Raw genomic sequence first — 56,746 nt, 5'->3', positions numbered from 1 at the left:
TGCTGTGCAATGCGCTGGCACCAATCTTCTTCCATTTGATGCTGATAGACAAGCAAAACGGCGGGCTTGTTTTGCGTCAATGCGCTCAGCTCTTTTTCGGACATGCAGCCTGTATATTGAATAAACACCTTGTCGTATTCGCTTTCAGGCTCTTTTTCAATGATGCGGAAATGTTTGTTTCTCACAAGCCACATTAACCGCTCTTCCAGGTAAAGCCGTCTGATGTCATCGTCCGGCTGATTTAATTTGACACCGATGTCAACGCCTTCCTCAAGAAGACGTTCGCAAAATGAAAGGCCGAAGAATTCATCTGCTCCATACACCAGCGCGGATTTCATGTGCTTTGACCACCTTTCGATCCAGCTTTTTCTCCAAGTAAAAACAGCCCTGATCAAAAACGGGCTGCTACCATTCTATTCTCTATAATACTTTTTCATGCATTTTGAAAAATTGCGCGATCGCTGAGTGGAGGCGTTGCGGATGATCAAACAGATGCAGTGTCAGCCCCACCCGGTAATCGCCTTTTTGCTGCCGTTCCTCAAACGTTTTGGCATGGATCATATACGGGTATGGAGAACCGTTTAGCCTTTGCCAAATATGGACAGGGACGAGGTTGTGGTACGGGGAGATGCTTTTAAACGGGTAATCGGCCGCCTCACGTTCAGAGATGCGGTAGCTTTCTGCAATTTCTTTCATAAACTGCTTATAAAAAAATTTATTTTCTTTTTCCCTTTGATGATGAGCCTGAAGATCGAGGCAAGGATTGAGCAGCGCTGCAGAACGTATTTGATCCGGAATCGAGCGGAGGAGTTCATCGGTGATCAGCGCGCCTGTTCCTTCTGCCAGGAGATGAATTTTTCCATTTAAAATTTCCTGTTTGAACACATAGTGAATGAGCTGCTTCGCGTATGAAATCGCTTTTTCAGAGCCCCAGTGCCTGCCGAACAAATTGCTGTTGACAAGGGTGTAGCCTTTGTTTCGCAAACTTGTCAACAGCTCGTGTCTTCCGTGATGCTGCAGCCAAAAACTCGAATCTTCCCCGACGAAATGGTTCCGGTCGCCGAAAATAAACACCGCAAAACCGTTTGGTCTGTATGGAAGATGGATCACATTCCACTCTGAATCGACTTTAAAAAAACGTTCCGTTATTTTCATCACTTGCCTGCCTCCTTCCTGCCGTAATCTGCTCCAATATTTTATGTGGAGAGCGCATCAAACGAATAAGGAAAAGTCCCAGTCAGCATGATGAAAATAAACTTTTAGAAACCGCCGATCTGATTTTTCTGAATACGAAGCTCAAGGAGAGCTTGTTTGTTCATGAAAATGCCCTTTCTAGTTTACCTTATGTGTGGTATGATAAGCTTTAGAATTGAATGAGAAGGACGAGGTGTGGAGAACGTGCGATTTGTCGTGACTTTTATTTGGACATTTCTTTTGGCGCACATGGCCTGCTACATTGTCGGCGCCATGAACGGTGCTGCATACAACTTTCAGACCAGTTCCATTATGGGCTTCATCATTTTTGCAGCCGTAATTGTTCTTGGAGAAATTATGCCTGTTAAACAGGAAGCAAGTCAACAATAAAAACCCCTGCTTTAAATAGCGGGGTTTTTTTATTGCCGTCCATATCGGACGGCTGTTTTTTTACGGCTTTCTTTTATAGGTCCAAAGCCGGTTATGGTTGGATGTCTCAGGGAAATATTCACCTGCCGACAATTTAATTTGCTGCGGATTTTTCACCATGCTCCCAGTTTCGCCGATTTCAACATATACACCGTTGTTGGGCGCTTTTTGGCCCGGGCGGAATTGATGCTGCTGTCCCAATTTGTTTCACCCCTTTTTAGCCTTTAGATTTCCCTGTTCATGCACAAAACATGTTGATTTTATCTTTACAATCTTTTGCTTCTTTTAGTTTAATGAAAAAAGCGGTTGATTATTGAAACATAACATCTTTCCCTCCCGTCTGTTAGAAGGGCGGAAGAGAATACATGTGAAACGGAGGAAAACCATGGATTTTTTAATGTTGATTAAGTATGTCCTTTTAGGGCTCCTTCAGGGATTTACCGAACCGATCCCTGTCTCATCAAGCGGGCATTTGGTCCTTGCACAGCATTTTTTAGGCTTGAAAATTGAAGGGTTCAGCTTTGAGCTGTTGATGAATGCCGGCTCTTTGATCGCCGTATTGCTCGTGTATAAACGCGATATCATCCGGCTGGCGACGAACGGCTTGTCCTATGTAACAGCCGGAAACGAAAAAGGAAAGGCAGACTTCAGATTTATCGTCTATCTGATCATCGCCACAATCCCGGCTGGTGTTGTCGGCGTTTTATTCGATGATGAAATCTCGGCTTTCTTTAAAGACGGTGTGCACATTACCGCGATCACATTGCTCATTACAGGTTTGGCGTTGTTTTTGATCCGCAATCTTCGCGGCCGGAAAAACGACGGGGAAATGAGATTGAAAGACGCCGTCATTATCGGGCTTGCGCAAATGGTTGCCCTTGTACCCGGCATCAGCCGCTCGGGAGCGACGATCGTGCCGGCTATGGCGCTCGGCCTTAAGTCTGAAACCGCGCTGCGCTTTTCGTTTTTGCTATACATACCCGTCAGCCTCGGCGGAACGATTTTAAGCATCACCGATATTTTCAATGATCCGCGCCTGGGAGAGCTTTTCCTTCCTTATTTGTTTGCGTTCATCGTCTCCATCATTGCCACGTATTTTTCTTTGCGCTGGTTTATGAATATTATGGCGAAAGGAAACTTGATTTATTTCTCCATCTATTGCTTTATCATCGGAATCGCGGTATTGATATTTGCATAAAAAAACGGCTGATCTTCATTGATCAGCCGTTTTTTCGTTTTAAGCAAGCAGCGCCTTCAGCAAGGCTTTCTGCGCATGAAGACGGTTTTCCGCCTGCTGGAAGACGGCTGAGTTCGGTCCGTCGATGATCTCCGCTGTCACCTCTTCTTCCCTGTGGGCGGGAAGGCAGTGCAGGAAGATATAATCGGGTTTGGCGCCGGAGACAAGGGCGCCGTTCACTTGATACGGCTTAAACACATTGAGGCGCTCGTTTGTTTCCGCTTCCTGCCCCATGCTTGTGAAAACATCTGAATAAATGACATCCGCATTCTGTACGGCTGTTTTTGGCTCATTGGTGATCGTCACCTTCGCACCGGATTCAGATGCGAACACTTCGGCAAGCTTGACAATCTCCCCGTCCGGTTCATAGCCCTTAGGCGAGGCAACCGTAATGTCGCTGCCGACTTTGGCACAGGCGATTAAAAGCGAGTGGGCGACATTGTTGCCATCGCCGACATAAACGATTTTCAGCCCGCTTAACGTTCCTTTTGCTTCTTGAATGGTCAAAAGGTCTGCGAGCGCCTGGCACGGGTGAAAAAGGTCTGTCAAACCGTTGATAACGGGAATGTCCGCATGTTCGGCAAGCTCTTCAACTTTTTCGTGTTCAAATGTGCGGATCATGATGGCGTCAACATAGCCTGAGAGCACCTTTGCCGTATCGGCGATCGTTTCGCCTCTGCCGAGCTGCATATCCTTGCTGCTTAAAAACAAAGCGTTTCCGCCGAGCTGGGCCATGCCAGCTTCAAACGATACGCGCGTCCGCGTCGATGATTTTTCAAAAATCATCGCCAATGTTTTTCCGTTAAAGATGTTTTGTATTTTGTTTTTCTTCATGGCGGCTGCTTCTTCGAGCAAATAAAGGATTTCCTCTTTCGCAAAGTCTTTCAGGCTTAAAAAATCTTTGCCGGACAAATCAATTTTTGGGGAACTCCCGATGTTTACAGTAGACATATTTCCACTTCCTTTTTGTATAAATCCTTGAGGGAAACGGCCCGTGTCGTTCCGCTCCCGCTTTTTAAAAATGCCCGCACCGTGTCTTCTTCCGTCATCACGGCCACTCCATGGGTAATGGCGTCCATGCGCTGCCGTTTCGCCTCAGCGGAATTCGTCAAATTAATATGAAGCGCTTTGTCCGGCCGTTTGATCCAGCTTGCAAAATCGGCGGATTGAACGGTGAAGCCCGCCTGCTCTGCGACATGTTTCAGATCGCTGCCCGCTTCCATGTAGATGCAGCCTTTCGTCTTCCAGACGCCTGCAAAAATTTTCTTCATGGCGCTTTCCGGGCTGTATGCGACATACATTCCTTCCCCTGTCGATTTCATCTCAGGTCCGAGCTTCAAATCGACATCCTGGATCGCATGTGATGAAAAGACCGGAAATTTCACAGCCACACCGCGGCTGTTTTGTGACATGGGCTTCAGCTCTTTGAGCGTCAATCCGGTTAAGAGCTTTGCCGCAAGCGGAATCATTTGGACTCCCATCACTTTGCTGACGACGGGAACGGTCCGGCTTGCCCGCGGATTGACTTCAAGGATGAGCAGTTCGTCTCCGTTCGCGATGAATTGAATGTTCATCATCCCTTTAAATTCAAGCTTGCGGACGATTTTTCCGGCTGCTTCTGCAGCGGCACGCTTCATTTTGCCGGTCACAGAAGGCCCCGGGAGAATCGCATAGCTGTCGCCGGAATGGACCCCGGCTTTTTCGATATGTTCGATATAGGTTGGGATATAAATGTCCTCACCGTCGCTTACAAGGTCAATTTCAAATTCTTTTCCGGAAATGTATTGATCGATCAAAATCGGATACGGCATCGCTGCACCGTCTGCCAGCTCCAGAAGCTCTTCTTCCGACTGAACGATCATCATTCCCATCCCGCCGATGACATATGACGGTCTGATCAGCACCGGATAGCCGATATCATGTGCTTTTTGCACGGCTTCTGTTTTTGATGATGCCGTCTCCCCTTTGGCGTGGGCGATGTCCAGTTCATCAAGCAGCTGATAAAACTGGTCTCTGTCTTCAAGCAAATCAAGTGTTTCAGATGACGTACCCAAAAGGGGGACACCCGCTTTCTCGATCGCTTCAGCCACATTGATGGCCGATTGGCCGCCGAATTGAACAATGGCAAAATCGATATCCTCGGCTTCCGCGACATTTAAAATATGTTCGGGTGTGATCGGTTCAAAGTATAGCCGGTCTGCCATTTCATAGTCCGTGCTGACCGTTTCCGGGTTGTTGTTCAGCATGATCGTTTCGTATCCGAGGCTTTTCAGCGTCATGACGCTGTGAACGGCGCTGTAGTCAAATTCGACGCCCTGGCCGATCCGGATCGGTCCGGACCCGATGATAAGGGCCCGTTTTTTCGTTTTCCGTGAGAAATCTCCGTCGCTTTCTCCGAAATAAGTGGAGTAAAAATAGTTTGTTTTTGCGTCAAACTCTGCGGCGCAAGTATCGACGATTTTAAATGAGGCGGTAATGCCTTTTTGCTTGCGGAGCGCGCGTACGTCTTCCTCCGTTTTTCCCGTTAAAGAAGCGATCGTCAAATCGGTGAAGCCCTTTTCTTTGGCCTTTTTCAACAGGTCGCCGGAAAGGGCGTCCCCCTGTTCCATCAGCGTGTTTTCAAGCTGGATCATGTTGGCGAATACATGGAGGAAATAGTAATCGATCTTCGTTTTCACATGAATGTCTTCGATAGAAACGCCCCGGCCCAACAGTTCCATGACCGCGAAAAAGCGGCGGTCATCAGGGGTCTCAAGCAAAGTCCACAAAGCATCGGAAGACACGTCGCCAAGCTCTGGCAAATGGGTTCCGACCGTTTTCAGTTCAAGGGATGCGACCGCTTTTTGCAGCGCCGCTTCAAGGTTGCGGTCGATCGCCATGACCTCCCCTGTCGCTTTCATTTTTGTGCCGAGCTTCCGGTCGGCGTTTTTAAATTTGTCAAACGGCCAGCGCGGGAATTTGACGACGACGTAGTCAAGCGCCGGTTCAAAACTCGCATATGTCGAATCTGTCAGCGGATTTTTCAGTTCATCGAGCGTGTAGCCGACGGCCAGTTTGGCCGCCATTTTCGCGATCGGATAGCCGGTCGCTTTCGAAGCGAGGGCTGAAGACCGGCTGACCCTCGGATTGACTTCGATGACATAGTAGTTTTGACTCTCCGGATCAAGTGCAAATTGAATGTTGCAGCCTCCGACCACATCGAGCGCTGAAATGATTTTCAGGCTGGCCGAACGCAACCGTTGATAATCAGCATCGGTTAATGTCTGCGACGGGGCGACAACGATCGAGTCACCGGTGTGGATGCCGACCGGATCGATGTTTTCCATGTTGCAGACGGTGATGCATGTATTGTTCTTGTCGCGCATCACTTCGTATTCGATTTCTTTAAAACCGGCAATGCTTTTTTCAACAAGGCATTGATGGATCGGACTGGCGAGGAGCGCGCTTTCGATCAGGGGCATGAACTCCTCCTCCGTCTTCGCGATGCCCCCGCCTTTTCCGCCTAATGTATAAGCCGGGCGAACGATGATCGGAAAACCGATGGAGAGTGCAAAACGAAGCGCGTCCTCTTTGTTGTCGACGATTTCCGAATCGGGAACCGGCTCATTCAGCTCCTTCATCAGGGCACGGAATTTTTCCCTGTCCTCGCCTTTTTCAATCGTATCCACCGATGTTCCGAGCAGCTTCACCCCGTATTTATTGAGAATCCCGGCTTTTTCAAGCTCGACCGCTAAATTGAGCGCCGTTTGCCCGCCTAAATTGGCAAGCAGTCCGTCCGGCTTTTCGCGCTTGATAATTTGCGTGAGGCTTTCTGTCGTCAAAGGTTCAAAGTAAATCTCATCGGCAAAAGACTCATCGGTCATGATCGTCGCCGGATTGTTGTTGACGAGAATTACCCGAAAGCCTTCATTTTTCAGCGCCATGCATCCTTGTGTTCCGGAATAGTCAAATTCTGCAGCCTGCCCGATGATAATCGGGCCTGATCCGATAACGAGTATGCTTTTAATGGTGTGATCTTTAGGCATGGGCGATTTCTCTCCTTGCTTCGTTCAATTTCTGTAAATATTCGCTGAATATCCACTCGCTTTCAGCCGGTCCCGGATGGGCTTCCGGATGAAACTGAACGGATATGACAGGCCGTGTTTTATGCATCAGTCCTTCGACAGAACCGTCATTGACATGCTGAAACCTGACCGAAAATTCCTTTGTGCTGATCGCAGCCTCATCTACCACATAGCTGTGGTTTTGGCTCGTCATAAAAACGCGGCCGGTTTCTCTGTCTACGACAGGATGATTGGCTCCCCTGTGGCCGAATGGCAGCTTATACGTGTCACCGCCAAAGGCGAGGGCGATCAGCTGATGCCCGAGACAAATGCCGAGCGTCGGGTAGGCTTTGATTAACCCCCGAAGCGTTTCCATATACGGGAGGATGGCTTTCGGATCCCCCGGGCCGTTCGAAAGGACGATCCCGTCCGGATTCAGCTTTGAGACGTTTTCCATCTCTTGATATGGAACGATCGTCACTTTGCAGCCTTGTTTGACAAGGGATGAAGCGATCGATTTTTTATAGCCGAAATCGATCAGCACAACATGTGTCGAGCCTTCTCCAAAAGTGCCGTTTTCATTCTGTCCGGCGACCTGTGCTGCGACATTTTCCATTAGACGCGGACCCGGCTTGCTGTCCTTTTGCAAGGTCAGCTTGGCATTGAGCGTTCCTTTGGCTCTGATATGCTGGACGACCGATCTCGTATCAACGTGTGACAAAAGCGGAACATCCCATTTCCCCAAGTACTCGCGCAGGCTTTTTTTCGCCTGATAATGGGAAAACTTGTCGCACGCTTCATAGACGACAACGCCCTTTACCTGCGGGCGCTTGCTTTCATAATCGCTGTCATTAATGCCGTAGTTGCCGATCAGCGGATATGTGAACACAATAATCTGTCCTTTATATGAAGGATCTGTCAAAACCTCCTGATAACCGGTCATTCCCGTGTAAAAGACGACTTCACCGGTACAGCCATCAAGGCCTTCCAATTCACCGCTGAAGGCAGTTCCATCTTCAAGAACCAAATATCCTTCCATCTTATGCCCACCTCTGATGAATAAATAATAATATTTATGAATTTTTATACCGTTCGTGCGAAAAAAAATTACTGTTTGACAGCCATATGATCTGTAAACACGCGGTTCAGCTTCTCCACCGCTTGACTGATTTCGTTTTTTTCGACCGTGAGCGGCGGCAGGAGCCTGATCACATTTTCACCTGCCGGAAGTACAAGCAGGCCTTCTTTTTGAAGCGCTTCGATCAGCGGCTGAACGGGTTCTTCACATTCAATGCCGGCGATCAGCCCTTTCCCTCTGATGTCTTTAACAAATGGAAACTGAAGTTTTTCTTGCAGTTCCTTCTGCAAATACGCTCCTTTTTCCGCGACTTCTTCGAGAAAGCTTTTTTCAAAGATCGTTTCCAATGTGGCGTTTGCCGCTGCCATGGCCAGCATATTTCCGCCAAAAGTCGTCCCGTGTGAACCTGGGGAAAACACTTCTGAAAGCTCTTTTTTACCGATCACCGCTCCGACCGGAAAGCCGCTTCCCAGCCCTTTGGCGACGGTGATGATATCAGGCGTCAGCCCTTCGTGTTCGTATCCGAAAGCTTTTCCTGTCCTGCCGATACCCGTCTGCACTTCGTCCACGATGAGAAGGGCTTCATTTTTTCGGCAGAAAGCTTGAACTTCCTGCAAAAAAGCTTTGTTCGCCGGAATAACTCCGCCCTCGCCTTGAATCGTTTCCAGCATCACCGCTGCGACATCCTCTTGATTGCTTAATGTTTGAAAAGCCTCCGGCTCATTGTACGGGAGATAGTGAAACCCGGTCAGCATCGGTCCGAACCCGTGTTTAATCTTTTCCTGTCCGGTCGCGGCCATCCCTGCATACGTGCGGCCGTGAAAGGATTGCTTGAACGTGATGATCTTCGTCTTCTGCGTATATTTCCGCGCCAGTTTAATCGCCGCTTCATTGGCTTCGGCCCCGCTGTTGCAGAAAAAAACGAGATCGCCTGCACTGTGGTTGGCCAGATGTTCTGCTACTTTTTCTTGAAGGTTATTTTCGAATAAATTTGAAACATGCCAGACCTGATCGAGCTGTTTCTTGATCGCAGCTGTCACAGCATCAGGACAATGCCCAAGATTGCAGACCGCGATTCCCTGCACAAAGTCCAGGTATTGTTTTCCGTTTTCGTCTTCGGCGATCGTGCCTTTTGCTTTTGTAATGTTGATATTCCAGCGGCTGTACGTCTGAAATAAATGGCTCACGATACCGCCTCCTTTTGCTTGATGATTTTTGTGCCGATAAATGCATCCTCTTTCAGGAAAGAACCTTTTCCGCTGACGATCATGACCTCCTCCATTTGTTCGCTGAGAGCCGCGACCGCGGAATTCACCTTCGGTATCATCCCGCCGGAAATCACGCCAGCTGCAATCAGCTTTTCGATCTCTTCTGGTGTCAGTGCTGACAGCATGTTCTCGTTTTTCATGATGCCTTTTACATCTGTCACAAACATCAATTTGTCAGCGCGCAGAGCTCCGGCTATGGCTGATGCCGCCAAATCGGCGTTTACATTCAGCGTCTCGCAAGCCGCAGTCATTGACAGCGGGGCAATGACCGGGATGAAGCCTTTTTCCATGAGCGCTTCCGCCATCTGTCCGTTTACCTTTGTAATACGTCCGACCTTGCCGTATTCTTTTTCGTTTAAATATTCGGCCACGAGGAGGCCTCCGTCTTTTCCTGAAACCCCGACCGCAGGGAGCCCGTGTTTTGCAAGCTCAGAAACGAAATACTTGTTGATGGAACCGGAAAGCACCATCTCGGCGACATCCAGAACCTTTTTGCTCGTTTTCCGCTGTCCGTTGACAAACTCTGTATCGATGTTCAGTTTATCCAGCATTCTTGTAATGTCAGGGCCGCCGCCATGGACGACCGCGATATGCCAGCCTTCTTCAGCCAGCTTTTTTAGATTCTCAAAAAATTCGTCTGAAAGCTCGCGAATGACGCTTCCGCCGCATTTAAAAACGATTGTTTTGCCCATTGCTTTCCCCTTTTTACGTGCGATAGCTCGCGTTGATTTTGACGTATTCATAGGTTAAATCACAGCCCCAGGCCGTCCCTGTTCCGTCTCCCTCACCCATACAAACATCGATTTTCACTTCGCTGTTTTCCAAGTATTCTTTGGCAAGCTCTTCGGAAAACGGCTGTGGTTCATTGTTTTTAAACAGACACTGCCCGCCGAGGTGGATTTCCACCTTTTCAGGTGTCACAGAAGCCATGCTGTCGCCGATTGCGACGATGATTCTGCCCCAGTTGGCATCCGTTCCGTAGATCGCTGTTTTGACAAGGTTGCTGGCGACGATTTTTTTGGCGATGATCCGTGCCTCAAGATTCGTTTTCGCGCCTTTGACCCGGGCTTCGATGAGTTTCGTCGCCCCTTCACCATCCCTTGCGATTTGTTTGGCGAGGTCGGTGCAGACAAGGTGCAGACCTTTTTTAAACACCGGCCAATCCTCATGCTCCTCGCTGAGACACTCATTTTCGGCGCAGCCGTTCGCCATCACGAGGACCATATCGTTAGTGGATGTATCGCCGTCGACCGTAATCTGGTTGAACGAGGCATCGGTGATTTCCCTCAGCGCTCTTTTCAGCGCGCCCTCTTCTATACAGGCATCTGTGGTGACAAAACCGAGCATCGTCGCCATGTTCGGATGGATCATCCCCGAGCCTTTGGCGGCTCCGCCGATCGTCACTTTTTGACCGCCGATCATCAGTTCATAGCAGGTTTGTTTTGTCACCGTGTCCGTCGTTAAAATCGCTTCTTCGAAATCGCCTTCTTCGGGCGTCGTCTCTTTGAGAAGGCTGATCCCTTTTGTGATTTTCTCCATATCGAGGTGCTCGCCGATGACACCTGTTGAGGAAACGGCCACAAGCTCCGGAGCAATGCCGAGAATTTCCGCCGTTTCCCGGCGCATCTCATATGCATCAACAAGCCCCTGTTGACCCGTACAGGCATTGGCAATCGCACTATTGACAATGACCGCTTGAAGGTGCGCATCCTTTTTGAGGCTGTCTTGCGTCACCTTAATCGGTGCGGCCTGGAAATGGCTCTGCGTATAAACGGCCGCACTCACCGCCGGAACTGTGCTGATGATGATGCCCAAATCCTTTTTGGAATAGCGAAGGCCGCAGTGAATTCCTTTAGCCGCATAACCTTTCGGTGAAGCGATGCTTCCATCTGTTTTTTTGATGCTGTCTTGACTCACCTGAATCATGATTTGCTCTCTCCCGTCTTATGGATAAATTGGCGTAAAATCAAGTCCCGCCGCTTCATTCCAGCCGTTCATGATGTTAAAGTTTTGAACAGCCTGCCCCGCGGCACCCTTCATTAAATTGTCGATCACCGATACGATCGTCACCCTGTTCGTCCGCTCGTCTACAGTGACGCCGATATCGCAGAAATTGCTGCCGTACACTTCCTTTGTCGCCGGAAATTCACCCGATTCTCTCACTCTGACAAAATAAGAATCTTGGTAAAAATCAGAAAACACTTGCTGCAGCTGATCACCTGACACACTTTCCTCAAGCTCTGTATAAATCGTCGCCATAATTCCTCTTGTCATCGGCGCCAAATGCGTGCTGAATGTGATCGGTTTAAAATCGGGGTCCCACCGTCTTGCAGCCTGCTCGATTTCCGGTGTGTGCTGATGTTCGTTCACCTTATAGATTTTAAAATTGTCGTTGACCTCGGAAAAATGGGTTCCCATTGAAGGCTTTCGGCCGGCCCCTGATACACCTGTTTTCGCATCAACGATGACAAACGATCCGCCGATGAATCCCTTTTTGACGAGCGGAGCCAGCCCGAGCAGAACCGCTGTCGGAAAACAGCCGGGATTGGCTATGTAGTTCGCCTTTTTGATTTCTTCCCGATTTAATTCGGAAAGCCCATACACCGCTTGTTTCAGTACATCTGCCGGAGCCGGCTCCCTTTTATACCACTTTTGATAAACAGATCGGTCTTTGATTCTGAGATCGCCGGACAAATCGATGATCGGCAGGTCGTATGAAGCAAACTGCGGCGTCAGGCGGCTGGATACGCCCGGAGGAGCCGCCATAAACAAAAAATCGATTGTCTCTGCTATTTCCTCGATTTCAATCGGTTTAAGGGTTTGATTCGTCAATTTTACAAGGTGCGGATATGACTGATGGTACGGAACCCCCTCATCACTCGATGAATACAATATGCATTCATCTGTATAAGGGTGCGACCTGAGGATTCTTGTGATCTCTGCGCCTCCATAGCCAGTTGCACCTATAATACCTATTTTCAAAACGAGTTCACCTTCTTGGTCTTTGTGAAATTATTTAACATTATAACATGAATAAAAATTAATTCAATTGTATATTTAATATTTTTTTATGATTTGGCAGATTGATTTTCACCATCAAAAAAAGCCCGCACTCCATGCGGGCCGGAAAAAACGTTTGAAGCTGCCGGCGAATCATCCGAGCTTGACGAATGATCAGCCCGGAAGGTCAAGCGGCCATGAGACGCCGAACTGATCGGACCCAGGCGACTTTTTGGCTGAATCCGTAATCGCCGAGCGGCATCAACACTTCTTCGCCGGCGGTCAGCTCCTGATACAGCCTGTCGATATCCGCTTCTGTTTCACACGTCAAAAACATGAAAAAAGAAGGGATGAACGTAAAATCGTGTTTCACTGAACAGTCTATATACATAAATTCCTGTCCCTTCACTCCCTTCTCCACCATAACGGGTCAGACTCTTGATTTCCGCTTCCTCAATTAAAGATATGTATGTTCTGGCTTTTTCCGCATTTCCTTGAAACATGAAAAACGGTGTTATCTTTGCACTCCTTTAACAAAAGAGCCTGTCAAAATTCGACAGACTCTTCATCCATTATTGTATACCGAGGGCAATTTTTGCATAGCGGGACATCTTATCCCGTGTCCAAGGCGGATTCCAAACGATGTTGACATCGACCTCTTTCACTTCCGGAATATCTGCGAGCGCTTTTTTGACTTCATCGACGATGATCGGCGCGAGCGGACAGCCCATTGAAGTCAGCGTCATGGTGACGTCGGTCTTCCCGTTTTCATCCATGTCCACTTCATATACGAGGCCCAAATTTACGATATCGACGCCAAGCTCAGGATCGACGACCTGCTCAAGAGCGCCCATGATATTTTCTTTCAATGCTTCATCCACAGCACTTCACTCCTTTTTTCATCAGTATAACGTACTTTCGTTATTTTCTAAAATGAAAGTACTTTAAAGATGCTTGTCAAACCACTCCACTGTCTTCAAGAGGCCTGTCCTTGAGACTTTATGGCCCGCGCGTTCATCAGCGATAAACTGAAGCAGGTCCGGCTGTGATTCGTATTGACCGGTGATCGCTTCATAAAATCTGTGCGCCGGTGCAAACGGAACGGTGCCGTCCTGTTTGCCGTGCCAAAACAAAAGCGGCCTCATGTTCAGTTTTTCCGGCTGAAGCGAGAGATCATATTGTTTCAATTCTTCCCGCTGCTCTTCAATTTGTTCTTCAGATACAGGAATCTTGATTTGTTTTTCACGGAAATACGCGAGCTGCATGTCGAAAAATTCCACATAAGCAGGACAGCCCATCAAACTGACAGCCGCTCTGATCCATTCGTATTCGGTCAAGGCGCCCAATGTGACGATTCCGCCCATGGACGTTCCAGCTACCCCGATGCGTCCATTTTCAATCAGATTTCCCTGTTCAAAATGGTTTTTCAGCACTTCCAGCTCTTGAATTTCATTGGTGATAATCGTCCAAAACCTTGAAGCCAGCTGATCGGAAGCAAGCTGCTCCTCCCTCTCGCCGTGGCAGGCCGCCTCAGGCAAAATGACGCGCATTCCCTTTTCGGCAAGGAGGTATGCATAATGAAGGTTGTGTTCTTTTGCGCTTGTAAATCCGTGTATAAACATAACAAGAGGAAGAGCTTTCTCTTTGTTTTCCTCTTTTACAACATGTAAAAAAGGAATGTTTGCAATCTGTTGATTATCGATTATGATCACGATTTTTTCTTCCTCCTTTAGGATGTCCATCATCATCAGTTTAACATGTAGACAATAAAGAAGGTAAAAAGATACACTAAGGGTAAGTCAGAATTTTAAATTTACGGTTAAAGGAGCACTTATGGAAACAAAACCATATTTAATTGCACTGGACTTAGACGGTACATTATTAAAAGATGACAAGACCATATCCGAAAGCTCTGCCGAAGTCATTCAGAAGCTCAGGGAAGAAGGCCATAAAGTCTGCATTTCGACCGGAAGGCCGTTTCGGGCAAGCTCCATGTATTATGAGCAGCTTCAGCTTGACACCCCGATCGTCAACTTCAACGGAGCGTTCGTCCATCATCCGAAGGATGAGACTTGGGGAAGATTTCACACATCCCTTGATCTGGATGTCGTCAAACAGATTATTGAAGTCAGCGAGTCCTATGATGTACACAATATCCTTGCTGAAATCGTCGATGATGTCTATTTCCACTATCATGATGAAAAATTGATCGACGTCTTTACAATGGGAAGCCCGAACATCACAGTCGGCGATTTAAGAACAAACCTCGGCCAAGATGTGACAAGCGTCCTCATCCACGCCAAAGAGGAGGATGTTCCCGCGATCCGCTCGTATTTGTCAGACGTTCATGCAGAAATGGTCGACCATAGAAGATGGGCCGCTCCATGGCATGTCATTGAATTGATCAAAAGCGGCATTAACAAAGCGGTCGGCTTGCAAAAAATTACGGACTACTACGGCATTCCCGCTGAACGCGTGATCGCCTTCGGTGATGAAGACAATGACCTGGAAATGCTTGAATTTGCAGGATGCGGCGTGGCGATGGGAAACGGTATTGCAGGTGTCAAAACCGTCGCCGACCGCGTGACAAAGTCGAATGAAGAAGACGGCATCGCCGACTTTTTGAAGGAATATTTCGCATTGTAATTTTTATTTTGCCATTCATAAGCAGGTTTAAGACAGCCATACTAGAGAAAGACGGAATGTCCGTCGAACTCGCTTTAAGGGGGCAGTCAGGATGGGTAAACGAAGCAAATCGAAAAGGTTTATTCAGCAAGGCAAAGACTCGCTTAAACAGCATGCCGCCAGGTTCCCTTACCGTTCCACATTAGAAGAAGCCGAACGGCGCACAGGACCGACCGAATGCGGAGGTCTGTAGCATGAGAAACGAATTGTTTCAAATGGCAAAGACGGCCGTTCAGGAAGCGGAAACGATGGCCAATACCGCGGAAGCAAGCGAACAAATGAAAGCGATCGAAAGGGCCAAAAACGCCGTTTCTTCCGCATTCGCTAATTCCACTGATGCAGAGCGCCGCGAGCTTCAACATCTTCAGGAACAGCTAGATCAATTATCTTAAAACACCAGGAGCTTGTGTCTTTGACACAGGCTCCTTTTTTTCGCCCATTAAAAACATCCATATTTTCCTAGCCCTTTAAATCATAAAAAATTTGACATCAGAAACAAAACAGAGTACATTAGAAAAGGCGAACGTTTTATATAATAAAATAAATAACATTCGTTTTTAGGAGTGGATATGATGGATAACGTGTTTGATTATGAAGATATTCAATTAATTCCTGCAAAATGCATTGTCAGCAGCCGTTCTGAATGTGATACATCCGTCAGCTTGGGCGGACGGACATTTAAGCTGCCTGTCGTGCCCGCCAACATGCAGACGATTATAGATGAAAAACTTGCGGCTTCATTGGCTGAAAACGGTTACTTTTATGTGATGCACCGCTTTGAACCCGAAAAGCGTCTCGATTTTATTAAAAACATGCACGAGCGCGGCTTGTTTGCTTCGATCAGTGTGGGCGTTAAGCTTGAGGAGTATCAATTTGTACAGCAGCTTTCAGAGGAAAATATCGTTCCTGAGTACATCACGATCGACATCGCACACGGGCATTCAAACGCCGTCATCGACATGATTCGGCACATTAAAAAACATTTGCCGGAAACCTTTGTCATCGCCGGCAATGTCGGAACGCCGGAAGCGGTAAGAGAGCTGGAAAACGCCGGAGCTGACGCGACAAAGGTCGGAATCGGCCCCGGAAAAGTATGCATCACAAAAATCAAAACCGGATTTGGAACAGGCGGATGGCAATTGGCCGCACTGCGCTGGTGTGCCAAAGCTGCCAGCAAACCGATTATCGCCGACGGCGGCATCCGCACCCACGGGGATATTGCGAAATCAATCCGATTTGGAGCAACGATGGTGATGATCGGTTCATTGTTTGCCGGACACGAGGAATCTCCCGGAAGAACGATTGAAAAAGACGGAAAGCTTTACAAAGAGTACTTTGGTTCCGCTTCGGAATTTCAAAAGGGCGAAAAGAAAAATGTAGAAGGCAAGAAGATGTATGTTGAGCATAAAGGCGCGATCATGGATACGCTGACCGAAATGGAACAGGATCTTCAATCATCGATCTCATATGCCGGAGGAAACAAGCTTGAGGCGATCCGCAATGTCGATTACGTCATCGTCAAAAACTCCATCTTTAATGGGGATCAATATTAAAAAAGCATCCGGTAATGAACTGCACCCCAATTGTTAGACACCATCTAACAATTGGAGGTGCAGTTTTCTTATGGTTGCATTTATAGCTAAGAAAAGTACTCAAAGGGCAGCAATCGATTGCCAGATGTGTTGCAGAATACATGAATGACTGCGATCACAAACAAATGAAAGCAAGATGAAAAGGCATGAGCCCGGTACAATATCGGACTCAAGCCAATCAAACTGTTTCATGAATTATTGGGGGCGCTTCATAAGGGATGCTTTTTTCATTTCACTTCAAATGTTTTAGACGCCCGCAATGCGGAAGCGACCTGTTCCGTTCTCCCCTTGAACATGACGCTCACTTCATATTGGCCCGGCTCCGGCACTTCTTTCCACACATCTGTGAAATCATATGTTTCCTTCGGGTTCAATGTCATCGTCTGAAAAGCTTGTGTAAACATTTTCCCTTTTGAATAGCGATATCTTTCGGTTCCCGCCTCGTCTGTGACGACAAGCTCGAACTTCTGCCCGCTGCTGAATTCGAACACAACGGCTTCATCCGTATGATTGACAACCGACATTTGGAATTCGATTTCCCCCGGTTTTTGCACGGGTTCGACCGTCAAAAGAACACTCCCGTTATCCACTTCCCCAGATACCTCCTTTTCGGGGCCATCCGCCCCGTTTTGACCGCATCCACTGACAAACAGCAGCACCACAATGATCGATATCAGCCGCATTCATTCACCCTTCCTTCAGTCTTTGCGGAAAAACCCTAACACTTGAGTTGTTTGCACGACATTTGTGAAAGCTTTTGGATCAACTTCATTGATAATCTTTTCTAAATCGTATAGTTCATACCTCGTGATGACGATCACCATCATTTCTTTTTGTTCATTGGTAAAAGCACCTTTGGCCGGCACGGTTGTAATGCCGCGGACCATTTTTCCGTAGATTGCCTCCTTGATCTCCTCCGCTTTCTTTGTGACGATCATGACGGTGAGTTTGGCATGGCGGGTATGGATCGCATCAATCACCCTTGTTGTCACATATAGTGTAACGAGCGTATATAATGCTTTCTCCCAACCGTTCAATAATCCTGCTGTTAAAATGATGGCTCCGTTTAAAATAAAGAAATAGGTGCCGACCGGCTTATCCTTCCATTTCGCCAGAATCATGGCGATGATATCCAAACCGCCCGTTGAAGCTCCGTATTTCAGCGTCAGCCCGATTCCGACCGCTGCGATCACCCCGCCAAAAACGGCGTTCAGCAAAATATCGTTTGACAGGCTCGTTTCCGGCAGCATGCCAAGGAACACCGTCGTCAGCGCAACGCTTAAAACACTGTAAACCGTAAAAGAACGCCCGACCTTCAGCCACCCTAAAATGCCGACGGGAATGTTTAAAATAAACAAAAGCGTCCCGGTTGAAAAATAAATCGGGCTGTACTGGTCAAGCGCGCTCGATAAGAGCTGCGCAACACCTGTAAAACCGCTGGCATACACATCTGCGGGAATTAAAAACAAGTTTAAGCCGATCGCATTCAACAATGCACCGATGATGACAATGAACAATTTTTTCGCTTCTGCTATGACCATTTTTTGAGTTCCTCCGCTTATTCCGTATATATTTGGTTTACCCTTAAAACAATATTTTGAAAACGGCAATTTAAAAATATATGATATAGTTGATCTGAAAACAAGCTGGAATAGGCGTTCGATTTTCATCAAGGAACAGCTGTCCGCGGGCTTTCCCGCCCAAAAATCCTAACCATTTTTCAGAAAGAAGGGGTTCAAATGACCGTTCATCTTATAGCCGACAGTGCGGCGGATTTGCCTAAATCATATTATGAAAAGCATCATATCTCGTTCATTCCGCTGCGGGTGCTGCTCGATGACCAAGAGTATGATGATCTTCTCTCCATTCAGCCGTCCGACGTATATGAAGCGATGCGCGAAGGCAAAGCGCCGAAAACGTCGCAGCCGTCTCTAAAGCTTTTGCGCGACACCTTCAGCCGGCTGGCGGAAAAAAAGCAACCTGCTTTATATGTCGCCTTTTCCTCAGAGCTTTCGGGAACCTATCAGACCGCTGTGATGGCGGCAAACGAAGTCAAGGAAGAATTTCCGGAATTCGATTTGCGAATCATCGATTCAAAATGCGCTTCACTCGGTTACGGTCTGGCTGTAAGGCACGCCGTCGAACTCGCTACTAACGGCAATACAATACAAGAAATCGAATCGTCTGTAAAGGACTTTTGCGAACATCTTGAACATATTTTCACAGTCGATGATTTAACTTATTTGGCCAGAGGCGGAAGAATCAGCAAAGCATCGGCCTTCGTCGGAGGACTGTTAAACATTAAGCCGCTTCTCCATGTCGAAGATGGCAAGCTTGTCCCTCTGGAAAAAATCCGGGGCAAAAAGAAACTGCACAGGCGGATGATCGAATTGATGAAAGAAAGAAGCCGGGATTTAAGCGGGCAAACGGTCGGCATCAGCCACGGAGACGACGCGGAAACAGCCGAAGAAATCAAACGCCTGATTGAAGCCGAATTCGCGCCGAAAGAAATCGTCATCAACATGATCGGTTCAGCCGTCGGCGCCCATGCGGGACCCGGCACATTGGCGATCTTTTTTCCGGGAAAAGATAAAAGATAAACAAAAACAGGCCTGCTTAAAAGCAGGCCTGTATCGTCAGTCGTCCACGTTGATTGTCCCTTCACCAATGATCGGTGAAAGCGATTCGGCGACCGCAGTCCCGACATCCGGACCGCCAGCCCCCTCGATCACCTTTTCCATTGTGACCGGAGAAATCCTGTACGCTCCGCCGAAGTTGACAATCCCTCCCGCAGACACATGATGAATGTAAACTGAGCAGCTATGTTTCATACTAAGTCTCCTTTTTCGGGTCTTATGATATATGTATGCCGGCGGAGGAAGAAGGCATAAACTTCCCGGCAAAAAATATCGCGATGGGAGAATACATAGTTTTGCCTCCGATGAGCAACATAAAAGCGACATTTTAACGGGAGGTGCTTCCTCATGAAAGATGATGATAAAAAGCCGGTTGACAACAACGCCGTCAACCAAAAGAAAAACCGGCTCGCCGAAAAAAACAGACAAGCCGGAAAACACCAGTATTCCAAAAAAACCGATCATTTGTAAGCCAAAGGGGCGATTGCGCCCGCCCCTATTTTTTCTCGTATGTCCAGCCCTCTTCCTGATAGATTTTCCCCTGCTTCATCAGGTGGCCGAGCGCTCTTTTAAACGCCGCCTTGCTCATGTTAAACCGCTCTTTGATATCTTCCGGGTCGCTTTTATCCCAAAAAGGCATCGCACCGTTTCTCGTCCTCATATAAGTGAGGATCTGTTCGGCGTCAACAGACATGGCGTCCTGCTTTCTCGGCAGGAGCGACAAATTGACCGTACCGTCTTCTTTTACTTTGATCACCCTTGCTGTCAGCCTCTCTCCAAGCCTCGGCTCTTCTTTTCTTTCAGATGAATGGATAAAGCCTCTTATGCCTTCATCGGAAATCAAAAAAGAGCCTGATGCGATCAAACGGTATACTGTTCCTGTCATCTCCTTGTTCATTAAATCGTCCGAAGCTTTGTGAAAAAGCTCGCTCATCTTGTCTTCCGGAGCAGGTTTGGCAAACATTCTGCCGTGGCTTGTGATCTTCAGCATGCAGTACAGCCTGTCCCCTTTTTGAGGCCAGACAGATTCATAAGGCGGAAGATGTTCGGTGGCGACAAGCGCATCCTTTGTGAGCCCGACATCGACGAACACCCCCATGTCGCTGACGGCATCCACGACTTCCACCCAATCGTAGTGATCAGCGCTGATGATCGGTTTTCTCATCGTAGCCGCCAAGCGCCCCTCATGATCGACATACACAAAAACGTCGACTTCTTCCAGATCTTCTATATCCGCGGTGACCTCGCTGTGATGGAGGAGAATCGATTCATCTCCGTCCGTCAAAAAGTACCCGTAGTCGGCTTTGTGATCTATTTGCAAAGTTAATTGCTGTCCCGGTCTCATATTGATTCTTCCTTTCTTCATGCACCTGTTCTATTGATGTATTCCTCCAATGTTCAAATTATTGCCAGATAACGGCCAGGCAAAACCGTACCATATTGGAAGTTTCACCTTATTCTACTATAATTGACTCATAAGTAAAATGGATGGAGGTTTTCACATGGCAAAAGAAAGCTCATTTGACATCGTCTCAAAGGTTGAACTCCCTGAAGTTCAAAACGCAATTCAAACCGCTCTGAAAGAAATCGGCACACGCTATGATTTCAAAGGTTCAAAAAGCAGCATTACGCTTGAAGGAGACGAGCTTGTCCTTGTCTCAGACGACGAGTTTAAAATGGACCAGCTGAAAGATGTCCTCGTCGGCAAGCTGATCAAGCGGAATGTCCCGACAAAGAACATCGAATACGCAAAGCTTGAGAACGCTTCAGGCGGAACCGTCAGACAGCGGGGCAAACTGGTTCAGGGGATCGATAAAGACAACGCAAAGAAAATCAACAATCTGATCAAAAAATCTGGGCTGAAAGTCAAATCCCAAATTCAGGATGATCAAATCCGGGTAACCGGAAAAAACAAAGACGATCTCCAGCAAATCATCGGCTTAGTCAAAGAAGCAGACCTTCCGATTGATGTTCAATTTATAAATTTTCGATAAATTCTCAATTTACTGTTGATTATTCCCCCGATTTTCGGTAAATTGAGTTAAAGTATTCATCACACAATTGAATAGCTGTTCTTATCAAGAGAGGCAGAGGGACTGGCCCGATGAAGCCTCAGCAACCGGTGAATGAATATTCATGACCAAGGTGCTAAATCCAGCAAGCAGTCTGCTTGGAAGATAAGAAGACCGACATTGTCGCTTAAAAGTCTTCTTATCAGAAGACTTTTTTATTTATCAACATGTTCAAGGGGGAAAACAATGGGTTTTTTGGATGATATAAAACACAACATTTTAATCGCCGACGGCGCCATGGGGACGCTCCTTTATTCTTACGGAATCGACCGCTGTTTTGAAGAATTGAATATATCAAAGCCCGATGAAGTTAAACGCGTCCATGAAGCATACGTCCAAGCAGGCGCCGACATTATTCAAACGAACACGTACGGTGCAAACTTCATCAAGCTGTCCAGATACGGCCTTGAAGACGAAACGAAGCAAATCAACGAAAAAGCCGTCCGCATCGCCCGTTCTGCCGCCGGTTCCGCGTATGTTTTCGGAACGCTCGGCGGAATCCGGACGTTTAATAAAAACACGTATTCACTCGATGACATTAAACGGAGCTTTCGCGAACAGCTTTACCTTCTATTAAATGAGGAGCCTGACGGGCTTCTTCTGGAAACCTATTATGATTTGGAAGAAGCGCGCGAAGTGTTGAAGATTGCCAGAAAGGAAACAGACCTGCCGATTGTTCTGAATGTCTCCATGCATGAGGAAGGTGTTCTTCAAGACGGAACACCGCTCAGCGACAGCTTAAAGCTTTTGGCTGATCTCGGAGCCGACGTGGTCGGCATCAACTGCCGCCTCGGTCCCCATCATATGATCAAAGCGCTCGAAGAAGTGCCGCTTTTGGAAAACGCCTACCTTTCCGTCTATCCAAACAGCAGCCTTCCATCCCTTGTTGAAGGTCGCCTCGTCTATGAAACTGATGACCAATATTTCAGAGACAGTGCGAAGGAATTTCGCAACCAGGGCGCACGAATCATCGGCGGATGCTGCGGTACGACGCCGCACCACATCAGAGCGATGGCTGAAGCGGTCAAAGACCTTCCGCCCGTCACCGAAAAACATGTCAAAATCAAAAAGCAAGCGCAAGCGGCCGTTCAACAAGAAAGAACAGAGCCCGCACTGGACGAACTGGCAAAAGAAAAACGATCGATCATCGTTGAACTGGACCCTCCTAAACAATTAAACTTTGAAAAGTTTCTCCGCGCAGCAGAGGAATTAAAGGCGGCGGGAATCGATGCCCTGACCTTGGCGGACAACTCGCTTGCGACTCCGCGGATCAGCAATGTCGCCTGCGGGGCGCTGTTAAAGCAGCGGCTCGATATGAGGTCACTTGTCCATATCACCTGCAGAGACCGCAACCTGATCGGCCTGCAGTCTCATTTAATGGGCCTTGACACCCTCGGGCTGTCCGATGTGCTGGCGATCACCGGCGATCCGTCGAAAATCGGCGACTTCCCGGGCGCCACCTCCGTCTATGACTTGACGTCATTTGATTTGATCGGCCTGATCAAGCAGTTCAATGAAGGTTTGTCCTATTCCGGGAAACCGCTCGGCAAAAAAACGAACTTTTCTGTCGCCGCCGCCTTCAATCCGAACGTCAGACACATTGATAAAGCGGTCAAACGGATCGAGAAGAAAATCGACTGCGGCGCCGACTATTTTATTTCCCAGCCGGTCTACTCGGAGGAACAGCTCATCAAGATTCATGAGGAGACAAAGCATCTTGAGACACCGATCTACATCGGCGTCATGCCTTTGACAAGCAGCAGGAACGCGGAGTTTATTCATAATGAAATTCCCGGGATCAAGCTGTCGGATTCGATCCGCGAAAAAATGGCGCTTGCCGGAAATGACAAACAAAAACAGACGCAGGAAGGCCTCGCGATCGCCCGCTCACTGCTTGACGCCGCATGTGATTTGTTTAACGGCATCTACTTGATCACACCGTTTTTGCGCTCTGACTTGACAGCAGAACTGACGGCTTACATTCACCAGAAAGAAAAGGAGACCGCAAATGTCTATCATCAATGACCAGCTGAAGAAAAAAATCCTCGTCCTTGACGGTGCGATGGGCACGATGATTCAAGACGCAAACCTGTCTCCCGCCGATTTCGGCGGAGAGGCATATGAAGGATGCAATGAATATTTAAGTGTGACGGCCCCGCACATCATCCAAGGCATCCATGAAGCGTATCTCGCCGCAAAGGCCGATATCATTGAAACGAATACATTCGGTGCAACCCGGCTCGTGCTTGACGAGTATAACCTGGGACATCTCGCCTATGATCTGAATCTCGCTTCCGTCAAGCTCGCCAAAGCGGCCGCTGAAAAATTTTCAACGCCTGAGTGGCCAAGATTTGTCGCAGGTGCAATGGGGCCGACAACGAAAACACTCTCGGTCACAGGAGGGACAACATTTGATGAGCTGATCGCCAATTATGAGGAGCAGGCAAGGGCTCTGATCACAGGCGGCGCCGATCTGCTCCTGCTTGAAACAAGCCAGGACATGCTCAATGTTAAAGCCGGCTTTATCGGAATCAGGCAGGCTTTTGAAAAGACCGGCACAACCCTTCCCCTCATGGTATCGGGAACGATAGAGCCGATGGGCACGACGCTTGCCGGGCAGGATATCGAATCATTCTACATCTCGCTTGAGCATATGAAACCGGTCAGTGTCGGCTTAAATTGTGCGACAGGCCCTGAATTTATGACCGATCATATCAGAACCCTTTCTTCACTCGCGCGGACGGCCGTCAGCTGTTATCCAAACGCCGGCCTTCCCGATGAAGAAGGACAGTATCACGAATCCCCACAGTCACTGGCGAAAAAAATCAGGGCTTTTGCCGAGGAAGGCTGGCTCAACATCGTCGGCGGATGCTGCGGAACGACGCCCGCCCATATCGAAGCGCTGGCCGAAGAAGTCGCTGCACTCCCGCCGCGTCCGTTGCCTTCGGGGAAAAGACCGCACACCGTCTCAGGGATTGACGGCTTAATCTATGAAGAAACGATGCGCCCTCTTTTTGTCGGCGAACGGACAAATGTGATCGGTTCACGCAAATTCAAACGGCTCATCGCCGAACAAAAATTTGAAGAAGCCGCCGAAATCGCCAGAGCCCAGGTGAAAAACGGGGCGCACGTCATCGACATCTGCCTCGCCGATCCTGACCGGGATGAAGCGAAAGATATGGAAGGCTTCTTGAAGGAAGCCATGAAAAAAGTAAAAGCGCCGTTTGTCATTGATTCAACCGATAAAGAAGTCATCGAAAAAGCGCTCAAATACTCTCAAGGAAAGGCGATTATCAACTCGATCAACCTGGAAGACGGCGAAGAGCGGTTCGCCGACATTCTCCCGCTCGTCAAACGGTTCGGCGGCGCACTCGTCGTCGGGACGATCGATGAAACAGGAATGGCCGTCACCGCGGACAGGAAGGTTGAAATCGCGGTCCGCTCGCATCAGCTGCTCACCGAAAAATACGGAATTCCGGCAAGCGACATCATCTTCGATCCGCTCGTCTTCCCGGTCGGAACCGGTGACGAACAATATATCGGGTCTGCGAAAGAAACGATTGATGGTATTCGGCTCATTAAAGAACGGCTGCCTGAATGCTTGACGATTCTCGGGGTCAGCAACGTCTCCTTCGGCCTTCCTCCCGTCGGCAGGGAAATCCTGAATGCCGTCTTTTTATACCATGCCACACAGGCCGGGCTTGATTACGCGATCGTCAATACGGAAAAGCTTGAGCGGTTCGCTTCCATTCCAAAGGAAGAGATCGAATTAGCCGAAAAGCTGCTGTTTCAGACAGATGATCAAACACTTGCCTCGTTTACCGATTTTTACAGGGGAAAGAAAAAAGCGGACAAACAGCCGAAAACGTCCCTTTCCCTGGAAGAGCGTCTGTCCGAGTACGTGATCGAAGGTACGAAAGAAGGGCTGATTCCCGACCTCGAACAAGCGTTGGAAAAATTCGACACCCCGCTCGATGTGATCAACGGGCCGCTGATGGACGGCATGGCGGAGGTCGGGCGCCTGTTTAACAACAATGAGCTGATCGTCGCCGAAGTCCTTCAGTCAGCTGAAGTGATGAAAGCCGCCGTTTCCTTTCTCGAAAACTATATGGAGAAAAAAGACGATAGCGGCAAAGGCAAAATTATTTTGGCGACCGTCAAAGGCGATGTTCATGATATCGGCAAAAACCTAGTCGACATCATTTTAAGCAACAACGGCTACAAAGTCGTCGATCTCGGCATTAAAGTGACACCGCAGGAGTTGATTGAAGCGATCCGCAAAGAAAATCCCGACATCATCGGTCTGTCCGGCCTGCTCGTTAAATCGGCGCAGCAAATGGTCGTCACCGCACAGGACTTGGATAAAGCCGATATCTCCGTACCGATCATGGTCGGCGGTGCGGCGCTTTCGCGAAAATTTACGAACATGAAAATCTCGCCTGAATATAAAGGTCCGGTTTTATACGCGAAGGACGCCATGGACGGCTTATCGCTCGCCAATCAGCTGCGGACGAACCCGTCGCAGTTCCTTGAGAAAAAAGAACAGGCTGCACCTCAAGCCGTCGCAGAAAAGAAACCGTCGAAAGCTGTTGTTGAAATGCTTGAAAAGCGCGCCCACATCCCGAAAGCGCCCGTCTTCAAGCCGGAGGATTTGAAGCGGCACTATTTGAAAAACATCGATCTATCCTATATCGTGCCGTACGTCAATCAGCAAATGCTGCTGGGCCACCATCTTGGGTTAAAAGGAAAGGTGAAAAAACTTTTTGCCGAAAAAAATCCGAAAGCGCTCGAGTTGAAAAACGTAATCGATGAATTGCTGAGAGACGGAAAAAAACACGGCTGGTTCGATCCCGCCGTCGTCTATCAATTTTTCCCGGCCTATAGTGAAGGAGATTCGCTTCATATTTTAGATCCGGAAAAACAGGACAACATCCTTGAAACATTTGTGTTCCCGCGGCAGGAGAAGCTTCCGTTCCGCTGTATTTCCGACTACATCCGGCCGAAAGGCGAGCTAGACTATGTATCGTTTTTTGCCGTGACAGCCGGGAGAAAAGTGAGGGAAGTGGCCAACCGCTTTAAAGCGGAAGGCGACTACTTAAAAAGCCATGCGGTACAAGCGCTCGCTCTTGAGCTGGCCGAAGGGCTCGCCGAGCGGACACACCAAATCATCCGCGACCGCTGGGGCTTTCCGGATGCACCCGACTTTACGATGGAGCAGCGTTTTCAAGCGAAATATCAAGGCCAGCGCTACTCCTTCGGATATCCGGCCTGTCCGAATCTCGAAGATCAGGAAAAGCTCTTCAGACTCATCCAGCCGGAAGGCATCGGCGTCCGCTTGACAGACGGGTTTATGATGGAGCCGGAAGCCTCCGTTTCGGCAATCGTCGTCTCACACCCGGAAGCGAGATATTTCAATGTTCATTAAAACAACCCCTGCCTGCCGATTGCGGACGGCAGGGGTTCATTCATGTTTTTCGGCATCCATTCTGCTGTTTATAATGGGCAACAATCGATTCAGCCATTTTCAGCACCTTGTCGTGCAGTTCTTTCGGTTCAATCACCAGCATATGCTCGGCAAAACCGAGTATATATCTTTTCGCTTCCTCTTCCGTATCAAATGATAATTTAATTGGTATCCACCCCTCCTCATCGACTTTACCCGTTTCCATGATCCGCACAAAATGATTGGTAAATGATAATCTTGGCAAGATTGACTGAGCCGCCTTCACCCACACTTCATAAGTCGGTAATTTTTCGATAAAAGCATTTGTTGAAGATCTCCATACTTGAGCAATGTCAAAGTTTTCAGGTCTTTCAAATGTTTCATGAACGGAAATGGCAGATTGAATCCGCGAAGCTCTGTAATTTCGAATCTCCCCATTTTCTTTAGATGCAATCAGATACCAGTTGGACCCTTTAGCCACCAGTCCAAGCGGTGCTACAACCCGATCACTCATTTTTCCATCTGCCCGCTGATAGACGATTTTTAATTTTTGATCTTTCCATATAGCATCTTTCAGCACTTCAAAGGATGCTGCTTTTTCCTTCTTATGACGCCATGAACTCGTATCAATATATATTCGATTCCATACATCTTTTGCGTTTTGGCGATATCCCGAAGGGAGCGAAGCGATCAGTTTATTTCGGGCATCTTCGGATGTACGTGTCAATCCGAGATCATCGAGGAATTGTTCGGAAAGCGGGACAAATAGTGCGCGTATTTCAGATTCTTTTAAGCCGGTTAATTTGGTCTGGTAATCATCAAGCAATGACCAGCCTCCGTTTTTTCCGCGTTCGGCAAAAACGGGAATACCCGTCCCGCTTAAAGCTTCCATATCCCTGTAAATCGTTCGTTCAGAGACTTCCAGCCTTTCTGCCAATTGTTTTGCCGTCATCTGTCCATAAGCTTGCAGCAGCAAAAGAATAGATATCAATCGGTCTCCTCTCATGATGATCTCCTTTTTATAAATGATTTATCTTCATTTCATTAAATATGACAGCTGTTGTCAAGAATCGGTTCTTATAATGACAATATCTTCTTTATGAAAGGAATGAGATGGACTTGAAAGGAAAAGTCGCTCTTGTAACAGGCGCAAGCAGAGGAGCCGGTCGCGGCATTGCTGCAGAACTGGGGAAAGCCGGTGCAATCGTGTATATCACAGGCCGCAGCATTCATGGGGCTTCAACGAATCATTGGCCTGGGACAATCCATGACACCGCTGCACAAATTGAGGCTTCCGGCGGAAAAGGTATTGCTGTACAATGTGATCATACGAACGATTCGGACACAGAGGCTGTCATCACTAAAATTCGCGAAGAACAGGGAAAATTAGATATTTTGATCAACAATGTGTGGGGTGCGCATGATCTGGGTGTTGACGCAAAACCTTTTTGGGAATTGTCTTTGAAGAATTGGGATACGATGTTCACCGCCGGGGTGCGCGCCCAGTTGGCGACGAATCATTTCGCCGTTCCGCTGCTTCGTGAAAATAAACAAGCCCTCATCATTCACACGACCTTCTGGGATGGTGACAAGTACATTGGACAGTTTTATTACGATTTAGCCAAAAACGCATTAACACGTATGGCGTATGGACTTTCATTAGAATTAAAACAGGACAACATTGCCGTTCTTGCCGTTTCACCTGGATTTATGAGAACTGAGCTTGTCTTGAAACACCATGAATCAGATGAAGAGCATTGGCAGGAGTCAGAAGATTTAAGGAGAACCGAAACGCCCTATTATGTCGGACGCGGAATTACTGCGTTGGCAAATGATCCGAATGTGATGGAGAAAAGCGGACAGGTGTTAAGAATAGGCGATTTAGCCAAAGAGTATCAGTTTACCGATATCGATGGACGATATATTCCGCCATTTACGATATAGTTAGTCATTCTCAAAACACCGGGTGATCTGCCGAATCCATCACCTCTCATGAGTTCGACAACCGAAGGAGGAACCATATGATCGAGATCAAACAAATCGACGCCGAAGAAACGTATGAGATCAGACACCGCATTCTCCGGCCGAATCAGCCGCTTGAAGCATGTATGTATGAAACCGATTTGCTCGGGGGTACGTTTCACCTCGGGGGATATTACCGGGGCAGGCTGATCAGCATCGCCTCCTTTCATAAAGCCGAACATTCAGAGCTTGAAGGCCAAAAACAGTATCAGCTGAGAGGGATGGCGACGCTGGAAGGATACCGCGAACAAAAAGCGGGAAGCACACTCATCCGCCATGCCGAAGAACTGCTCCGGAAAAAGGGCGCGGACCTTTTATGGTGTAACGCCAGGACATCTGTGAGCGGCTACTATAAAAAGCTCGGCTTCAGCGAACAGGGCGAAGTCTACGACATACCGCCGATCGGACCTCATATTTTAATGTATAAGAAATTGACGTAAAAAAACCCCGCCTGAAGCGGGGCATTCCCGGCCGCAGGAGCATTACAGCTTTGCGGCCTCTTTTTTAAATTTCGCAAGCGCGTTTGTCACTTTTCCGAATTCGGAGGCGTGCGGGCGGTCATCGCCGTCCTTGTAGCCGTAGTCGACCATCCGGTTTCTGTTGAGGCAGAGCTTCGTCAATTCCGGTTTGAATAAGTCGAACAATTCGAAGCGCTCACGCAGTTCCGGGAATCTTTGCTGATAATCCAAAATCGCATCAGCCAAAGCTTTCCACAGACGCTTTTCAGGAAGCAGACCGTCATTTTCCAAAATGTTGGCCACATAGCGCAAATGGCAAATGAAAAGCCCTGTAAAGATAAACTGCACAAGCCCTTCCGGCGGCTCGCTTCTGAGAACGGCTTTTAAATCTTCTGTCAAACCGCTCAGTTCAGGAAGCGGCTGGTCGCTGATATTGACGTCATCAACAAAATCTTTAATCGCCAGCCTGTGCGGCTGATGATCTTTTAAGACGAGAATCGTATTTTGTCCGTGCGGCGAAAATACGGTTCCGTAGCGGTACATGAAATGCAGAAGCGGCGGCATCACGGTGTTAAACAGCTTTCCGATCCACTCCTCCGCTGACAGCCCCGACTTTTCGATCAGGCGCCTGATAAACGGCACACCGTCTTGATCGATGTATGTTAAAGAAGCGAGTGTAACAGGCCGCTCTCCTTCTTCCAAATACGTATAGATGCTTTCTCTGAAAATGGCGCCGAGCATTTCCAAATATTGATACGGAGCTTTTTCAAGAGAATGATAGTATGGGTGGTCGACGTTCAGACTGGCATTTTCGCCTGGCAGGATCACCCGGCATTCGTCTTTTAGAAATGCGTCGTTTTCGGCGATCCCTTTGATATGCTCAGTGATTTTCGGAGCGATCACCGTCCGTTCCGACGGCAGTCCTCTGTATACAAGCGTATTTAAAATGCTCATCGGCAGTTTGATATGATGCTTATGTTTGTTTGTGATGTTTGTAAAGGTTCTGATCGATTGCTGCGGCAGATACTCGTCTCCGCCTTCCCCCAAAGGAATGATCGCTTTTGCAGCGATCTCTTCAGGAAATTGCTGAATGATCGTATTTGTCCACTGCCATTCGTGGACGGGCAAATAATAATAGTCTTCGCCGGCTGCGCCCTGCTTTTCTATCACTTTAGCGAATTGCCTTAAAGTCAGCTCATCAAGCTCTTCGTTGATCAGCGTTTCATAATCGAGCCCTTCAACCGAGTAGAATGACGCGGTCTCTTTGTGTACGGCGATCCACAGCAGCCGTTCGGCTCTTTGATTTTCCGGCGCAAAGCGGAGATAGTCATCATAGCCAAAGCCGATTCTTCCTTTGTTGTATACAATCCACGGATGGCCGGTCATCTCACCTTCAATCACGGCATAATCGGCTTCTGTCAGCTCATCAGAGGTAAGCGCATCCTTAGCCAAAAGGTGGGCATCCGCCAGCATCGTATGGTTGAACTCCTTGATCAAATGCCCCGCTGTTTCCGGACTCATCGGGATATGCGGCTGAATATCGAGGAGAAACTCTATTGCGTTCACGTGTGTCGTCCATTGTCCGTCCTTAAAGACTTTGATCGTCTCCGGCATCGTGTCAAAGCTGTCAAACATGCGGGGTTTGGCCGCGAACCGGTATGCCTTATCTTCCGCCGTTCTCAGCTCATACCGGTTGATGCCGTCTTCCGTTTCAATCAGATCAGGCTTGATAATATCCTCATACATATATTCAGAAACCATCTTCGCCAGTAGTCGCTGATTGACTTTTCTCCATCTCTCCGGATTGAGCACCTTTTTTAATTCGTCTTGAAACAACATCAAATTGCCTCCTTGATCAGCCGTTTGGCACGGCCGTTTTTTCCGTGATTCCTGTTCCAAATGTCTGGAAGACCGTTTTATGGCTGACGCGGTATACTTCCCTCCCGGCAAGCTGATTGATGATCACCGAGTTCCGGTAAGCGCCGAGCCCCAGGTCAGGCGCACCGACACCGTGTGTGTGCAGCTCTCCGTTTTGAACGAAAATATGGTTTTCCGATTCGGCTGCCGTCACCAGCCTGTAATCGCGTGTAATGACATTGCGGCCGCTCGCGTCCTTTTCAATCAGGCTGTCAACAGGTGCCAGGCATTCCGGCAGCCTCTCTTTATAGCCCGTCGCCAAGACGACGACATCCGCCTGCCGCTCAAATCGTTTCTCATCCACGCGGTGTGCGCAATGAAGAATCATTGTTCCCGCATGCTGTTCGATCCGCTCTACTTCTGTCATCGACTGAAGGTCAAACGCCGCTTCCCGTCCGCCGCAGGTCCGCTCATACAGAAGGTGGTAAATATCGCTGATCGTCTTCGCGCTGATGCCTTTATAAAGCAGATCCTGCTGCCTTAGCAATTCATCTTTTTTCCATTGCGGGAGCTGATAGAAAAAATCGATATAATCAGGTGAGAAATACTCGAGCCCGAGATTTGAATATTCCATCGGGAAGAAGCCTTTTGAGCGGGTGAGCCAGCTGACGTGCTCCGCTTCATCTTCACCGACCAGGTCATAAAACACCTCGGCTGCGCTTTGTCCGGAGCCGACGACGGCAACCCTTTTCCCTTTAAACCCGCCGGGTTTTCTCATTAAATACTCGGCTGAATGGAACACCGAGTCGCCCAAAGCGTCTGAGAGCGCTTCGGGAACGTGCGGCCCCGTGCCGATGCCGAGCGCGATATGCCTTGTGTAATAAACGGCTTCCTCGCCGTTTTCCTGATTCGCGACCCGCACTTCAAAAAGCGCATCCCGGTTTGATTCAATGAGTGAAATGCTTTCGACATTCATTCCGAAACGGCACGAGTCGAGCTGTTCGGCCACCCAGCGGCAGTAGTGGTTATATTCCTTTCTCGGAATATGAAAGTCTTCTAAAAAATAGAAAGAATAAAGACGGTTATGCTCCTGGAGATAGTTTAAAAAGCTGTATTTGCTTGTCACATCGGCCATGCTCACCAAGTCGGCCAAAAACGGCACCTGCAGTGTTGTCCCTTCAATCAGCATGCCGGGATGCCAGTTAAAGCTTTCATTCCGTTCAAAAAACAGCGCATTGATCTCAGGCACGGAATCAGCCAATGCGGCAAGGCCGAGATTAAACGGCCCGATGCCGACGCCGATGACATCATATACATCATTGGGTCTCTTTGTAGAGTTCATCTTTTTTCTCCTTTTCAAAAAAACGTTCTCGTTCGCAAAACATCAATAATCCGGTTTTATCAGGAAGATCCACAGGTTTAATAGGGCGAAACCCGCATTTTCCAAAAATATGAATCATTTTTTTATTGCGGATATCCGGCTCTGCGATGACCTTTTTTGTGTCAGGCTCGGCAAATTGCATGCTGACCATCGCTTTTAAAAGCGGAAGGGCAAGACCTTTTCCCAAATACGCTTTTTCTCCGATCAACAGATGAATGCCCTGGTCAAAAGGTTCATTGTCATAGTGGTGTTCAATGATGTCTCCCTTAACCCAGTACGACTCCCAGTAGCTCATCGGCACACCGTCGATAAAGCCGATGTACAGCGTTTGGTGAGGGTCTGTGATCGCCTTGTGAAAATGGGCTGCAAACTTTGCAAACGGCATGTTTAAATGCCAGAACGGGATGACGTGCTCCTCCTGCATCCAGCGGTAGACGAGCGATACGTCTCTTTCATAGTCCGCTTTTTGAAATGTGATCCGTTCATTCATGGACGGCAGCCGCCTCCTTCAGAAGCGGATTTTGAACTGACGTGTAGCGCGACTGGGTTTCAAGGGAGCCTGTCAGCTCATCCATGTCATAAAATCTCGTCAGCAGATTGGCCTTGCACGGAAGCTCAGGAAAACGAAGCAGGCTGTCGGTCAGCTCAGTGATGCCGTAAATTTGTTCCGCTTTCTCAAGCCGCTCTCTGATCATGGACAGGAGCGTTTCTTCCCGGATCAGCCCTTCGCAGCCGAAACCGTTCACAAGTCCAAACAAATGGTTGAAGAAGAAGTAATAGCGCAGTCTCTCAACAGCCACGCTGTCCGAACAGATCGTCTCGCTCCTTTCGCTTAAGCCTTCGAGCAGGCTGGAGAGCATGTCCGCTTTTGATTCGCTGTAATAGTAGCCTTGGTTATCCCTGTAATAAAACGTGTCAGGGTAGCCGTTTTTTAAACGGATGACGGCGTTCTGCTGGTGCGCTTCAATCGCCAGCCCGTATGTTTCAAACAGCCATAAAACAGGCTCAAGCGAAATGGACAAATACTTGTCAAACCAGTCGGCGCACACTTCTTCCGTTGTCCGTCCTTCTTTTAACGCCAGCTCACGGATGACAGAGGACAGCCTTGACTCTTTCCCGTAAGCGTGATCCTGGCAGAGCCCGGCGATCAGGCTTGCCGAACGGTCGTCTTCATAAAACGGGTTCTCTCTGATCACGACTTCAAAGCCGGATTCCCCGTTTTCTCCTTGAATAGAGATGTAAGCCGGATCTGTGATGACGCGGAAGCCGGGAAACTCCTGGTACAACCGTTGACCGAGCTCTGTCTGCAGAAGCCGGGCCATTTCCACTCCTCTGTCCAGCTCTTTCTGCTTGTTCACACGAAGCGAATTCGTAATTTTGATCGGCACCGAGAATTTGTACATATAGCGCGAGTGCTTGCTGTAGACCGTGCGGACGGAGGATGTCGCCGTAAACGTCCGCCCTTTTGCGCCGAGATATGTAAGGAGACCCTGATCGATCAATTTTTGCACATACGGCTCCTCCAACAAGGCTTTCGCCTGGAGCGGGTGTGCGGGAAGAAGCGCAAAGTCCGGATCGGATGTTTCCTCATCAAGCCACGCTTTGTCAATCATCGGATCGTTCTTCAGTTCCTCTTGAATGACCAGCGGCGCTTTTGTTCCTGTACTTGAGTCGTGCAGAACGAGGGAGGCGTGCGCCTTAAAATAATGAAGCTGAAACTCCCCTTTAAGTTCAGGCGAATAGATGCTTTCCTCTTCAGGCTTCATCCCCTGCCTGCTTTTTGGCGTCGGATGCATCAGGTGGCCGAGCAAAAGCGATTGCTCTGCTTCGATAAACGTAAAATCGGCCGCGTTCAGCTCATGTTGATCACCCGCCCGCTCTTCCACATAACGGCTGATATTACGGCAGCTCAAAATGACTCTAAGCATGAATTCATCCTCGGCGCCCCCGCTGTTTTGCCGAAGAAGCAATTCTTTTGAAGCGAGGGAGACGAGCGTGACATAGTCGAGCGGAAGCCGGTTTTCGTCTTGAGTTGTTTTATAATAGAGCGGAAATGAGAAGAGGTGCCTTCCCGTCTTCGACCAATACTTGACCGGAACGATCAGCTCGATGTGCTGGCGTTTTAGCGGGACCACCAGCATTTTTTGGGAGCCGTCCGCGATCTCACGGGTTTCGATGCCGGTTTCCCGCAAATAGCAATTTAAAAAGCTTTGAATCGTAGCATTTTCTGCTATTTCTTTAAATGAACTCATCTTGTTATCCTCCTGCTATTCAAATAAAGGCCCGCAAGCTCTTGAATCCGCCCGAGAACGTCGTCAAGATCAGAAAGCGCCATTCTCGGATTGAGCAGCGTGAATTTTAAATATGTCTTCCCGTCTGCTGCCGTCTTGGCGATCACCGCCTGTCCCGTTCTGAACAATTCTCTGTGGATATATTTATTCAAGCTGTCATTCTCCGCATCGTCTTCTGCGGCGAGGCAGCGGAAGACGACAGCGTTCAGTTCAGGGTGTGGATTCAGCAGTTCGAACCGATCGCTTGCGGAGATTTTTTTCGCTGCCGCTTCAGCCAATGCGAATGTCCAGTCAATCATCTCGGCGAATGTATCTTCCCCGAGCACACGCAATGAGACAAACAGCTTTAACGCGTCAAAACGCCGCGTCGTCTGAATCGATTTATTGACGAGATGGACGATTCCCTCCGCTTCATCCTCCTCGGGATTTAAATAATCGGCATGATAATCAATCAAGCGGAAATGCCTTCTGTCTTTTACAAGAAAAGCGCCGCAGCTGACCGGCTGATAAAACTGCTTGTGGAAGTCGACGCTGATCGAGTCGGCCCTGTCAATGCCGGCCAATTTATAACGGCGGGCCCTGCTCAATATCAATGCCCCGCCATACGCGGCATCAACGTGGAGCCAAATTCCTTCAGCATGCGCGGCATCCGCAAGTTCGGAAAGCGGGTCGATGCTTCCGAAATCCGTCGTTCCGCATGTTGCCACAATCGCAAAGAGATGTAAGCCCGATTCCTTCAGCATCGCTGTTTTTCGCTTTAAATCGTAAAGGCACATTCGCTTTTCGTCATCCGTGTCGACGAGAACGACGGCACGCTCTCCGAGACCGAGCTGGGAAGCCGATTTTTTCACGGTAAAATGGGCATCTTTAGAACAGAGGATCCGCAGCCGGTGCGCTTCCGGCGGCAGGCCGTCCTTTTGGACGCTCCAGTTCCACCGCTTTTCGCAGTAGGCATCGCGGGCCAAAAGAAGCCCCATATAATTGGACTGTGTCCCTCCGCTCGTAAATGTTCCGTCAGCATCTTTTCCGTATTCAAACTTTCGGCAAAGCCACTGCACCATTTCTTCCTCGATCAATGAAGCCGCTCCGCTTTGATCAAACGAATCCATCGACTGATTCAGCACGCTGATCAGCATCTCTGCAGCGAGCGCCGGGATCAGCGGCGGACAGTGAAGGTGTGCGGCGCATTTTGGATCTTCGACATGAATCCGGTTCGGCAAATAGGCTTCTTTCAGCTCTCTGAGAACATCCGCAAGCGGTTCTCCCGCTTCCTGAAACGAAAATAAGTTTTTGATTTCGTGCTTCAATTCGTTCGGCATCTTCCCGCTGTACGGCTTCGATTTATCCTTCCAGTCGGCCCACAGCACATCAACAGCGGTCTCGACCGCATCACGGTAGGCTTTGATTCCCTGTTCACCGTTGTGCATAAACAGGGAATCAAAGTTTTTCTGTTTACTTGACTGCTTCATAGACGGCCTCTTTGAAAATCGCGGTGATGTCGTCAATTTGCTCTTCCGTTACGATGAGCGGAGGCAGGAAGCGGATCACACTACCGTGGCGGCCTCCCGTTTCAACGATCAGTCCCTTTTCAAAGCATTTTCTTTGAATGACGCTTGCAAGCTCCGCATCGGCCGGGTAGCTGCCGTTTGCGTTTTGCTTTTTGTGCGGTGCGACAATTTCGGCGCCGATCATCAGCCCTCGTCCCCGGACATCGCCGATTTCTGGAACGTGCTCCTGAATGCCTTGTAATTCACGCATGAGTTTCGCACCGACTTTTTCCACATGTGATAGCACATCATGCTCTTTTATATATTTTAAAGTTGCACTTCCGGCCGCCATCGCCATCTGGTTCCCTCTGAATGTGCCGATGTGCGCCCCCGGTCCCCACTTGTCAAGATCTTGATCATAGATGACGACTGACAGCGGCAGGCTTCCGCCGATCGCTTTTGAAAGGACGATGACATCCGGTATAATGCCGGCGTGCTCGAACGCAAACATTTTTCCGGTTCGGCCGATGCCGGTCTGCACCTCGTCAATGATCAACGGGATTCCGCGTTCTTTTGTGATCCTTCTCATCTCTCTGATCCATTCCGCCCGCGCCGGAACCGATCCCCCTTCACCTTGCACCGCTTCAAAGATCATTCCCGCCGGCTGCAGAATACCGCTTTCAGGGTCATCCAGCATATTTTCGATATATGAGCTTGACAGACGGTGGGTGTCGTCCCCTCCGGTGCCGAACGGGCAGCGGTATTCATAAGGATATGGGAGAAAATGAACGTCAGGCATTAATCCTTGGACGTTTTCTTTCGGAGAGAGATTGCCGCTTAATGCCATCGTTCCGTGTGTTGCTCCATGGTATGCGCCATGAAATGAGAGGACGGTTCTCTTTCCTGTCGCTGTTTTCACCAGTTTGAGCGCGGCTTCGATCGCATCGCCGCCTGTCGGACCGCAGAACTGAATTTTCGCCCGTTTGGCGAAAGCTTCAGGCAGGCTCTCAAACACCTCGCTGATAAACTCTTCTTTTATTTCCGATGTGATGTCAAGCGTGTGCAGCGGTCGTTTTTCATCAATCATTTTTTGAATGGCTTCAATGACAACTGGATGATTATGACCGAGTGCAAGCGTTCCCGCTCCAGCCAGGCAGTCATAATACTGCTTTCCATCTGCATCCTTGACCAAGATGCCTTCCGCCGTTTGCATGGCGAGCGGAAATCTGCGCGGATAAGAACGCGCATTTGATTCTCTTCTATTTTGCTGCTCCAAAAACGCTTGATTTTTAGAACGGGTTTGTACAGACATTGAAAGCATTCCTCCAATTGATAAAGATTATCATTTTCATTGACAAAAAAAGTGTATATTTTGTGACGATGATGTGTCAACAAGATTCGAAAAAATGGGACATTTCTCATAACAGAGGCTCTATTAAACTTGTTTTTCAGAAATAGAGTTCTTCATATGAGTCAATAGTTTGTTGATATGATGAATATTGGAATTTAATGGATTAACTTCAACCATCTTGAGTCCTTAAAGAAGGAAAAAATAGAAAGATGCCGGCTAAAAAAGCTTCAGCCGGCAGTGGCGGTTAAAAGTTCCCGTGCCAGTTCGGCGACGGTTCGGATTCCGGTTTCGAGGCCGCTAAGAGAAGCGTAGGAATAAGACAGTCTGATGCTTCTTTTCGCTTCTTTATCGTAAAGGGTTCCCGGATTGATGAGGATGTTTTTTTGCAGCGCTTTTTCAAACAGCACATGAAGCGGCAGTGACTGAAAAAATGTGACCCAGATGTAAAACCCGCCGGGCGGCTCCTTCCAGTCAGCGATCCCGTCAAAGTGCGCTTCAAGGCAGCGGATGGCTGTGTCACGCCTGATTCTCAAGTCATTCCTGATCAAATGGAGGTTTTCTTCATAAAGTCCGCTTGAGAGCCATTTTGCAGCAGCCCACTGGGAGAGGGAGCTTGACCCATAGTCCGTCTGCATTTTGATATCTGCCAGCCTGTCGATCACAGGCTCGGGCCCGGCGATCCAGCCGATGCGAAGGCCGGGGCTGACCGTTTTCGATAATGTGCCGACATAAAGCACGTTTCCGTCTTGGTCGAAGGTCTTAAGCGGGGGCGGAGGCGGACTGTCAAGCCACAAATCGCCGTATGCATCATCTTCAATAATGGGAAGAGATAAGCGCTTCGCGGTCTGAATCAGCTCTTTTCTCCTTTCTTCCGTCATCAAGAAGCCCGTCGGGTTGTGAAAAGACGGAATCGTATACAAAAGGTCGGCGCCATGCTTGTTTTTGCAGGCCTGAATAGCAGCCGGACTCAATCCCCCTTCATCAATCGGAATGCCGTAAAGCCTCATCTCCATCGATTGGAACACATGGAGCGAGTATAAGTATGACGGCTTTTCGGTGAGGACGGCGGCCTTCCGTTTCAAAAGGCCGATCGAGATGAGCTGGAGGGCTTGCAAAGCGCCGGAAACGATCAGGATGGCATCCGGGGAAACATGAATGCCTTTTTGTTTTAAATGAGCCGCCAGCACTTCTCTCGTATACCGGTTTCCTTTCGGTTCTTCATATCCGAGCATCAGCTTGTCTGATTCAGCATCACGGAGCATTTTTTTGACCTGCTGATAGGGCAAAAGCTCAGGCGACAGTTCACCGGTCCCAAGCCGGATGATGTCTTCCCTGAACTCCTGCCGGTTGATTTCCTGGATCGTCAAAGAATTCGGGCGGTGGATTCCCGAACGGACATAGCCGTTCCAGTCGAGCGACGGTCCGTCCGTCATGCCGCTCCATGTATGATTCATCACTTTTGTGCCGCCGCCCCGCTTGCCTTCAAGAAGCCCCTGGGCTGTCAATTCGTCAAGCGCCGCGGTCACCGTGCTTCTGTTGACTTGAAACATGCCGGCGAGCTTCCGCTGGGACGGAATTTTGGTTCCGGCCGGCCATTCGCCCCGCGACATTTTGTCTTTCAAGATTTGTTCAATTTGCTGATACAATGGTATTTCCGAGTTTCGATCGAGCGAGAATTTCATCTCTGTTTCAGCTCCTTTTTGAACATGATAACATTTGGCTGGCTTCTGAAACCATCCAAATGGCCGGAGACACCTCCCCTTTCATCCGCTACAATAAAACGGATATTGTTGAATGAAAGGGGATTTATCAAGAATGACCGCAGCCATTCACGGCATCATTCTCGCTTTTGGACTGATTCTGCCTTTAGGGGCGCAAAACGTCTTCATTTTTCAGCAGGGGGCGGCGGCACCGAGCTTTTTCCGGGTTATGCCGCTTGTGATTGCCGCAGCGATTTGTGATACGCTGCTAGTGATTCTTGCTGTTGCAGGAGTTTCGGCGGCTGTCGCCGGCATCCCGGCGGTGAAATTGATTTTATTGAGCGGCGGCTTCTGTTTCCTGATGTATATGGGATGGATCACATGGCACGCCAAACCAGCTGCAGGGGAAAAACGAACGGATGGAATGACGGTGAAACAGCAAATCGCTTTTGCAGCGGCTGTCTCGTTGCTAAATCCGCACGCCATTCTCGACATCGTCGGTGTGATCGGCACCAGCTCGTTGGCATATGACGGGGCGGAAAAATGGTTATTCACCGTGGCATGTATCCTTGTCTCATGGGCATGGTTTGCCGGACTGGCGGCAGCGGGCCGGGTGATCAGGCGCCTGGATCGGTCGGGAGCCGCGCTTATCTTGTTCAACAAAGGATCTGCTCTCATCATGTGGGGACTTGGCCTCTATCTTGGCGCTTCACTATGGTCCTGAAAAAACGTCCGTTTTTCGTTCGGGCGTTTTTTCTTCATACATATTTTCAGAAAAAGGTACACACAATACATTCAACTGGAAACCGGTTTGGGGGATGCCCATGTTTCGAAAGAAAGATCAAACACCATTCACAGCCGATCAGCCGGCTGTCAGTGCAGAAGCCATTGAAGCAGCGATTGCCGGCATGAGCGATGCCGTATCAGAAGAATATGAAATGAAGAACGGACAAAAAGCCGTGTTTTATTACATCAATACGATCATTGACGAAGGAAGTCTGCACGAATTGATCATCAAGCCCATGATCAGCTGCGGCGACGTTACGGTGTACGATTATTTAAAAGGTTTGCTCTTGAACGTTTTGCAGATTACAGCTTTGGATGAAGCGACAAATCTGCTCATGACAGGGGCCGTTCTTGTCTTTGATCCGCTGCACGGGCACTGGTATGCCATCCCGCTCGAAAACCGGCTGGGGCGGCAGATTGAATCATCGAAAACCGAAACGATTATGTACGGTCCAAAGGACAGCTTTACAGAACAGATCGGCCTTAATTTATCTTTAATACGCAGACGACTACCTTTGACAAATTTGAAAACCGAGAGACTCGAAATCGGCGCTTTAAGCAAAACGTCGATCGTTCTCATCTATATCGACGGACTGACCAACCCTGAATTTGTGGAAGAAGCGAAAAAAAGAATCGCCGCCATTGATTTTGATACGATGCTTGATTCGTCACAGCTTGCGGAATTGATGGAAGATCACCATCATACCATCTTTCCTCAGTTTCAGCAGACAGAGCGGCCCGATATTTGCACGTACAATTTGAGCATCGGAAAGGTCACGATTTTGGTCGATAATACACCGTTTGCGCTGAATGCGCCGATCACGCTTTTTCATCTGTTTCATTCATTCGAAGATTATACAATGCGCTGGCCAATTTCCAGCTTTTTTCGCTGGCTGCGCTATTTCAGCTTTATTCTGTCCATTGCGTTAATTCCTGTATATGTCGCTTTATCGACCCATCATTATCACATGATTCCTTTGCAAATCCTTAATGTATTGATTGAATCAAGGAGCAAAGTGCCGTTCAACCCGTTTTGGGAAGCGTTTCTCATGTTGATCGTGATCGAATTTATTAAAGAGGCCAGCGTGCGGATGCCGACAAAGTCAAGCTCAACCTTGGGTGTCATCTCAGGGATCGTCATCGGGGAAGCAGCGGTGCAGGCCGGCTTTGTCAGCAAAGTTTTGGTTGTCTTAGTCGGGATCGCAACGGTCACCTCTTTTTTGATTCCGAATTACATCGTGGCGAAGGGGTATACATTGATCCACTTTACGATTCTGTTATTATCAGCTTGCCTCGGCTTTTTTGGAATCATGCTCGGGTTTATTGGATTATTTGTCCATTTAAATGGGCTTACTTCTTTAAGACAGCCTTATTTGGCCCCTGTTACACCTTTTTATCCGCGGGATTGGCTCGATCTTTTCATTCGGGGCCCGTTCACTTGGCTAAAAAAACGCCCGGCATTTTTACACCCTCTCAAAAGCTGGCGGTACAGCAAAAGGAGATGATTCTGCTTGGGCCCTTTTAGATTGTTCCATAAAACAAGACCTCTTGGCGGCTTATATATGATCATCATCCTGAACCGCACTCAGGTTCTGTTTTTCATCCTCATCCTGCCGATGTATTTGGTCCATCCGTTTATGATTTTCGGACTCTTGATCATCGGCGCGCTGTCTCAGCTTAATCTGTTCATCCTGTCCAAATGGCTGTCATCTCCTTACGCGCCCAAAGGATATGAGGGCTTCAGAGACGTTTTCGGCGAAGGAAAGCTCCGTTTTCTCGTGTTGCTTTGCTTGATTCAGCTGTTCATTAAAACGGTGATTCTGATCGTGAGTTATGCGGAAACCGTCCGGTACTTTATTTTTCCGGCCATCAATTTAAACTGGCTTGTTCTGTTCATCGTGTTGATCGGCGCCTATGCGGCGTCCAAAGGAATGGAAAATACGATGCGGTTTGCGATCATCGCATTTTTATCATCGTTTTGGATCGTATTCTTGTTTATCCGGTTCTACATACCGCCGATCGCTTCGCTGAACGACTTATATCCGCTGATTCCATTTGAGTGGACAAAAAAATCGTGGCAAACATTGCTTGTGACCTGGTCTGCTTTTTCAGGTCCCGAGTATCTGATTTGCCTTGCTCCATGGTTTAAAAAACAGGAGCGTGTCATCAAATACTTATCTATCGGAAATGCGATTTCCATTCTTGAATATTTGTTTTTGTTTGCGGCATCACTGTTCTTTTACGGTTCGTCTTATTTGCGGGAAACCATTTTCCCGGTCATCAACATGCTCCGCTATTTGGAATCCCCGATTCTGGAGCGGGTTGATACCTTTTTATTGTCCGCGCATATGTTTCATTACGCTTTTGTCATCGCCATCTTTTTACTTTGTTTATACGGCGGCGCCCGGATCGTGATCAAAAGAGTCTCGAAACCGGTTACCCGCAAAGGGTTTATTTTCAGCTTTCTCTTGGTGTTGGCCGCATCGCTCATATTAAGCATATGGTTTTGGGAAAATGGAGAACAAAAGGAGATGTGGTTTATCCTGGAGGTTACGCTGGGAGCCGTTACATATGCGCTTGTTCCTTCACTGCTTCTGGCAGCCGGTAAACGAAAGGGGCGATCATCATGATGAAGGGAAAACGGGCTTTATTATGCTCAGCCTTTGCCTGGCGCAGGGCTGCTCTCCATTTGTGGAAAATAATGAGATTGAAGAAATTTCTCCGGTTACGTTTTGGTTTATCAAGGAAGGAAAAAACAAAAAACTGTCTATGAGCACATTGGTCCCGCCGATCGGACTTGAGAAAAAACGCGTCTTCAATATCGAAGTGAACATGATCAAACAGGCCGGCAAGGATTTTAATTTAAACTATTACAACGAGCTGCAAAACGGGCAGCTCCGCATGCTGATCATTGAAGAAAAGCTGGCCAGAAAAGGAATCCTTCCGATTATCAACACGCTTTTGAACGATCCAAAAACCCCTCAGCGACTATACGTGATGGTCGTCAAAGGGGACTTTGAAAAATACATGCTTAATGAACTGAAACAAAGCGAAAAATTTGATTTCTATCTCTATCAGACCTTAAAACATTTCGAAAAAGCAAGTCAGGGCGAAATGACCATCGTCAACCTGCATCAGTTCAAAAATTTGCTTTACACCCATTTTTCCGATCCCTACACACCGGTTTTCAAAACGGATGAAGATGATTTTATTTATGAAGGAACAGCCCTTTTTAAAGACGACAAATTGCAGAACATCATAGGCGGCGTGGATGACCAAATGTTTCAGCTGATCAACAACAACAAATACCTCAAGCTCCTGGCGCTCCCCGAGATTTCTCTCGTGATCGGCAAGGCCCGGTCATCCGTCTTTTTCAATTTGAATAAAAAAAATACAGCGCTATCCTTGAAAGTGAATGTTGATGGCGGAATTGAGGAATATACCGGTGACAAAAACCTGCAGGATGAGCGGGAATTCAATGCGCTGATCCATGAGGCCGAAGCGCAATTGGAAAAACAGACCGCCGAACTGCTGAAAAAGATGCAGGATATGAAGGTTGACCCTTTTGAAATCGGCGGTGAAGCATTGTTCCCGTTCACTAAGCCGATGAGCGACAACACGTGGAAGAAGAAATGGAGTAAGATGGATATCGATGTTGATTATCGATTGAACCTCAGAACAGTTACAAATACGGAGTAGAATTCCCCGGCCCTGCATGGCTTTGCGGCAATTCAAGGGCGGCCGCAAAGCTTCTCCCACTCATCTCTTAACATCCCGTACCTGATCGAATCATAGTAGGTTCCCTTATAATATCTGACCTTGCGGATACGCCCCTCCATCGTAAACCCCGCCTTTTCTGCGCATTTCATCATCCGCTGATTTCCGGACCATGTGGTCATCCCGATTCTCGGGACATCGAGATGATCAAATAAGTAGCTGACCCATAATGACACAGCCTCAGTGCCGTAGCCGCCGTTCCAAAAGAGCGGGTCATAGATGACGATTCCGCACTCAAGCCAGCGGGTCGGCCGGCACTCCCAATAATACGAAACCGTCCCTTTCAGCTCTCCCCCGATTTCTATCCCCATGTAGCGTGGAGGTCTCTCATTCAAAGCCTGCACAAAGGAATCGGCGAAATACTGATACGGCTCAGGCAGCAGCGGGAAGTAGGGAGCATCCCACTTTTTCCATTCAGGATCTTTCACACCGTATATCCATTTCCACAACAAAGGCAGGTCATCCATCGTAATTGAACGCAGTTTGACTTTCTTACCGTTTATGACTGCCAAGCTTTTCTCCTCCGATCCGTTTGGACTGTTACGAAATTATTCAATATTCCTCTTCATCATCTTTCGGTATTCGATAGGGGATATTCCTTCTATTTGCTTGAAAAGCTTCGAAAAGTAGGTCGGGTCATCGATGCCGACTTGCTCTGCGATCGCTGACATTTTCTCATTGGTCACGGAAAGAAGCCGCTTCGCTTCCAGGATCCGCGCCTTGTTGGCGTATTGTCCAGGCGTGATGCCGAACACTTTCTGCATGCAGCGGGTGATGTAGTCCTGGTGATAATGAAGGGCGGCGGAAAGCTGATCCATGCTCAGCTTTTCTTTATAATGCCGGTCAATATAGCGCTGCGCTTCTGATGCGACACGTTCATTCGCCGAAGGAATGTGAAACGCTTCCTTTTGCAAATGAATCAGCAGCTCTTCAAACAGCAGCTGCTTTCTGAGAGGCAGATCAGAATTTTCCGCTGCTTCATCCATTAAACTTCTAAACTGCTTTTCAATGAAAGCCTTTTGATCGACCTTTCCCTTTCTCGGAAGCCTTAAATGATATAAAGGCGGTGTTTCAAATGTTCCGTGCTGAAGCTTGAGCTCAGTCCAGTTATCTCCTCCCCGCTCTCCCAATTCGTACGCCCCATCCTGAAAATGAAGCCAAAAATAATGGGTTTCCTCTCTGCAGCCCTGATGTCCGTAATGTTCGAGCCCCGGCACGAGGATGATGTACTCCCCCTGCCGGATGCGGTGAGACACACCGTCTTCTGTCAAAAACAGTTCCCCTTTGATCACATATAAAAGGTCAAAGACAGGATATTCTCGCTTGACATGTTTTTCCCCTTTTTTAAACACGCCTTCTCCGCAGACGATCAAAACGGGGAGCGGCGGGATCGTGAAAATGATGTGTTCCATATGGTTCTCCCTCTTTTGATTTGGTCGGATTTCTCCAAGAAGTATCGGTTTCGTCTCTTCTTATTATAAAAAAATGGCGTTACACTATAAAACGGATTTTTGAAAAGAAAGGGGTTATACGCCATGAAAAAAACAAACACCCAAAACCTCTCCTTATTCGCCTTGACCTGGCCGATTTTTATCGAGGTTTCATTATATATGCTGATGGGAAACGCCGACACCCTGATGCTCAGCCAATATTCCGACGACAGTGTGGCAGCCGTCGGCGTCAGCAACCAGATGCTCAATTTAATCATCGTCATGTTCGGCTTTATTGCGACAGGTACAACGGTGATCATTTCACAATTTCTCGGCTCGCGGCAGAAGGCAGAAGCGATGGAAGTCGGATATGTTTCCATCAGCGCCAATTTTATCATCAGTCTATTCATCAGCGCTTTGATTTATCTGCTTGCCAAGCCGCTTTTATTGATGATGGGCCTGTCAGCCAATCTGCTCAGCGATGCCGGCATTTTCTTGAAGATCGTCGGCGGGCTCTCCTTTATCCAGGCGCTGATCATGACATACAGCGCGATTTTAAAAAGCTACGGTTATACAAAGGACACGATGGCCGTTACGATCGGCATGAATATGCTGAATATCGCCGGCAACTATCTCGTGATTTTCGGACCGTTCGGCTTTCCGATCCTCGGAGTGGCGGGTGTGGCGCTATCCACTGCAAGCGCGCGCATCATCGGCCTTTTGGCGATCGCCTTGCTTGTGAAAAAGCGGATCGGGATGCCGATTTTTTCGAAGCGCTTGTTTTTCATCCGAAAAAGCCATTTAAAAAAGCTGTTGAGAATCGGCATTCCTTCAGCGGGTGAGCAGCTTTCCTATAACGCGTCACAGATGATCGTCACCTATTTTATTACGCTGATGGGCGCACAGGCCTTGACGACGAAAGTGTACACGCAAAATTTGATGATGTTCATCATGCTTTTCGGTGCGGCGATCAGCCAGGGAACGCAAATCTTGATCGGGCGCCATATCGGCGCGAAACAATTTGACGAAGCGTACAGCCGCTGCTTGAAAAGTCTATGGTGGGCGCTGGCGATTACGACATGCACGTCCGTTGTGATGGCGGTTTTTTCAAAGCAGCTGATCGGGATCTTCAGCAGCAATCCCGAAATTATCGCAACGGCCAGCATGCTGATTTTGCTGACGATCATCCTGGAACCCGGCCGTTCATTTAATGTGGTGATCATCAACTCATTAAGAGCGGCCGGTGACGCAAAGTATCCAGTTTACATGGCGATTGTCTCGATGTGGGGAATCGGGCTTCCGATTGCTTATATTTTCGGCATCCAGCTTGGATTTGGTCTGGCAGGCATTTGGTTTTCATTTATTGCCGATGAATGGGTGAGGGGAATTTTCATGTACAGACGATGGAGATCAAAAATATGGCTCAAAAAAGGGTTTGCAGTTTAGCCGGCTTTCATTTGAAGCCGGTTTTTATGTTATAAAAGTTAACATATACAAGAAACCACGAGTAAAAATCTAATAGTGAATAGGTCTAATAGATTAATTTTTTTGAAAATTCGTATTGATTTTCATTTTAATTTTACGTATGATAATAAATATAACAATAAAACGTAATAAAACCTTACATCTATAAACAAGGAGGATCTATATGAAAAAAATCGAAACGATCATCCGTCCTGAACAGTTTCCCCGGCTCCGCAAAAAGCTTGAAGAGGTCGGGATAAACGGATTAACCGTTTCAGAAGTCGCAGGCTGCGGCCAGCAGCGCGGAAAACAAGCGCTTTTTCGCGGGACCGCTTATGAAATCAAACTGCTGCCAAAGGTGAAGGTTGAAATGGTCATTGAATCTGAAAGTGTCGATGAGATCATACAAATTATCGAAAGCACATGCTCGACAAATACGGTCGGCGACGGAAAAATATTTGTGCTCCCCATCGAAAACGCGGTTCGAATCCGAACTGGGGAATCCGGAAAAGAAGCGATTGTATAAAAACGGTTTACCTCCGTGTGAAACGCTAAGAAAGGATGATTCTTTTGAAGAAAAAGATATCTTTCGCACTCTTTTTAAGTTTTCTGCTGCCGGTATCGGCTTTTGCCGCTGAGCCGACGGTTCAGTCGGTCAACGAATCTGTCAATATGTCCTGGGTGGCGATCGGCACCTTGCTCGTGTTTTTTATGCATGCCGGCTTTGCCATGGTCGAATCGGGTTTTACAAGAGCGAAAAACACCTTGAACATCTTGATGAAAAATTTCCTGACGATCTCGATCGGGTCGATTCTTTATTTCTTTGTCGGATACGCATTCATGTTCGGGGACAGCGCCGGCGGATTGATCGGCACAAGCGGATTCGCTTTGACGGGTGATCAGGACATCGGGTTTTTCGTTTTCCAGGCCGTGTTCGCGGCAACATGTGCGACGATTATTTCAGGCGCCGTTGCTGAACGGATGAAGCTCGGCAGCTATATGATTTTGACGCTGTTTATGACCGGCATCATCTATCCGGTTGTCGGCCATTGGACTTGGGGCGAAGGCTGGCTTTATGATCTTGGCTTCATCGATTTCGCAGGATCTGCTATCGTTCATTTGACAGGTGCCGCCGGCGCGCTCGCAGCCGTCATCTTCCTCGGTCCGCGCATCGGCAAATATGCAAACGGAACAGTCAACGCCATACCGGGACACAGCATTCCGCTCGGCGCCCTCGGCGTCTTCATCCTCTGGTTCGGCTGGTTCGGATTCAATGGCGGCAGCACGCTGGCGGCTGATCCCGCAGCCGTCCCGCACGTCATTACGACAACCCTTTTAGCCGCTTCAGGCGGAGTGGTCAGCTCGGCGCTGTTTACTTATTTCCGCTTCGGCCGAATCGACCCTTCCCTGACGTTAAACGGCGCACTCGCAGGGCTTGTCGGGATTACGGCCGGAACAGATGGCGTATCATTTACAGGTTCGATTTTAATCGGACTCATCGCCGGCGTCATATTAGTCATCAGCGTTCAGTTCATCGACCAAGTTCTGAAACTTGATGATCCGGTCGGCGCCATCGCCGTCCACGGTGTCTGCGGAATTTGGGGGACACTTGCAGTCGGACTCTTCAACACATCGAGCGGCCTCTTTTACGGTGGAGGAGCCGCCCAGCTCGGGATTCAGGCGCTCGGCATTTTAGCGATTGCCGGCTGGACGCTAGCCGCCACTTCGATCATGATCGCGGTCATGAAAGCGGCGGGTTCGATCCGGGTGACGAAGGAGGAGGAAATTTCCGGCCTCGACTATGCTGAGCACGGTTCTTCCGCCTATGAATATAAAGAAAGCTTCATCGATCAAGGGGACGCTGAGATAACCTCTGACTTCGGCACAGATCTCGTCTCAAGGCTAAACAATTTGAAACCAGGCCACTCTTCCAAAACCGAACAGGTGTAAAAAGCAAACTCCCGGCAGCACGCCGGGAGTTCTTTTGCCGTCCTTACACACAACCCGAAACAGACCGTCTGAGCAGACTTTGAGAGAAGGTGATAAAGCCTGACAATGAATCAAGCGTTGGGGACACGATGAAACACCCGGCAGTTCGCCGGGTGGTCTATTCTTCTATATCGATTCTGTAAGCCTCAAACCAGGTATGGATTTGCGCAAGATGCGCGATAAGCTGTGGTCCTTTCATCAATTGTCCGAACCACGGAACCTGAAAAGATGCACCTTCTGTCTCGATCAGCCGGTCGAGTTTTTTCTTGTCTAAAAAGACGTGCAGCGCCGAATCCTTTTGAGACAGCAAAGACTGAAGCCACCCTTTAACAGCTTTTGTATACGCCGGGTGGTGTGTTTTCGGATACGGGCTTTTTTTGCGGTATAAAATCTCTTCTGGCAAAATGCCTTCGAGGGCTTTGCGGAAGACGCCTTTTTCGCGGTTTCCGTGCATTTTAACATCCCACGGAATGTTCCAAACGTATTCAACAAGCCTGTGGTCGGCAAACGGAACCCGGACTTCGAGGCTTGCACCCATGCTCATTCTGTCTTTTCGATCTAAAAGTGTTGTCATAAACCAAAGCATATTTAAGTAAAACAGCTCTCTTCTTCTTTTCTCCTCGCCTGTTTCACCTTCAAGAGGCGGTGTTTCATTTACCGTTTCTTCATATTTGGCCGTCACATATTCCTTGAGGTTCAGCTTTTTTTGCCAGGTGTTCTGCAAAAGGCCGATTCGTTCTTCCATCGACCTCATCCATGGAAAGCCTTTCACATCTTCAGCCGAATGGAACCAAGGGTAGCCGCCGAAAATTTCGTCCGCGCATTCTCCGGACAGACTGACGACAAAATCCTTTTTGATTTCCCGGCAAAACCATAATAGTGATGAATCGACATCCGCCATTCCGGGCAAATCCCTGACCATCACGGCTTCCGCTAAATGGCCGGCAAGATCCTCCTGGGAAATGACACAGTTGTGATGGACGGTCGCAAATTCTTCAGACATTTTTTTGATCCATGGGCCGTCCGCGTTCGGCTGGAATGAATTTGCCGTAAAGTACTGATCATTGTCTTCATAATCGATCGAAAACGTATGAAGCGGCGCCTTTCCTTCTTTCCCGAAATGTTTGGCCGCCGTCGCGGTGATCGCGCTTGAATCGACTCCGCCGGATAAAAACGTACAGACCGGCACATCGGAAACAAGCTGCCTCGTGACGGCATCTTCAAACAGGAAGCGCACATTCTCTACCGTCTCTTCAAAACTGTCCGTATGCTTTTCGCTTTTGACATTCCAATAGCGCCAGATCGTCAAGCCGTCTTTTGAAAAGCGCATGGCATGCCCCGGCCTCACTTCTTTTATTCCTTTAAAAACTCCGCTGCCGGGCGTCCTGGACGGGCCGAGTCCGAAAATTTCCGCCAAGCCTTCACGATCCACTCTCGCCTTTACTTCTGGATGGGCCAGAATGGCTTTGATTTCCGATCCGAACAGAAACGATGTCCCCTGCTCAGAATAAAACAACGGTTTGACGCCGAGCCGGTCCCGGGCCGCAAACAAAAGGTCGCGCTGTTCATCCCATACGGCAAAGGCAAAAATGCCGTTCAGCCTGTGAACGCATTCTTCTTTCCATTCCATGTATGAATGAAGCAAAACCTCCGTATCGGAATGGCTCTTGAATTGATGCCCAAGCGTGAGCAGCTCTTTTCGCAAATCCTCCGTATTGTAAAGCTCCCCGTTATAGCAGATCGTATAGCCGCTTCCTCGATATGTGCGGGTCATCGGCTGTCTGCCGCCTTCTAAATCCACAACGGCCAAACGCTTATGTCCGAATAATACATGGTCCTTTCCCCAAATGTTCGTGTCATCAGGTCCTCTTTTTGAAAGCGTATCAGTCATTTTCTCCATGACGGACTGTTCTCGGACAAGCGGTTTTTTAAAATCCACCCACCCCGTAATTCCACACATTGTCGATCAGCTCCAATTCTCATGTTCTGTCTCTTTTTAGGCTTCACTTCCTAGTCACTTTACTTATTTTATGCGCCTTACAATAATAGTTGAATTGTCCACTTCAGACTTGTATGAGACAAGCCCGTTTTGGAAAAAAAGAAGAAGGAAAGGAGAACAGCATGAATAGTGAACGTGAAAAACGAATGTATGCCGAAAAGCGCAAATGGATTTACGGCAAGATTTTAATGGAGGACGGCATCTGCCTGATCGAAAATGAAGAAGGGGATTTATTTTTAGTCGAAAGTTTAATCAGTCCCGGCGTTTTTATCAGCATAGACGGAGAATGGCTGAAAGCGGAATTGTTCGACCAATTCGCCGTCACAGAACATTCGGAGACGATACAATTGAAAGGCGGTGAATCGATACGCTATCTGAAAACGGTCAAACAGGCGTTTTTGGAGTTTTTAGAGGGGCTGGATAACGGCCGGTTTTATTCCTTTTTGGAGCAGCTGAACGACCTTGGCTTTTCCGTGTTTGACTGCGTCTATGCCTATAACGGCTTATGCTTTATATCGGAGAAAAAGGGTGCTAAAGGTGTTTCATTTTATCAGTTTTCGAATGATTTAAAGCAATGCGCCCTTCAGCATCATTATGAGCGAAATGGAGATCATAAAGACCGGTTTGAATGGACGACATCAGACGGAGAGCGGATTGTGACGATTTCAGCTTCAAAGCCGCCGTCATAAAAAAACACCAGTCCTTAGCGAAGAACTGGTGTCTCTCGGTTAAAACACTTTAAATCCTAACGGAAGACGGAGTCCGAGCGCAATCGTCAAAAGCAGAATGACAATGAACCCGACCCAGATTCCTGTAATCGATTTTTCCTTTTTCTTGCGGATTAACAGCATTTCCATCATTCCGACTGTTAAAAGACCGAGTACGGCCTTTCCTATGTATTCCCCATTCCAGGATTTAAACATAAACAGGAGCTGTCCTCCGGTTAAGATGATCAAAATGTAGAATAAGCGGAGAACCATATGGGTGATTTTTGCCCCTTTGTGATTGCCTGCAGAATAAAGCCCGTACGCGACGAAGACTAAAATAAGCGCGATGACCCATGTTGTAATGTGCATATGCGTCATATTTATTTTTCCCCCTATCAGATCAGGTATCTTTTTTATATTATCACGAACCCGTCCATTAAACAAAGAATGTGAGCGCTGTCATTACCGCGTCAAAAAAGACGCTGAAACTTCGTCTCAGCGTCTTTTAACATTTATCTTTTTTTGTGTTTTTTCATGCTTTTCGAGATTTGCTTCCAGCGTTTTTTTTCCTGCTGCATCATTCGTTTATCAGCCTTTCTGGCAAGATATTCGAGCTCTTTTTTCAGCTTCAGGTAGCTTTGAAACCTGCCGGCATCCAGCCGTCCTTCGGAAATGGCCGTCTTCACCGCACAGTCCGGCTCTTCATCATGGCGACAGTCCGCGTATTTGCAGTTTTCGGCAAGCTGTTCAATGTCGCTGAATCCCTGCCGGAAGCCTTCTTCCGATTCCCAAAGCTCCAACGCCCTCATTCCCGGCGTGTCGATTAAAAGGCCGCCGTCCGGGAGCAAAAACATCTCCCTGTCAGTCGTCGTATGCCGGCCCCTATCATCACCTTCGCGGACGTCCTGGACATTTTGCCTGTCTTCTCCCAGAAAAAAGTTGATCATCGTCGATTTCCCGACGCCTGAAGAGCCTAGAAGGGCAACGGTTTCCCCTTCTTTGACATACGCTTTAAGTTCCTCCATGCCTTTTCCTTCATAGGCGCTTACGGCATGGATCGGCACGCCGATCGCGACTGATTCCGCCTGCCTGATTTTTTCTTCTATCCCGCTTGCGATATCGGCTTTGCTCAGGATGATGACGGGATTGGCTCCGCTTTCCCAGGCAAGCAGCAAATAGCGTTCCATTCGCCTGATGTTAAAATCCCGGTTGAGCGCATTGACGAGAAAAATCGTATTGACGTTGACCGCTGCTATCTGTTCTTCAGTCGTATCGCCGCCGCTTTTGCGGGAAAATTTGCTGAAGCGGGGGACAATGTCCACAATCATTCCTTTCTTTTCATCATCCCGCGGGCGCATATACACCCAATCGCCGACCGCAGGATAATCTTCGCGGCTTTCCGCTTCAAACCTCATCTTACCGGAGATTTCGGCGAGCCATTCTCCTTCTTCCGTCCATACCCGATATATCCTTTTATGTTCACGAGCCACTCTCCCTAAAACGAGCCCGCCTTCCTTCCCGTCCGTGACATGTCCGCTAATATATTTGATGCCCAATGCTGTTAAATTCAATCCGATTTCCTCCTCATGATCTGATGATTTCTACGAATCAAAAAGAGCCCGAAACAGGGCTCTTTTTCCGCTTTTCTCCAAGCAAAAAATTCCATGAGCCGTGTGCACAGCCCATGGAACATCACCAGATCAATCTGAAGATAACCGTTCAATGATATACTACATGGGCTGTGTAATGATCAGTTGTCCGGCAAACATTGCAATATCCTTTCTCATCACACATCCCTCTTTTCTTAAAAAATAATAGCTTTATTATACAAGATCAACCATTTTTTCACAAGGACTTATTTCACTTGATTCGAAAGCGTCCCGATTGGCTCTATCGTGATCTCAATTTGGTCACCTTCCCGGAGGAACTTCGGCGGATTAAAACCCTTGCCTACTCCCGAAGGCGTTCCGGTAGCAATAATGTCACCCGCTTCAAGCGTCATTCCGCTGGAAAGCGTTTCGATCATTTCCGCCACCGGAAATATCATATCTTTCGTATATCCGGACTGGCGGAGTTCGCCGTTCACCCGCGTCTCCACTTTCAGGTTCTGAGGGTCGCCAACCATCGATTTATGTACGAGAAAAGGGCCCATCGGACAGGTCATATCCAAGCTTTTCCCTATGAAAAATTGCTTATGCCGCTTTTGCAGATCGCGCGCCGTCACGTCGTTCATAATCGTGTAGCCGAATACATAGTCCAGCGCTTCGGCTTTCGGAATGTTTTTTCCGGATTTTCCGATCACGACCGCAAGCTCTCCTTCATAATCGAGCGCTTCTGTCACGCCTTTGTGGGCGTCAATCGCTTCCCTGTGCCCGATCACTGAAGTCGGCGCTTTTGTAAAAACCATGATATGCTCGGGAATATCCGCTTCGCTCCCCATTTCAATCGCATGATCCCGATAGTTCTTGCCGACGCACATTATGTTTTTCCGCGGCGCAGGAATCGGTGCAAGCAGTTTGACATCTGAAAGCGGATAAATGAAAGAACCGCTTTCCTCGCTGTTTTTCTTTTTTGACCACTCGACGAGCTGCTCGACATGACGGACAAACTTGTCTCCCTCACCGACACATTCGATGAGTGTATCAGGTATCGTTTCAAGCTCAAACAGCTTTTTTTCCGCCTTCTTCAGATCCATGATTCTATCATCCATGACAAGCCCTACAAATCTGCGGCTGTGCAGCTCTGCTGTCGCAAACTTCATAAAAATTCCCCCGAGTTATGATTTCAACCTTTTTACATATTCTCTACAACATTTCAAAATCCTTTTTGCTTTCTCAAAACCGCATCAAAAGTCATGCCTAAAAAAGAAAATGGCGGCTTACCATGCAAGCCGCTCATACTACCGTTTCCGGTATTTAATTTCTTCCAGGTTTCCGTCAGACCATGTTGTAATCGTTTCAAAGCCGTCTCTGCCTCTTTTGTGATGATGGGTTCTTTTATGGGAGTGATCCCGCCGTTTGTGTCGGCAGTGGTCGTGTTTTTTGCAACGATCCGGCTTTTTGCTTTTGTGCGATTTGCAGTCATCCGGCTTCTTGCTTTTGTGCGATTTGCAGTCATCCGGCTTCTTGCTTTTGTGTGATTTGCAGTCGTCCGGCTTTTTGCTTTTGTGTGATTTGCAGTCGTCCGGCTTCTTGCTTTTGTCGGGTTTGCTGCAATCGTCCGGTTTCTTGCTTTTATCATGCTTGCTTTTGTCCGGTTTTTTGCTTCTGTGCGGTCTAAACCCCCACCATTCATCCCAAATACTATACGGGCGCCTGCCTTTGAAAGAACCGGCCGAGTCAGGTTCACGGTCTAAATAATGGTCTCTTCCTTCACTTTTAAGCTGGTCCACAGCTTTTTTAATGTCATGATCATGGACATCACTCATTCTTTTACCCTCCTTTTCATGTCCTGCTTTATCATACGCAAGGTGAAGACAGGTGGACTAAGGCAAATGACTGTTTTTTGCTCAGGATTGGGCGGACCGCTTCCGGGACAGGCTTTTTACACATATGATATGGCAGCTGGAAAAGGAGGAAATGATGATGAGTGCCACTGCTTTGGCCGCCTTCAGGCTTCATGTTCGTCCAAAGGATCTGCTCGATTTAAAAAAAGATATCTGGAATGACAAAGCGGTTCCTGGAATGCTTCAAACCGTTTCAAAACAAGCGCCGGTCTTCATTTCATACAGAGGGGCTCACACCCGCAAACTCCGGAAGAAATCCTATTTTGTTCAATATCAAAAACAGACAGGGAAAAAACCGGAAGCCGAATTTCATTTAAATGCTGAATACAACGACCCTTCCTTCATCCGCAACAGGCTTTCCTTTCATTTTTTTGAAAGAATCGGCGTCCTTTCTCCATCAGCCTCACATTGTTTCCTCTATGTAAACGGAAAAAAGGAAGGCATCTATTTAAAAATCGAATCTGTTGACGATGAATTTCTAAAGAGGAGACATTTAACAGACGGGGCGATCTATTATGCGGTGGATGACGACGCCAACTTTTCACTGCTCAGCTCTTTCGATAAAAAGGCAAAGCAAAACCTCCGGCAGGGTTATGAGCAAAAAACAGGCTCCAATATCCATGACAAATACTTGGAAGAGTTCATCTATTTCGTCAATACGGCAAAAGACGGCGTTTTTGAAAAAGAAATTAAACGTTATCTCGATGTCAAACAATATTTGCTCTGGCTGATCGGCGCCGTCTGCACGCAAAACTTCGACGGTTTTGTTCATAATTACGCCCTTTATTTAAATGATGACGCAAAAACATTTCAAATCATTCCTTGGGATTATGACGCGACATGGGGGCGGAATATCCATGGGGAAGAGATGAAGCACGACCACATTCCGGTGACCGGCTATAATACATTGTCCGCCAGACTTCTTGATATTCCAAAGTATAAATCGCAATACTTTATGTTAATGAAAAACATATTGCAGCATGAATTTACCATCAGACAGATAGCTCCTTACATGACAAAGTGGCACGCTGACATCGCTCCATACCTTGAGCAAGACCCTTATACAGCCGTTACTTTCGACCGTCTTGAAGAGGAACAGAAACAGATCTTTCATTACATCGACAAAAGAAAACGCTTCCTCCTGTTCGAGCTTTCCAGGTTTTAGCGGGACCGCATGGCGGCTTTCTGTTCCAAAAGGCCGAAAATCATGTCACATTTTTTGTCATATTGACGAAAAAAATCCTTTTAGCGCAAAATAGGGTATACTAGCATTATCAGAAACAATGAGAAGCCTTCTTCTCAAACGAGCGGATCAAAAAAATCAATTGAAAGTTGGAGACTGCGATGATGAACAATAAAATTGAAGCAAAAAGACTGGCCTTAATTGAAACTGCCGAAAAATTCGGAATCAACTCCAAAGAAGCCATTCAATGCAGTCAGGAATTGGACAGCCTGCTGAATCAGAGGATGCAGAAGCAAGAAAACAGCCTGCTTCAAGAAGACACTTTCAAAAACGCCAATCAGCGCACGTTTTGATAATCGCCCCTTATTTTGCGCTTATTCAACCAATGTCTTTTGCACATAAACGATCGTACAGACGCCATATGCAAGGATTGCAGAAGAGGTAAACGATTCCTGGTACGGGATATGAATAAAACCGTTCAGCAATAATAAAAATCCGCTGTTCAGAAAGAAATATCCGGTGATTTTCGCCAGTTTATCCTTATCCCTGATTCTCTCCTCGCGAAATCCACGCAATATCCACGTCTGTTTTTTGATCCCTATGCTGTACGCTGCGGCAAAAAACAGCAGCGCGGCCGCTATTGACTGCACATTTCCGGAAAAATACATACGACTCCCTCCAA

General features: G+C 48.0%; 55 protein-coding genes, 1 pseudogene and 1 riboswitch (1 of these 57 only partly in view). Of the genes and pseudogenes, 23 read left to right on the top strand and 33 right to left on the bottom strand.

Annotation, left to right across the window (positions count from 1 at the left end; translation table 11 throughout):
• Both ACINLD_RS01515 and ACINLD_RS01510 read right to left on the bottom strand, forming a co-directional pair.
• Positions 1–338, bottom strand: the 5' portion of a protein-coding gene (locus tag ACINLD_RS01515; RefSeq protein WP_077737053.1) for a hypothetical protein. It extends 238 nt beyond the left edge of the window; the window shows 338 of its 576 coding nt (coding positions 1–338); its start codon is at positions 336–338; its stop codon lies beyond the left edge, outside the window.
• Positions 339–420: 82 nt separating this feature from the next.
• Positions 421–1,155: a hypothetical protein gene (locus tag ACINLD_RS01510; protein WP_026586388.1), complete on the bottom strand. Its 735-nt coding sequence runs from the start codon at positions 1,153–1,155 to the stop codon at positions 421–423.
• A 243-nt stretch (positions 1,156–1,398) separates the two neighbouring features.
• Here ACINLD_RS01510 and ACINLD_RS01505 point away from each other — a divergent pair, with 243 nt between their 5' ends.
• Complete coding sequence (locus tag ACINLD_RS01505) at positions 1,399–1,584, top strand: YjzD family protein (RefSeq protein ID WP_026586387.1); 186 nt, start codon at positions 1,399–1,401, stop codon at positions 1,582–1,584.
• Between the two features lie 60 nt (positions 1,585–1,644).
• On the opposite strand, the gene ACINLD_RS01500 is transcribed toward ACINLD_RS01505, so the two are convergent.
• Positions 1,645–1,824, bottom strand: a complete 180-nt coding sequence (locus ACINLD_RS01500; protein WP_026586386.1) for a YjzC family protein — start codon at positions 1,822–1,824, stop codon at positions 1,645–1,647.
• 184 nt (positions 1,825–2,008) lie between these two features.
• On the opposite strand from ACINLD_RS01500, the gene ACINLD_RS01495 reads away from it, so the two are divergent.
• Entirely contained in the window at positions 2,009–2,821 is an 813-nt protein-coding gene (locus tag ACINLD_RS01495) for an undecaprenyl-diphosphate phosphatase (RefSeq protein WP_077737055.1), read from the top strand.
• Between the two features lie 39 nt (positions 2,822–2,860).
• Here the strand turns inward: ACINLD_RS01495 and argF are convergent, their stop codons facing one another.
• From argF to yjfP, 10 genes and pseudogenes are all read right to left on the bottom strand, one after another.
• Positions 2,861–3,811 carry an ornithine carbamoyltransferase gene (argF, locus tag ACINLD_RS01490; RefSeq protein WP_410206882.1) on the bottom strand — a complete coding sequence of 317 codons (951 nt, stop codon included), beginning with the start codon at positions 3,809–3,811 and terminating at the stop codon, positions 2,861–2,863.
• A complete protein-coding gene (locus tag ACINLD_RS01485; RefSeq protein ID WP_077737057.1) occupies positions 3,799–6,885 on the bottom strand; it encodes a carbamoyl phosphate synthase large subunit in 3,087 nt (1,028 codons plus the stop codon). Before ACINLD_RS01485 ends, argF begins: the two co-directional genes overlap by 13 nt.
• The gene (locus tag ACINLD_RS01480) at positions 6,878–7,942 is read right to left on the bottom strand and encodes a carbamoyl phosphate synthase small subunit (RefSeq protein WP_077737058.1); all 1,065 of its coding nucleotides are present in this window, start codon (positions 7,940–7,942) and stop codon (positions 6,878–6,880) included. The genes ACINLD_RS01485 and ACINLD_RS01480 overlap by 8 nt, the downstream gene beginning before the upstream one ends.
• Before the next feature lie 68 nt (positions 7,943–8,010).
• Positions 8,011–9,168: an acetylornithine transaminase gene (locus ACINLD_RS01475; RefSeq protein ID WP_077737059.1), complete on the bottom strand. Its 1,158-nt coding sequence runs from the start codon at positions 9,166–9,168 to the stop codon at positions 8,011–8,013.
• Positions 9,165–9,941: an acetylglutamate kinase gene (gene argB, locus ACINLD_RS01470; RefSeq protein WP_026586380.1), complete on the bottom strand. Its 777-nt coding sequence runs from the start codon at positions 9,939–9,941 to the stop codon at positions 9,165–9,167. Before argB ends, ACINLD_RS01475 begins: the two co-directional genes overlap by 4 nt.
• Positions 9,942–9,954: 13 nt before the next feature.
• Complete coding sequence (gene argJ / locus ACINLD_RS01465; RefSeq protein WP_077737061.1) at positions 9,955–11,175, bottom strand: bifunctional ornithine acetyltransferase/N-acetylglutamate synthase; 1,221 nt, start codon at positions 11,173–11,175, stop codon at positions 9,955–9,957.
• A gap of 18 nt (positions 11,176–11,193) precedes the next feature.
• Positions 11,194–12,231, bottom strand: coding sequence for an N-acetyl-gamma-glutamyl-phosphate reductase (gene argC, locus ACINLD_RS01460; RefSeq protein ID WP_026586378.1), 1,038 nt, complete (start codon positions 12,229–12,231; stop codon positions 11,194–11,196).
• A gap of 192 nt (positions 12,232–12,423) precedes the next feature.
• Positions 12,424–12,752: pseudogene (locus ACINLD_RS01455) on the bottom strand (VOC family protein).
• 69 nt (positions 12,753–12,821) lie between these two features.
• Complete coding sequence (locus ACINLD_RS01450; RefSeq protein ID WP_026586377.1) at positions 12,822–13,130, bottom strand: metal-sulfur cluster assembly factor; 309 nt, start codon at positions 13,128–13,130, stop codon at positions 12,822–12,824.
• Between the two features lie 63 nt (positions 13,131–13,193).
• The gene (yjfP, locus tag ACINLD_RS01445; RefSeq protein WP_077737062.1) at positions 13,194–13,961 is read right to left on the bottom strand and encodes an esterase; all 768 of its coding nucleotides are present in this window, start codon (positions 13,959–13,961) and stop codon (positions 13,194–13,196) included.
• 121 nt (positions 13,962–14,082) lie between these two features.
• Here yjfP and ACINLD_RS01440 point away from each other — a divergent pair, with 121 nt between their 5' ends.
• The 4 genes from ACINLD_RS01440 to guaC all read left to right on the top strand — a co-directional run bounded on the left by ACINLD_RS01440 (position 14,083) and on the right by guaC (position 16,487).
• Entirely contained in the window at positions 14,083–14,895 is an 813-nt protein-coding gene (locus ACINLD_RS01440) for a Cof-type HAD-IIB family hydrolase (protein WP_077737063.1), read from the top strand.
• A gap of 91 nt (positions 14,896–14,986) precedes the next feature.
• Positions 14,987–15,127, top strand: a complete 141-nt coding sequence (locus ACINLD_RS01435) for a hypothetical protein (RefSeq protein ID WP_179115743.1) — start codon at positions 14,987–14,989, stop codon at positions 15,125–15,127.
• A 1-nt stretch (position 15,128) separates the two neighbouring features.
• The gene (locus ACINLD_RS01430; protein WP_026586374.1) at positions 15,129–15,326 is read left to right on the top strand and encodes a DUF3813 domain-containing protein; all 198 of its coding nucleotides are present in this window, start codon (positions 15,129–15,131) and stop codon (positions 15,324–15,326) included.
• A 180-nt stretch (positions 15,327–15,506) separates the two neighbouring features.
• Positions 15,507–16,487, top strand: a complete 981-nt coding sequence (guaC, locus tag ACINLD_RS01425) for a GMP reductase (RefSeq protein WP_077737064.1) — start codon at positions 15,507–15,509, stop codon at positions 16,485–16,487.
• Between the two features lie 266 nt (positions 16,488–16,753).
• Here the strand turns inward: guaC and ACINLD_RS01420 are convergent, their stop codons facing one another.
• Positions 16,754–17,209: a BsuPI-related putative proteinase inhibitor gene (locus tag ACINLD_RS01420; protein ID WP_026586372.1), complete on the bottom strand. Its 456-nt coding sequence runs from the start codon at positions 17,207–17,209 to the stop codon at positions 16,754–16,756.
• 15 nt (positions 17,210–17,224) lie between these two features.
• Positions 17,225–18,067 carry a YitT family protein gene (locus tag ACINLD_RS01415; RefSeq protein WP_026586371.1) on the bottom strand — a complete coding sequence of 281 codons (843 nt, stop codon included), beginning with the start codon at positions 18,065–18,067 and terminating at the stop codon, positions 17,225–17,227.
• Positions 18,068–18,265: 198 nt separating this feature from the next.
• Here ACINLD_RS01415 and ACINLD_RS01410 point away from each other — a divergent pair, with 198 nt between their 5' ends.
• Positions 18,266–19,126: a DegV family protein gene (locus tag ACINLD_RS01410; protein WP_026586370.1), complete on the top strand. Its 861-nt coding sequence runs from the start codon at positions 18,266–18,268 to the stop codon at positions 19,124–19,126.
• A gap of 36 nt (positions 19,127–19,162) precedes the next feature.
• Here ACINLD_RS01410 and ACINLD_RS01405 read toward each other — a convergent pair whose 3' ends face one another.
• The gene (locus tag ACINLD_RS01405; RefSeq protein ID WP_077737065.1) at positions 19,163–19,357 is read right to left on the bottom strand and encodes a spore germination protein; all 195 of its coding nucleotides are present in this window, start codon (positions 19,355–19,357) and stop codon (positions 19,163–19,165) included.
• A 153-nt stretch (positions 19,358–19,510) separates the two neighbouring features.
• Between ACINLD_RS01405 and ACINLD_RS01400 the strand changes: the two genes are divergently transcribed.
• The gene (locus tag ACINLD_RS01400) at positions 19,511–19,633 is read left to right on the top strand and encodes a DUF3941 domain-containing protein (protein WP_077737066.1); all 123 of its coding nucleotides are present in this window, start codon (positions 19,511–19,513) and stop codon (positions 19,631–19,633) included.
• 25 nt (positions 19,634–19,658) lie between these two features.
• On the opposite strand, the gene ACINLD_RS01395 is transcribed toward ACINLD_RS01400, so the two are convergent.
• Positions 19,659–20,507 (bottom strand): S1 RNA-binding domain-containing protein, encoded by an 849-nt coding sequence (locus ACINLD_RS01395; protein WP_077737067.1) that lies wholly within the window; start codon positions 20,505–20,507, stop codon positions 19,659–19,661.
• Between the two features lie 157 nt (positions 20,508–20,664).
• On the opposite strand from ACINLD_RS01395, the gene ACINLD_RS01390 reads away from it, so the two are divergent.
• From ACINLD_RS01390 to metH, 3 genes are all read left to right on the top strand, one after another.
• The gene (locus ACINLD_RS01390) at positions 20,665–21,156 is read left to right on the top strand and encodes a YajQ family cyclic di-GMP-binding protein (protein WP_026586367.1); all 492 of its coding nucleotides are present in this window, start codon (positions 20,665–20,667) and stop codon (positions 21,154–21,156) included.
• Between the two features lie 78 nt (positions 21,157–21,234).
• Positions 21,235–21,346, top strand: a riboswitch (SAM riboswitch).
• A 74-nt stretch (positions 21,347–21,420) separates the two neighbouring features.
• Positions 21,421–23,259, top strand: coding sequence for a bifunctional homocysteine S-methyltransferase/methylenetetrahydrofolate reductase (locus ACINLD_RS01385; RefSeq protein WP_026586366.1), 1,839 nt, complete (start codon positions 21,421–21,423; stop codon positions 23,257–23,259).
• The gene (metH, locus tag ACINLD_RS01380) at positions 23,243–26,659 is read left to right on the top strand and encodes a methionine synthase (protein WP_277692623.1); all 3,417 of its coding nucleotides are present in this window, start codon (positions 23,243–23,245) and stop codon (positions 26,657–26,659) included. The genes ACINLD_RS01385 and metH overlap by 17 nt, the downstream gene beginning before the upstream one ends.
• A 40-nt stretch (positions 26,660–26,699) precedes the next feature.
• Here metH and ACINLD_RS01375 read toward each other — a convergent pair whose 3' ends face one another.
• On the bottom strand, positions 26,700–27,683 hold the full coding sequence (locus tag ACINLD_RS01375; protein WP_410206881.1) for a helix-turn-helix transcriptional regulator: 984 nt from the start codon (positions 27,681–27,683) through the stop codon (positions 26,700–26,702).
• A gap of 107 nt (positions 27,684–27,790) precedes the next feature.
• Between ACINLD_RS01375 and ACINLD_RS01370 the strand changes: the two genes are divergently transcribed.
• On the top strand, positions 27,791–28,621 hold the full coding sequence (locus tag ACINLD_RS01370; protein ID WP_026586363.1) for an SDR family NAD(P)-dependent oxidoreductase: 831 nt from the start codon (positions 27,791–27,793) through the stop codon (positions 28,619–28,621).
• A gap of 77 nt (positions 28,622–28,698) precedes the next feature.
• A complete protein-coding gene (locus tag ACINLD_RS01365; RefSeq protein WP_077737069.1) occupies positions 28,699–29,139 on the top strand; it encodes a GNAT family N-acetyltransferase in 441 nt (146 codons plus the stop codon).
• A gap of 42 nt (positions 29,140–29,181) precedes the next feature.
• Here ACINLD_RS01365 and ACINLD_RS01360 read toward each other — a convergent pair whose 3' ends face one another.
• From ACINLD_RS01360 to ACINLD_RS01330, 7 genes are all read right to left on the bottom strand, one after another.
• Positions 29,182–30,996: an IucA/IucC family protein gene (locus ACINLD_RS01360; protein ID WP_026586361.1), complete on the bottom strand. Its 1,815-nt coding sequence runs from the start codon at positions 30,994–30,996 to the stop codon at positions 29,182–29,184.
• 16 nt (positions 30,997–31,012) lie between these two features.
• Positions 31,013–32,356 (bottom strand): lysine N(6)-hydroxylase/L-ornithine N(5)-oxygenase family protein, encoded by a 1,344-nt coding sequence (locus tag ACINLD_RS01355; RefSeq protein WP_026586360.1) that lies wholly within the window; start codon positions 32,354–32,356, stop codon positions 31,013–31,015.
• Positions 32,331–32,885 (bottom strand): GNAT family N-acetyltransferase, encoded by a 555-nt coding sequence (locus ACINLD_RS01350; RefSeq protein ID WP_077737072.1) that lies wholly within the window; start codon positions 32,883–32,885, stop codon positions 32,331–32,333. Before ACINLD_RS01350 ends, ACINLD_RS01355 begins: the two co-directional genes overlap by 26 nt.
• The gene (locus tag ACINLD_RS01345) at positions 32,878–34,647 is read right to left on the bottom strand and encodes an IucA/IucC family protein (RefSeq protein ID WP_026586358.1); all 1,770 of its coding nucleotides are present in this window, start codon (positions 34,645–34,647) and stop codon (positions 32,878–32,880) included. The genes ACINLD_RS01350 and ACINLD_RS01345 overlap by 8 nt, the downstream gene beginning before the upstream one ends.
• The gene (locus tag ACINLD_RS01340; protein ID WP_409444899.1) at positions 34,644–36,155 is read right to left on the bottom strand and encodes a pyridoxal phosphate-dependent decarboxylase family protein; all 1,512 of its coding nucleotides are present in this window, start codon (positions 36,153–36,155) and stop codon (positions 34,644–34,646) included. The genes ACINLD_RS01345 and ACINLD_RS01340 overlap by 4 nt, the downstream gene beginning before the upstream one ends.
• Positions 36,139–37,485: an aspartate aminotransferase family protein gene (locus ACINLD_RS01335; RefSeq protein ID WP_409444900.1), complete on the bottom strand. Its 1,347-nt coding sequence runs from the start codon at positions 37,483–37,485 to the stop codon at positions 36,139–36,141. The genes ACINLD_RS01340 and ACINLD_RS01335 overlap by 17 nt, the downstream gene beginning before the upstream one ends.
• A gap of 266 nt (positions 37,486–37,751) precedes the next feature.
• A complete protein-coding gene (locus ACINLD_RS01330) occupies positions 37,752–39,206 on the bottom strand; it encodes a PLP-dependent aminotransferase family protein (protein ID WP_277692620.1) in 1,455 nt (484 codons plus the stop codon).
• A gap of 133 nt (positions 39,207–39,339) precedes the next feature.
• Between ACINLD_RS01330 and ACINLD_RS01325 the strand changes: the two genes are divergently transcribed.
• From ACINLD_RS01325 to ACINLD_RS01310, 4 genes are all read left to right on the top strand, one after another.
• Entirely contained in the window at positions 39,340–39,948 is a 609-nt protein-coding gene (locus tag ACINLD_RS01325; protein WP_277692619.1) for a LysE/ArgO family amino acid transporter, read from the top strand.
• A 100-nt stretch (positions 39,949–40,048) separates the two neighbouring features.
• Entirely contained in the window at positions 40,049–41,515 is a 1,467-nt protein-coding gene (locus ACINLD_RS01320) for a spore germination protein (RefSeq protein ID WP_026586353.1), read from the top strand.
• A 57-nt stretch (positions 41,516–41,572) separates the two neighbouring features.
• Entirely contained in the window at positions 41,573–42,640 is a 1,068-nt protein-coding gene (locus ACINLD_RS01315) for a GerAB/ArcD/ProY family transporter (protein ID WP_236251216.1), read from the top strand.
• Entirely contained in the window at positions 42,582–43,709 is a 1,128-nt protein-coding gene (locus ACINLD_RS01310) for a Ger(x)C family spore germination C-terminal domain-containing protein (protein ID WP_410206880.1), read from the top strand. Before ACINLD_RS01315 ends, ACINLD_RS01310 begins: the two co-directional genes overlap by 59 nt.
• Before the next feature lie 32 nt (positions 43,710–43,741).
• On the opposite strand, the gene ACINLD_RS01305 is transcribed toward ACINLD_RS01310, so the two are convergent.
• Both ACINLD_RS01305 and ACINLD_RS01300 read right to left on the bottom strand, forming a co-directional pair.
• Complete coding sequence (locus ACINLD_RS01305) at positions 43,742–44,299, bottom strand: GNAT family N-acetyltransferase (protein WP_077737074.1); 558 nt, start codon at positions 44,297–44,299, stop codon at positions 43,742–43,744.
• A 36-nt stretch (positions 44,300–44,335) separates the two neighbouring features.
• Positions 44,336–45,199, bottom strand: coding sequence for an AraC family transcriptional regulator (locus ACINLD_RS01300; RefSeq protein ID WP_410206879.1), 864 nt, complete (start codon positions 45,197–45,199; stop codon positions 44,336–44,338).
• A gap of 123 nt (positions 45,200–45,322) precedes the next feature.
• Between ACINLD_RS01300 and ACINLD_RS01295 the strand changes: the two genes are divergently transcribed.
• From ACINLD_RS01295 to ACINLD_RS01285, 3 genes are all read left to right on the top strand, one after another.
• Positions 45,323–46,663 (top strand): MATE family efflux transporter, encoded by a 1,341-nt coding sequence (locus tag ACINLD_RS01295; RefSeq protein ID WP_026586348.1) that lies wholly within the window; start codon positions 45,323–45,325, stop codon positions 46,661–46,663.
• Between the two features lie 202 nt (positions 46,664–46,865).
• Positions 46,866–47,207, top strand: a complete 342-nt coding sequence (locus tag ACINLD_RS01290) for a P-II family nitrogen regulator (protein WP_026586347.1) — start codon at positions 46,866–46,868, stop codon at positions 47,205–47,207.
• A gap of 44 nt (positions 47,208–47,251) precedes the next feature.
• Complete coding sequence (locus ACINLD_RS01285) at positions 47,252–48,631, top strand: ammonium transporter (RefSeq protein ID WP_077737075.1); 1,380 nt, start codon at positions 47,252–47,254, stop codon at positions 48,629–48,631.
• A 157-nt stretch (positions 48,632–48,788) separates the two neighbouring features.
• Here ACINLD_RS01285 and asnB read toward each other — a convergent pair whose 3' ends face one another.
• Positions 48,789–50,630: an asparagine synthase (glutamine-hydrolyzing) gene (asnB, locus tag ACINLD_RS01280; protein ID WP_026586345.1), complete on the bottom strand. Its 1,842-nt coding sequence runs from the start codon at positions 50,628–50,630 to the stop codon at positions 48,789–48,791.
• Positions 50,631–50,791: 161 nt separating this feature from the next.
• Here asnB and ACINLD_RS01275 point away from each other — a divergent pair, with 161 nt between their 5' ends.
• A complete protein-coding gene (locus tag ACINLD_RS01275; protein WP_026586344.1) occupies positions 50,792–51,358 on the top strand; it encodes a DUF2777 domain-containing protein in 567 nt (188 codons plus the stop codon).
• Between the two features lie 39 nt (positions 51,359–51,397).
• Here ACINLD_RS01275 and ACINLD_RS01270 read toward each other — a convergent pair whose 3' ends face one another.
• From ACINLD_RS01270 to cotG, 4 genes are all read right to left on the bottom strand, one after another.
• Positions 51,398–51,754, bottom strand: a complete 357-nt coding sequence (locus ACINLD_RS01270) for a YisL family protein (RefSeq protein WP_410206878.1) — start codon at positions 51,752–51,754, stop codon at positions 51,398–51,400.
• A gap of 134 nt (positions 51,755–51,888) precedes the next feature.
• Positions 51,889–52,947 (bottom strand): ribosome small subunit-dependent GTPase A, encoded by a 1,059-nt coding sequence (gene rsgA / locus ACINLD_RS01265; protein WP_410206877.1) that lies wholly within the window; start codon positions 52,945–52,947, stop codon positions 51,889–51,891.
• Between the two features lie 284 nt (positions 52,948–53,231).
• A complete protein-coding gene (locus ACINLD_RS01260) occupies positions 53,232–54,137 on the bottom strand; it encodes a fumarylacetoacetate hydrolase family protein (protein ID WP_077737076.1) in 906 nt (301 codons plus the stop codon).
• Between the two features lie 138 nt (positions 54,138–54,275).
• A complete protein-coding gene (gene cotG, locus ACINLD_RS01255; protein WP_077737077.1) occupies positions 54,276–54,803 on the bottom strand; it encodes a spore coat protein CotG in 528 nt (175 codons plus the stop codon).
• Between the two features lie 157 nt (positions 54,804–54,960).
• Here cotG and ACINLD_RS01250 point away from each other — a divergent pair, with 157 nt between their 5' ends.
• Entirely contained in the window at positions 54,961–56,046 is a 1,086-nt protein-coding gene (locus tag ACINLD_RS01250; protein ID WP_026586339.1) for a CotH kinase family protein, read from the top strand.
• A 182-nt stretch (positions 56,047–56,228) separates the two neighbouring features.
• Positions 56,229–56,417 carry an aspartyl-phosphate phosphatase Spo0E family protein gene (locus ACINLD_RS01245; protein ID WP_026586338.1) on the top strand — a complete coding sequence of 63 codons (189 nt, stop codon included), beginning with the start codon at positions 56,229–56,231 and terminating at the stop codon, positions 56,415–56,417.
• 21 nt (positions 56,418–56,438) lie between these two features.
• Here the strand turns inward: ACINLD_RS01245 and ACINLD_RS01240 are convergent, their stop codons facing one another.
• Complete coding sequence (locus ACINLD_RS01240; protein ID WP_035427991.1) at positions 56,439–56,732, bottom strand: DUF3784 domain-containing protein; 294 nt, start codon at positions 56,730–56,732, stop codon at positions 56,439–56,441.
• Between the last annotated feature and the right edge of the window lie 14 nt (positions 56,733–56,746).

The organism is Bacillus sp. z60-11 (genome assembly GCF_046464135.1).
In the GTDB taxonomy this organism is placed as follows: Bacteria; Bacillota; Bacilli; order Bacillales; family Bacillaceae; genus Bacillus; species Bacillus sonorensis_A.
Note: the sequence above shows the minus strand (reverse complement) of the source record. Positions and strands in the feature narration are given on the sequence as shown.

What these genes read in the sequence shown, in the direction of transcription:
- ACINLD_RS01510 (WP_026586388.1), bottom strand. Translation starts at nt 1,155, where the DNA reads ATGAAAATAACGGAACGTTTTTTTAAAGTCGATTCAGAGTGGAATGTG.
- ACINLD_RS01495 (WP_077737055.1), top strand. Translation starts at nt 2,009, where the DNA reads ATGGATTTTTTAATGTTGATTAAGTATGTCCTTTTAGGGCTCCTTCAG.
- argF (WP_410206882.1), bottom strand. Translation starts at nt 3,811, where the DNA reads ATGTCTACTGTAAACATCGGGAGTTCCCCAAAAATTGATTTGTCCGGC.
- ACINLD_RS01485 (WP_077737057.1), bottom strand. Translation starts at nt 6,885, where the DNA reads ATGCCTAAAGATCACACCATTAAAAGCATACTCGTTATCGGATCAGGC.
- ACINLD_RS01480 (WP_077737058.1), bottom strand. Translation starts at nt 7,942, where the DNA reads ATGGAAGGATATTTGGTTCTTGAAGATGGAACTGCCTTCAGCGGTGAA.
- argB (WP_026586380.1), bottom strand. Translation starts at nt 9,941, where the DNA reads ATGGGCAAAACAATCGTTTTTAAATGCGGCGGAAGCGTCATTCGCGAG.
- argJ (WP_077737061.1), bottom strand. Translation starts at nt 11,175, where the DNA reads ATGATTCAGGTGAGTCAAGACAGCATCAAAAAAACAGATGGAAGCATC.
- ACINLD_RS01440 (WP_077737063.1), top strand. Translation starts at nt 14,083, where the DNA reads ATGGAAACAAAACCATATTTAATTGCACTGGACTTAGACGGTACATTA.
- ACINLD_RS01435 (WP_179115743.1), top strand. Translation starts at nt 14,987, where the DNA reads ATGGGTAAACGAAGCAAATCGAAAAGGTTTATTCAGCAAGGCAAAGAC.
- ACINLD_RS01430 (WP_026586374.1), top strand. Translation starts at nt 15,129, where the DNA reads ATGAGAAACGAATTGTTTCAAATGGCAAAGACGGCCGTTCAGGAAGCG.
- guaC (WP_077737064.1), top strand. Translation starts at nt 15,507, where the DNA reads ATGGATAACGTGTTTGATTATGAAGATATTCAATTAATTCCTGCAAAA.
- ACINLD_RS01420 (WP_026586372.1), bottom strand. Translation starts at nt 17,209, where the DNA reads ATGCGGCTGATATCGATCATTGTGGTGCTGCTGTTTGTCAGTGGATGC.
- ACINLD_RS01415 (WP_026586371.1), bottom strand. Translation starts at nt 18,067, where the DNA reads ATGGTCATAGCAGAAGCGAAAAAATTGTTCATTGTCATCATCGGTGCA.
- ACINLD_RS01410 (WP_026586370.1), top strand. Translation starts at nt 18,266, where the DNA reads ATGACCGTTCATCTTATAGCCGACAGTGCGGCGGATTTGCCTAAATCA.
- ACINLD_RS01405 (WP_077737065.1), bottom strand. Translation starts at nt 19,357, where the DNA reads ATGAAACATAGCTGCTCAGTTTACATTCATCATGTGTCTGCGGGAGGG.
- ACINLD_RS01400 (WP_077737066.1), top strand. Translation starts at nt 19,511, where the DNA reads ATGAAAGATGATGATAAAAAGCCGGTTGACAACAACGCCGTCAACCAA.
- ACINLD_RS01395 (WP_077737067.1), bottom strand. Translation starts at nt 20,507, where the DNA reads ATGAGACCGGGACAGCAATTAACTTTGCAAATAGATCACAAAGCCGAC.
- ACINLD_RS01390 (WP_026586367.1), top strand. Translation starts at nt 20,665, where the DNA reads ATGGCAAAAGAAAGCTCATTTGACATCGTCTCAAAGGTTGAACTCCCT.
- ACINLD_RS01385 (WP_026586366.1), top strand. Translation starts at nt 21,421, where the DNA reads ATGGGTTTTTTGGATGATATAAAACACAACATTTTAATCGCCGACGGC.
- metH (WP_277692623.1), top strand. Translation starts at nt 23,243, where the DNA reads ATGTCTATCATCAATGACCAGCTGAAGAAAAAAATCCTCGTCCTTGAC.
- ACINLD_RS01375 (WP_410206881.1), bottom strand. Translation starts at nt 27,683, where the DNA reads ATGAGAGGAGACCGATTGATATCTATTCTTTTGCTGCTGCAAGCTTAT.
- ACINLD_RS01370 (WP_026586363.1), top strand. Translation starts at nt 27,791, where the DNA reads ATGGACTTGAAAGGAAAAGTCGCTCTTGTAACAGGCGCAAGCAGAGGA.
- ACINLD_RS01365 (WP_077737069.1), top strand. Translation starts at nt 28,699, where the DNA reads ATGATCGAGATCAAACAAATCGACGCCGAAGAAACGTATGAGATCAGA.
- ACINLD_RS01360 (WP_026586361.1), bottom strand. Translation starts at nt 30,996, where the DNA reads ATGTTGTTTCAAGACGAATTAAAAAAGGTGCTCAATCCGGAGAGATGG.
- ACINLD_RS01355 (WP_026586360.1), bottom strand. Translation starts at nt 32,356, where the DNA reads ATGAACTCTACAAAGAGACCCAATGATGTATATGATGTCATCGGCGTC.
- ACINLD_RS01350 (WP_077737072.1), bottom strand. Translation starts at nt 32,885, where the DNA reads ATGAATGAACGGATCACATTTCAAAAAGCGGACTATGAAAGAGACGTA.
- ACINLD_RS01345 (WP_026586358.1), bottom strand. Translation starts at nt 34,647, where the DNA reads ATGAGTTCATTTAAAGAAATAGCAGAAAATGCTACGATTCAAAGCTTT.
- ACINLD_RS01340 (WP_409444899.1), bottom strand. Translation starts at nt 36,155, where the DNA reads ATGAAGCAGTCAAGTAAACAGAAAAACTTTGATTCCCTGTTTATGCAC.
- ACINLD_RS01335 (WP_409444900.1), bottom strand. Translation starts at nt 37,485, where the DNA reads ATGTCTGTACAAACCCGTTCTAAAAATCAAGCGTTTTTGGAGCAGCAA.
- ACINLD_RS01330 (WP_277692620.1), bottom strand. Translation starts at nt 39,206, where the DNA reads ATGAAATTCTCGCTCGATCGAAACTCGGAAATACCATTGTATCAGCAA.
- ACINLD_RS01325 (WP_277692619.1), top strand. Translation starts at nt 39,340, where the DNA reads ATGACCGCAGCCATTCACGGCATCATTCTCGCTTTTGGACTGATTCTG.
- ACINLD_RS01320 (WP_026586353.1), top strand. Translation starts at nt 40,049, where the DNA reads ATGTTTCGAAAGAAAGATCAAACACCATTCACAGCCGATCAGCCGGCT.
- ACINLD_RS01315 (WP_236251216.1), top strand. Translation starts at nt 41,573, where the DNA reads ATGATCATCATCCTGAACCGCACTCAGGTTCTGTTTTTCATCCTCATC.
- ACINLD_RS01310 (WP_410206880.1), top strand. Translation starts at nt 42,582, where the DNA reads ATGCGCTTGTTCCTTCACTGCTTCTGGCAGCCGGTAAACGAAAGGGGC.
- ACINLD_RS01300 (WP_410206879.1), bottom strand. Translation starts at nt 45,199, where the DNA reads ATGGAACACATCATTTTCACGATCCCGCCGCTCCCCGTTTTGATCGTC.
- ACINLD_RS01295 (WP_026586348.1), top strand. Translation starts at nt 45,323, where the DNA reads ATGAAAAAAACAAACACCCAAAACCTCTCCTTATTCGCCTTGACCTGG.
- ACINLD_RS01290 (WP_026586347.1), top strand. Translation starts at nt 46,866, where the DNA reads ATGAAAAAAATCGAAACGATCATCCGTCCTGAACAGTTTCCCCGGCTC.
- asnB (WP_026586345.1), bottom strand. Translation starts at nt 50,630, where the DNA reads ATGTGTGGAATTACGGGGTGGGTGGATTTTAAAAAACCGCTTGTCCGA.
- ACINLD_RS01275 (WP_026586344.1), top strand. Translation starts at nt 50,792, where the DNA reads ATGAATAGTGAACGTGAAAAACGAATGTATGCCGAAAAGCGCAAATGG.
- ACINLD_RS01270 (WP_410206878.1), bottom strand. Translation starts at nt 51,754, where the DNA reads ATGACGCATATGCACATTACAACATGGGTCATCGCGCTTATTTTAGTC.
- ACINLD_RS01260 (WP_077737076.1), bottom strand. Translation starts at nt 54,137, where the DNA reads ATGAAGTTTGCGACAGCAGAGCTGCACAGCCGCAGATTTGTAGGGCTT.
- cotG (WP_077737077.1), bottom strand. Translation starts at nt 54,803, where the DNA reads ATGAGTGATGTCCATGATCATGACATTAAAAAAGCTGTGGACCAGCTT.
- ACINLD_RS01250 (WP_026586339.1), top strand. Translation starts at nt 54,961, where the DNA reads ATGAGTGCCACTGCTTTGGCCGCCTTCAGGCTTCATGTTCGTCCAAAG.
- ACINLD_RS01245 (WP_026586338.1), top strand. Translation starts at nt 56,229, where the DNA reads ATGAACAATAAAATTGAAGCAAAAAGACTGGCCTTAATTGAAACTGCC.
- ACINLD_RS01240 (WP_035427991.1), bottom strand. Translation starts at nt 56,732, where the DNA reads ATGTATTTTTCCGGAAATGTGCAGTCAATAGCGGCCGCGCTGCTGTTT.